The following is a 57,671-nucleotide window of genomic DNA, read 5'->3' as shown; positions in this document are numbered from 1 at the left end:
TGCTTGCGCTCCAGGTCGTCCAGGAGCGAGATGAGGCGGTGGATGAGGATCTGCGTACGGCGGATGAGCTGCGCGAAGACCTTCTCGGTGCCCTCGCGGCCGAGGTTCTGCCGTACGGCGGTGTCGGCGGCGACGCGGCCGAGGTGGTCGATGGCCGCGCCGAGCCGCTCGATCTCGTCGGCGGAGGGGTGGGCCTGGTGGGCGAGCGACTGCGGTTCGATGCGCTCGCCGCGCTCGATGCGGGCCAGCACCTGCGGCAGCCAGACACCGGACAGTTCCTCGGTCTTCTGCTGGAGTTCGGCCAGCCGGTCGATGGCGGAGCGGTGGCCGCGCAGGGCCAGCAGCCCGCCGGCGACGAGCGCGGCCAGTGTGGCCGCGGTGCCCAGGAGTACGCCGATCAGCAGGTCCCCGGCGCGGTCGGAGGCGGAGTCGCCCACGCCGCGCACGGAGTCGGCGCCCAGCGTCTGCAGGTCGCCGACCACGGTCCCGGCGGCGTCCGGCCACGACGGCGCGGGCCGGGGCAGCTCCGTGCCGCGGGCGCCCGTGACGGCGTCCTCGACGGCACCGATCGATGCCCACTGGCGGCTGTCGGTGATCTCCCCGTAGGAGGCGGCCCCGCCGGCGGGCAGGTCACGGGCGGTCAGCGCGGCCCGCAACTCCCGCTGGACCGCCTGGTACTGAAGGAACTGGGCGCGGACCGTCTCGCTCATCTGCCGCGACGGCAGCGCGCCGGAGATCAGCGCGTCCTCGCGCGAGAGCATCTCCGTCAGCCGGATGACGGCCGTCGTGGCGGTGCCCGCCTGGGCGAGGGACGCGTCGTCGCTGTCCAGGGCGGCGGCGATCACGTCGGTGCCGTTGGTGACGGCGCCGGTGAAGTACTGGAAGGCGCCGGCGCTGTTGAGGCGGGCCTCGTCGATCGCCTTCCGGCGCTCGATCAGCTTGTCCAGCGCCTCGTCGAGCTTCCCGCCCGCGCTCGTCAACGCCGAGGTGTCCAGCCCGGAGGAGGACTTCGTCTGGTACGAGGCGACGGCGGCATCCGTCTTCTCGCGGGCCTCGTCCAGCTCCGCGCGGGTGGCGCCGCCGCGGCTCGCCAGCCACATGGCGGTGAGACGGCGCTCCTCCTGGAGCCGGGTGATGAGCTCCTGTGCCGGACCGGCGACGGCGGACGCCCGGTCCGTCTCGGCCAGCAGCTGGATCTGCTCGTCGACGAGTCCGACCGCCGTGTAGCCCCACACACCAGTGGCGAGGACTGCGGGCACGACGAACGGCACGACGAACGAGAACCGGAGATTCTTGCGAGAGGCGGACCGATGACGTGTCCGCCGGTCCCGGGTGCCTGGCATCTGATTCCTCGTACGACAGCGAAACACTGGTTTAACGGTCGGGGCGTTGGTGCGCAGTGCCCGAGATCCCCCGCGCGTGCCGCCTTGACAAGGGCTGGGCATATGTCAGCGGCCGGGTGAACCGTACCAGGCCCTCGGCTCACCGTCAGCATCCGCCTGACCACAACTTCCAGCGCATTCACACCAGTTGACGGAAATCACAAAAGTGCCAGAAGTTTTGGGGTGTATAGTGCGCCGGCCGAACCGATCCCGGCCACCGTGTCGAAGTAGATCGAGGTCAGTTCGGCATCCTGCTGCACCGCCCTCAACAGCGACAACCGCTGTTCGTGCGGATCCAGTTGAGCGACCCCCAGCGTGGCCTCGTAGCCCGCCGTGAGGGTGTTGTCGCGCTCCTTGGCGTACTCCTCCAGCGCGGCGTCGAGCCGTTCCGGACTGCTTCCCAGAACTGGACCTGCATGTTTCACAAAAGATTCTACTTGTATGAACGCGTCGCTGATTCCGCGTGCGGTGATGGAGTCCTTGTGATGACCCGAGTCGCCGACCAGCACCCAGCCGCGACCGGACGCCTGCCGGAAGAAGTTCTGCTGGTCGCCCGTGCCGCGCAGCCGTTCGACCGGCTGCTTGCCGTCCAGACGCTCGTACAGTCCGGGCGCGGTGGTGCGGATCTGCTCCAGGTAGGCGCCGAACGCGTCCGCGCGGACCTCGTCGAAGCGGGACTGCGGGAAGTAGGTGAGGACCAGCGTCGCGTCGTCGTGGGTGGCCACCGCCGCCACCCAGGCCCCGGCTCGTTCGTGCAGCTCCATGGTGGCCGGCACGTCGGTGAAGTACGTGTAGTACGCGCAGGTCAGTCGAGGGTCCTCGACTGTGTACGGCGCCTTCACGAGGTCGGCGACCGTGGAGCGCATGCCGTCGGCGCCTACGACCAGGTGGGCGCGCTCGCTGAAGGGCCGCCCGCCGTGCCTGCCCTCGACGCCGACGACCCGCCCGCTGTCGTCGTGCAGCAGGCCGGTCACCTGGCACTTCTCGCGGTACTCGGCGCCGGCCGCGATGGCTGCCTCGACCAGGACGGCGTCCAGGACGCGGCGCCGGGGGGCGTACGCGGCGCGCTGGCCCTCGACACCCCGGGCACATCCTTCGAGCCGTATGTCCGCCACCTCGTACGACACCCGCTCAAGGGGCGGGCAGCCGGTGGCGCGCAGCGTGTCGAGCAGGTTCCAGCGGGCGAGGGTCGCGATGCCCGGCTGGTGGATGAGATGGGTGGAGAGGGTGTCGGAGCCGAAGGCTCCCTTGTCGAGCAGGAGGACCCGGTGTCCCGCACGGGCCAGCAGCATGGCGGTGGGGGCCCCGGCGCAGCGCGCCCCGACCACGATGGCGTCGAACATGTGGGTGCCTCACTTGCGGTATTGAATTGAGCGGTTGGAGAGGATGTGGGGGGGGTTGGGGGAGGTGTGAGGGGGCGGAGGTTCAGCGGGAGCGGGAGAGTTCCGTGATCAGGGCCCTGCGGTCGATCTTGCCGTTGACGTTGAGGGGCAGCGCGTCGAGGACGGAGATCCGGCGGGGCAGCATGTACGGCGGCAGCCGGTCACGCAGGCCCGTGAACAGTGCGTCGGTGTCGCAGCCGGGACCGCTGACCACGGCCTCCAGCTCCGGCTCGCCGTCGGGGGCGGGAACCGCGAGGACGATCGCGTCCCGCACACCGTCCTGTTCGCGCAGCATCGCCTCGATCTCCCCGAGCTCGATGCGGTGGCCGCGGATCTTCACCTGCTGGTCGGTGCGCCCGAGGTGGATCAGCAGGCCGTCCTTGAGGGCCACGTGGTCCCCCGTGCGGTACCAGTGCCCCTCGGCCGGGCGGCCCGTCGCGTCGAGGTCGACGAAGCGGCCGGGGTTGTTCGCCGGGTCGAGGTAGCCGGGGAACCGCTGCGGGCCGCGCATGCACAGCTCGCCGTCGTCGGAGGGCTTGCCGTCCTCGTCCAGCAGCAGGAAGTCCAGCGTCGGGAAGCAGCTGCCGATCGGTGCCGTGCCGTTGGGGGTCTCGGGCCAGTCGGCGAGGTCCGCGGGGAAGCGGTAGCCCGTGCAGGAGATGGTCAGCTCGGTCGGTCCGTACAGCACTTCGAGGGCGCTGTCCGGTGCGGCCTCCCGCCACTCACGGGCCGCCGCCAGCGTGAGGGGCTCACCGCCGAAGATGCTCCACCGCAGCGTCGGCATGCTGCCCGGCTTCAGGGTGCCCAGCCGGGAGGCGAAGGTGATCAGGGACGGCACCGAGAACCAGTGGGTGAGCCGCAGGGTGTTGACGGTCTTCACCGGGGACAGGAGCTGGCTGCGCGCCGGTACCACCAGCGTGCCCCCACCGGCCCAGGTGACGAACAGGTCGTGCACCGAGCCGTCGAAGGTGAGCTCGAAGGCCTGCGAGAGGCGGCTGCCCGGCCCGATGCCGTAACGGGAGGCCACATGACTGAGATTGGCCGAGATGTTGCGGTGGGTGATCGGCACGCCCTTCGGCGCACCGGTCGAGCCGGACGTGAAGATGATGTACGCGAGATCGTCCGGAGCGACCCGTGGGTGCTCGATGTCGGGCGTGGGCTCGGCGGCCAGGTCCCCCAACTCACTCGGCACCAGGACAAGCTGAGGAATGGCCGGATTGTTTCCGGGCGTGTCCGTGAGCACGAGGTCCAGCTCCGCCGCCCGTACGATGTCGGCGGTCCGCCCCGCCGGATGCTCCGGATTGAGCACGACGACGGTCGCGCCGGCCCGCAGGATCGCCAGGTAGCCCGCGTACGAGACCACCGACCGGCTCGCCATCAGCCCGACCCGTCGCGGCGGGGCACCGGCCCCCGCCGTGACCAGCCGCCCCGCGATCCGCTCCGCGAGATCACGCAGCCGCGCGTAGGTGAACTCCTCGCCGTCGACCTCCAGGGCGACCACCGAGTCTCCGAACTCGTCGGCGGACCGGGCGAACCAGTCGTAGAGGGTCGCCGGGTGGCTCACCGCCCCGGCCGTGCTCTGTGCGGCCTCGGAGGTCCGGATCTGCGGATCAGTCATCGCGCCGCGGCCTCCAGAGCCCGGGTCCACTCGCGTAGTTCGCCGACCGTGCGCAGCCGACCGAACTCCTCGGGGTCGACCTCCTGGTTGGACCGTTTCGTCAGCTCGACGACGATGCGCAGCTTCGCGAGGGAGTCGATGCCGATCTCGGTGAGCGTGGAGCCGTCGTCGAAACCGGTGCGGGCGTGCTCACGCAGCACCCATGAGGTCAGGTCGCCGTCCTCGGTGGAGGTCCCCTCGCCCGGCCAGTACCGTTTTGTCTGCCAGGGATACAGGGGGAGCGGCACGTAGTTGCCGCCCTTCTTGAACTCCCGGTTCCAGTCCACGTACTCGCCCCTGCGGTACTGGGCGGCGAGCACGGAATCGCCGCCCGCGCCCGGCACCCCGGTGAGCGCGGCGACCAGCTCCTCGTGGGTGGCGCCGACGACGGCCATCCGGTGCTCGTGGTGCTGGCGGCGAGTGGCCGCGCTGAAGCAGATGTCCCGCACCGAGTGGGCCCAGCCGGGTCCGGTGGGGGAGAGGTACTCGGCGTACCTGCGGGCCAGCGCGTCGAGGGCGGCGGGCGTGCGGGCGGAGAGCGGGAGCACGTACGGTGTGCCCGGCTTGGCGTCCCTCACACGGGACCTGGGGGCGTCCGCCTGGCGCAGGACCACATGGGCGTTGAGCGCCGAGGAGCCCTGTCCGGAGACGCCCGCGAGGGCCGGCCGCCCGCGGTCGGGCAGCTTGCAGAGCGCGCCGGGTATCGCCAGCGGCAGCCTGTCCCAGGGGACCTTGGGGTTCGGGGTGCTGAGGTGGAGGCTGGCCGGCACCTTTCCGTGCTCCAGGCACAGCACCGTCTTGATCAGCCCGGCCAGACCGCCGGCGGCCTCCGCGTGCCCGATGTTGGTCTTCACCGATCCCACCAGGAGCGGCCGGTTGGTCGGCCGCCCCCGGCCCAGCACCTCACCCAGCGCGGTGAGCTCCAGCGGGTCGAAGGAGGGGGAGCCGGAGCCGTGCGCCTCCACGTAGTCCACCTCGGCCGGGTCCAGTGCGGCGTCCTCGTACGCCCAGCGCAGCACCTCCAGCTGCCCGGCGAGCGAGGAGTTGAGCACCGAGTCGCTGGTGCGGCCGTCGTTGCCGATGGCGCTGCCCTGGATGACGGCGCGGATGCGGTCCCCGTCGGCGAGGGCGGAGTTGAGCGGCTTCAGTACGACGACGCCGACCGCGTCGCTCGGCGCGTGCCCGTCGGCTGCCGCGTCCCCGAACCGGCTGCGGCCGTCGGCCGACATTCCCCCGGCCGCGGTCATCACCAGACCTTCATCGGGGCGTATCTTGATGTTCACTCCGGCCACCAGGGCGATGGGGGACTCCCTGGCCCGCAGACTCTGCACCGCCTGGTGAACGGCGGTCAGCGACGATGAGCACGCCGTGTCGACGACGACGCTGGGCCCGCGAAGGTCGAAGAAGTGGGACAGCCGGGCGGCCAGCAGCGAGCGGAAGTTGTGGAGGTGGGCAGCCGTCACCCCCTCCGGCCCCTGCCGGAGAGCCAGCTCCAGATAGTCCGCCCGTGCGTTGCCCACGAACACCCCGGTTCGGCTGCCGGCCAGCTGGTCGGGCCGCTGGCCCGCGTCCTCCAGCGCCTCCCAGGCGGTCATCAGCAACAGCCGCTGCTGGGGGTCGAGCTCGACCGCCTCCGCCCCGGACATGCCGAAGAACTCGGCGTCGAAGTCGGCGGCGTCCACGTACCCGGCGCGTCGGCTGGCGAGCTTGCCGGGGCCGGGATGGGGATCGAACAGAGCGTCGACATCGTAACGTTCCGGCGGGGTTTCGCTCGTGACGTCGCTACCGTTGCGCAGCAGGGCCCACAGTTCATCGGCCCCGGACGCACCCGGGAGTCGGCAGGCCATACCGACCACTGCCACGGACCGTGAGTCCACGTCCGACCTCTTCAACGGAACTCTCCTTCACTGCTTCGTCGATGAGCGTGTGTGATGGCGCGCTTGACGTCCGCTTCGCCACCGGGGTCCCCGGCTGCGGGCGGGTGGGAACGGGTTATGAGTGTGAGGCGAGTTCCCGGACCTCGTCGACCGGAGTCTCCGCCGTGCAGCTCGGTGCGTGGCCTGTGCATAACCGGAACGGCGGCCGACCGCTCCGGATAGTGCACCGTGACACTGTGCGCTCAGTGGATCTTGGCGTGAAACCGCCCAGGACGCCAGGGTGTTCCCGCCCACACTCCCGTCGTGGTGCCCGCGTGTCGAACCGCTCTTGCCCCACCGACCCAAGCCCTCTCTCCCCAGCGCGCCGTACGGGCGATCGTCGAAAATCGGCCCACCGCACGATTGTCGTACGCAAAACCGTTTCCGCTCGTTTGCCGCTCAAGGATTGGCGGGAACTGATCGCCCGAGGTTGAAACCTGCAAATATTTGGACAGACTCTGAGATTGGTCATGCGCATGAGGCAGCCGGGCCGGGCGGGCCCGCCGGTGCTCAAGCGGGTGCGGGGACCGCGTCGTCTCGACCGCTCAAGTGTTGATGATGAGCCAAGTGAGACGGAAAATAACGGGTGGGGTGATCCGCGGAGTCGTATATTCTGCTTTCATCTGACCTCATGGATCCCCTGACCACATCCGAGCAGGCGCGCCTCGCGGGTGATCAGCGCAAGCTGCGACTGCAGGTTCTCGGCCTCAACAACGTCGACGCGGAAGCCACCTTCGACCGCATCGCCCGGCTCGCGGCCAGCTTCACCCAGGCCCCGCTGGCCATGGTGAACTTCATCAACGACGAGCGGCAGATGTTCCGCGGCATGTACGTGCCCACCGCATCGCCCGACGACAAGGCGGACCCCGGTAACGGCGGCATCGCCTTCGACCTGAGCAACCTCTCCCGTGAGGCCCCCGGCGACTACGGCTTCTGCCCGCACGTGGTGGCCCAGGGCTCCCAGCTCGCCCTGGACGACGTCTTCGACTACCCGCGCTTCAAGGGCAACCCGCTGGTCAACGACCTGGGCGTGCGCTCGTACCTGGGCACCCCGCTGCGCGACAACACGGGCATGGTCCTGGGCACCGTGTGTGTGGCCGACACCAAGCCCCGCATCTGGGATCGCCGAATACGCGAGCACATGCAGGAGCTCACGGAGACCCTGGTCACCGACTTCAAGCTGCGCGACAGCCTGCTCGCCCAGCAGCAGGAACTCTTCGCGGTCTTCGACGGCGCCCCCTTCCCCATCATGCTCACCGAGGGCCCGAACCATCTGCTGCGGTACGCCAACGGCAAGCAGGGCCAGGCCTTCGGCATGGTCCCGCAGTTCAGTCCGGGCAGGATGGCGCTGCCGGGCCTGGAGTCCATCGGGGTCTTCAACGCGATGGACGACGCCTTCCACACCGGCCGGCCCGCCACACTCGGCCGCGCCCAGATCGCCACGTACGACTACCCGCAGCCGCAGGAGTTCAGCTTCCTGTGCACCCCGGTGCGCACCTCGCCGGGCGCTCCCATCAGCGGTGTCCTGACCGTGGCCATGAACATCACCGGGCAGGCCTACCCCGGCAGCGAGCAGCAGGCGTTCGCCGCCAACGTCCAGGAACGCTTCGAGCGCCTCGGCACGAACGGGATCGCGGGGGCGTTCCCCGGCTGAACGGCTCCGGGGAAGGCCAGGTGCAGCGCGACGAACCCGCAGGGGGCGCTGCCGGACCGCACCTGGCTTCACCGGGTCCGCTTGGCCGATTCCGGTGGTGAGGGCACGGAGTTCGCTGTGCGCATCCCCGTGGCGCCGGGTGTCCGAATATCGGTGTACAACGCAACGCCAGTTGTCCGGACCGGACATGCGACGGTTCACCGGGACTCCGGGCCGGGCGCGCGGCGGACCGGCGGATGCGTGGCTCATCCGTGGGACGGGGCCGGTGGTGTCCGGGGCCGGTTGACCAGCGTTCCGGATCGGGGAAAACGGAATCCTCGGAGCGCGGGCCGTGGGTGGCTGCTCCGGTTCCTTGTGGCTGGTCGGCTGGTCGCACCCACGCGGCGGAGCCGCGGAGTCGGCCCGCAGTGGGCCCGGCGTCAGCGGGACCGGTACCGCATCTCACGCGGGCTCACGCCGTACCGCTGGCGGAACGCCGTGCTCAGCGTGCTGGCCGAGGAGAAGCCCGAGGCATGGGCCAGGTCCGTGATCGTCATGTGTTCGCACTCCGCGCACTGAAGGCGGTCACGGACCAGCCGCAGGCGCTCCTCGCGGATCAGGTCGCGGGGCGTGGTCCCCGCACGTTGCAGGGCGAGTTGTATCTGGCGCAGCGACCAGCCCAGGGCGTGCGCCATCGACGTACCCGTGAGCCCCGGGTCACCGGCGTGCTCGCGCACATAGCGGCGGACCATGGCCTCGACCTCGCCCAGGTGGCCGGGCGCGTCGGGGCGGTCGTCGCCGGCGGTGAGCATGCAGACCAGTTCGACGATGCGGTCGGAGACGGCGTTGAACTGCGGGTCGGTGAGACGGTCGCGCTCCTCGTGCAGGTCGCCCAGCATGGAGCGCACGATCCGGCCCAGGCCCCGGGTCAGGTCGAAGCCGGTCGCCACCGGCGACTTCCGGTTCAGCGGGCCGTCCACCTCACGGGCCGGGATGGTGAGGATGAACGCCTGGATGTCCGCGCCCTGCAGGCACACGAAGGGCGCCCCGAACGTGACCAGCGCACCCGTCCCCGGGGTGAGCCGGGCCTCCTGGCCGTTCTGCCGCAGCACGATCTCCCCGCGCACGGGGAGCAGCAGACGGTAGTCCTCGTCCGGATCGTGCCGCACCTGACGCGGGGTCCGGCTGTACTCCACCTCGTCCGAGGCGAACCTGACGAGTTGGTAGGCCCCGGTGAGCTGGCGGATCGTCTCGCCGTGGAAGTCGTCGGGGCGGGCGTACCTGAAGCCCATCCGGGAGTGGTACGCCCCGATGTGCTCGCTCCAGAAGTCGGCGCGTTCGTGCGATTCCACCTGTCCTGTGGTCAGCGACTCGACGGTGTAGCTTCCCGCGGACAACGAACCTCCTTCGCGGTGACGGGTCCCGACGGTGTCGTCCATGCTCTTCTGTACGGCCGGGCGACGCTTTCCGTTCGCGGGGCACCGGCTGTTACTGCGGGGAACCCTAGTGGGCCACCGGTTGCCATGGGCGACCATCAGCCAGGGCATATGCCGGAGTTGAGCACCGCGCGCCGTCCTCGCTCCGCGTGCACCACCTGTGCGCCTCAGGGCAACTCCCCTGCGCGTGAGGGAAAGTGTGCACGCCGGCGTGAAAGTATCATCAGGCGCTCCGCCCACTCACGCGCGCCCGCGGCGACGTGAGGACGTGGCGCATTATGCACGTGACGTAAGGACTTGTGTACCTCATGACCGAGCCCATGCCGGAGGCGGTGACCTGGGGCCTGGCCGCGCTGTTGCTGGCCGCTGCCGTGCTTCTGCTGCGTCAGTACGGGATCACCCGTCGGCAGCGCCGACGCAGCGCGGACCTCGCGAACGGACTGCGCGCACGGGACGAGGAACTGCGACACATGGTCACGGTCCGCCTGCCCGCCCTCGCGGACTCCCCGCACCAGCGCGCCCCCGGCCCCCTCGACGCCCGGCTGGCCGACACGGAGTTCGCGAAGGGTCTCGAAGAGATCCTGGCCCGCTTCACCGGCGCCGTGGAGCACGCGCAGGCACGCGCCGACCAGTCCGCGAAGGCCGCGCTGAAGGCGTCGATGCGCTCCATCCAGGCCCTCGCCAACGAACAGCAGGTGTCCATCTCCGAGATGCAGGAGCGGCACGACCGTCCCGACGTGCTGCGCGACCTGATGGAGATCGACCACACCAACGCCCAGTTCGGCCGCCGCGCCCAGGCCATCGCCGTGCTGTGCGGCTCCTGGCCGGGACGCCAGCGGGCGACCTCACCGCTGGTCGAGGTCGTCCGCGGCGCGACGTCCCGCATCCGCGACTACCGGCGCGTCCGCGTCACCGGCCAGGTCGACCTCGCCGTCGAGAGCCGCGCGGTGGAGCCCGTCGTCCTCGCCGTCGCCGAACTCCTCGACAACGCGGCCCGCCACTCCCAGCCGGGCACCCACGTCGAGGTCAACGTCCAGGCCGTGCACAACGGCGCCTGCGTGGTCATCGACGACGCCGGCGTCGGCATGGACGGGCAGGCGGTCGAGCGGGCGGGCGAGTTGCTGAGCGGGCGGCGCTCGGTGGACGTGACCCGCCTCGACGACCCGCCCCAGTTCGGCTTCTCCGTCATCGGCGTGCTCGCCCGGCGTTACGGCTTCAGCGTCTCCGTCGACACACGGTCGCCGTACGGCGGTGTCCGCGCCGTGGTGTTCGTGCCGTCGGCCCTGCTGACCCATGCGAAGTCCCCGGCCCCGGAGCCGGCGGTCGTCGAGACGCCCGCGCGCCGGACGCCCGCACCCGCTCCCGAGCCCGAGCCGGAGCCCGTGACCGACCCCGCCCCGCACCGGACGGAACCCGAGGGCACGACGGTGGGCGGTCTGCCGAAGCGGCGCCGTCGCACCCCGTCGAAGCCGGCCACCACCGCGTCCGCACCCGCCTCCGCCCCGGCGGAGGACGCCCCCACCCGCTCGCCCGAGGAGAACGCCCGCATCATGGGCGCCTTCGCCCGCGGCACCCGCTTCGGCCGCGAGGCGGGAGCGGGAACGGGAGAGTGGGGAGAACGAGGAGAACGAGGAGAACGGACGGCCGGCGAGGCCCCGCGGGGGGAAGCGCCGGAGGAGCCCGGACGGCCCGCCCCGGAGACGGAGGCCCACGAGTCCGTGCGTGAGGGCACCCGGAGCGTCGTACCCGCTGAGGACACGCCCACAGCCGCGGACGACGAGCGCGACGGGGAGACGGACCGGCGCGACGGGGAGACGGACCGGTTCGAGGCCGCTCTCGGAGCCATACGCCGCGCCTCCGCGGCGGAGTCCGCGCCGGAAACCCCGCGCTACGAGCCCGTGTGGGAAGTCCTCGGCAGCGAACCCGAGCCGGAGCGGGACCGCGACTCCGGCGCCGTACGGGACGACCCCGCCCCGCACCAAGCCACGCAGGCGACGCACCACCACGATGAAGGGACCCCCCACGCATGATCGAGCCCACGACCAACGAGCTGGGCTGGATGCTCGACGAGGTGCTCAAGGTGCCCGAGGCGCGGCACGCGATCCTGCTCTCCGCCGACGGTATGCTGCGCGCCCACTCCGCCCACATCGACCGGGACGACGCCGAACGGTTCGCGGCGGGGCTCGCCGGGTTGCAGTCCATCAGCCGGAGCACGGCCGAGTTCTGCGGAACCCCGGACACCCCGTGGCGGCAGACACTGATCGAGTTCGGGCACGGCTTCGTCTTCCTCATAGCCGCCGGAGAGGGCGCCTACCTCGCGGTCTCCACCAGCGAGCACGTGGACATGGAAGCCGTGACCTACCGCATGCACAAGCTGGTCGACCGGCTCGGCCAGCAGTTGACCATCCCGGCCCGACTGGACACCGGCAGCCCGGCATGACCCCCCGGCGCCGCCCTCCGGAGCGACTGGTGCGGTCGTACGTCGTCACGGACGGCCGCGCCTTCCCGTCCCGCAACACCCTGGACCTGGTCACGATGGTGGTCACCGGGGAAGACCTGCCGCTGACCGGTCTCAGTCCGGAGAAGCGCCGGGTGGTGGAGCTGTGCCGGCCCGGCGCCCTGTCCATCGCCGAGGTGGCCGGGCACCTGGTGCTGCCGGTCAGCGTCACCAAGGTGCTGGTCGCCGACCTCATGGACAGCGGCCATCTCGTCACCCGCGCTCCCTACGTCCCGGCGAACCCGGCGTTCGACATCCGCATCCTGGAGGAGGTCCTCGATGGGCTCCGCGCCCGCCTCTGACGCCACGTCCGACGTCTATCTGCTGCCCACCGTGAAGACCGCGGTCAAGCTGCTGGTCGTCGGTCACTTCGCCGTCGGCAAGACCACGTTCGTCGGGTCGCTCTCCGAGATCCGGCCGCTGCGCACCGAGGAGGTCATGACCCGGGCGGGCGCCCTGGTCGACGACCTGGCCGGTACCCGCGACAAGACGACCACCACGGTCGCCCTCGACTTCGGCCGGCTCACCCTCAGCGACCGCCTCGTGCTGTACCTGTTCGGCACACCCGGCCAGCAGCGCTTCACGCAGCTGTGGCAGGACATGACCCGCGGCGCCCTCGGCGCGCTCGTCCTCGCCGACACCCGTCGGCTCGACCAGTCCTTCGAGGTCATGGGCGTCCTGGAGGAGCTGGGGCTGCCGTACGCGGTCGCCGTCAACCACTTCGACGGCGCGCCCCTGTTCGAGCTGGACGAGGTGCGCGAGGCCCTCGACCTGCTGCCCGAGACCCCGCTCGTCCGCTGCGACGCCCGTGACCAGGAGTCGTCCACGCGGGCGCTCATCGCCCTCGTCGAGTATCTGATCGGCCGCACCGGCACACTGGAGCACGCGTGACCTCCGTACCACCCGTACCGCCCCCGGGCTGCCCGGCCCACGAGCCCATGTACGGCCCCGAGTTCGCCTCCGATCCCGGCGCCGTCTACCGCCGGCTGCGCAAGAAGGGACCGACCGCGCCCGTCGAGCTCGCGCCCGGTGTGCGGGCCAGGCTCGTCACGTCGTACGCCGCCGCCCTGCATGTGCTGCGCACCCCGGAGACCTTCGCCAAGGACCCCCGCCGCTGGAACGACCTCGCCGACGGCACCGTCCCCATGGACAGCCCGGTCGTGCCGATGATGATGTACCGGCCCAACGCCCTGTTCACCGACGGCGAGGAGCACCGGCGGCTGCGCGGCGCCATCACCGACAGCCTGGCCCGCGTCGAGCCGAGCATGTTGCGCGGCTATGTGGAGCGCAGTGCCGACACGCTCATCGACCGGTTCGCGTCGGCGGGGGAGGCGGACCTGCTCGGTGAGTACGCGCAGGTCCTGCCGCTGCTCGTGTTCAACCACCTCTTCGGCTGCCCCGCCGACTACGGGGTCCGGCTGGTCGAGGGCATGTCCGGGATCTTCGACGGAGTGGACGCCGAGAAGGCCAACGAACTGCTGACGACCACGCTGATCGAACTGGTCGAGCTGAAGCGGGCCCGCCCCGGCCACGACGTGACGTCCTGGCTGCTGGCGCATCCGGCGGAGCTCGCGGACGACGAGATGGTCCACAGCCTCGTCGTGCTCATGGGCGCGGGCACCGAGCCGCAGCAGAACCTGATCGCCAACGGTCTGCGGCTGCTGCTGTCCGACGACCGGTTCGCGGGCAGCCTCTCCGGGGGCAGCATGCCGGTGGAGGACGCCCTCGACGAGGTGCTCTGGACCGATCCGCCGATGGCCAACTACGCGGTGCACTACCCGAAGCACGACGTCGTGTACGAGGGCACGCTGCTCAAGGCGGGCGATCCCCTCGTCATCAGCCTCGCCGCCGCCAACACCGACCCCGCCCTGTCCTCCGATCAGCGGGCGGGCAACCGGGCGCACCTGGCGTGGAGCGCCGGCCCGCACAAGTGCCCGGCACAGAGCGAGGCCCGGCTGATCGCGGCGGTGGCGGTGGAGAAGCTCCTCGACCGGCTGCCGGACCTCGAACTGACCGTCCCGGTCGATGAGTTGGAGTGGCGTCCCGGCCCCTTCCACCGGGCGCTCGCCGCACTGCCGGTCACCTTCCCGCCGACCACTGTCACCACACCGGCCGCGGACGCGGCACCGGCACCCCGGAGCGGCCCGGCGGCGGGACCGTACGGGCCGGGCGCGCAGTACGCACTCCCCACGGCCGAGCCCGGCCGCCCGAAGAGCGGCTGGGCCCGGCTGCTGGCGTGGTGGCGCGGGGAGTGACCCTCCCGTACGGCTCGCGCCGTCAGCCGAGGCGTACCGGCAGGCGGCGGTGACCGTTGGAGATGAAGGACTCCACGTGACCCAACTCTGCCTCGTCCGCAGCGAGTTCGAGGTCGGGGAACCGTTCGAACAGGGCGGGCAGGGCGACCCTGGCCTCCATACGGCCCAGCGGTGCGCCCAGGCAGTGGTGGACGCCGTACCCGAAGGCCAGGTGTTCCTTGTCGGCCCGGGTGACGTCGAAGACGTCCGCGTCCGCACCGTGCAGCTCGGGGTGGCGCCCGGCGGCCGCGTACGCGGCCACGATCGGTTCGCCCTTGCTGATCACCGTCCCCTCGGGGCCGCCGAGTTCACCGAGGTCGATGTCCTCCACGGCGTACCGCAGCGGCAGGCTGGCGACGGGGGCGTCACGGCGCAGCGTCTCCTCCACCACGTCGTCCCAGGAGGCCCGGCCCGACCGCACGTGCGCGAGCTGCTCGGGGTGGGTGAGCAGCGCGTGGATCGCGTTGTCCAGGAGGTTGACGGTGGTCTCGTGCCCCGCGCTGATCATCAGCACCAGCGTGTCCAGCAGCTCCTGCTCGCTGAGCCGGGTGTCGCCCTCCTCGTCGCGGGCCGTGATCAGTCCGGTGGTGAGGTCGTCGCCGGGTGACTGCCGCTTGGAGGCGACGAGTTCGCCCAGCACGGCGTACAGCCGCTCGTAGGCGGCGGTCATCTCGCCCGGTTCGGCGGAGGTGTCGAAGATGCGGTCCACCAGCTTCCGCAGCTCCGCGCTGTTCTCCTCGCGCAGGCCGAACAGTTCGCTGATCACGCGGATCGGCAGCGGGTAGCACAACGCCTCGCGCAGATCGACGCGTTCGGCGCCGCGCCCGGCCTCCGCGATGCCGTCGAGGAGCTCCTTCGTGATCTGCTCGATGCGCGGCTTCAGCGCGGCCGTTCGGCGTGCGGTGAAGGCCTTGGACACCAGGGTGCGCAGGCGTTTGTGGTCGCCGCCGTACGCGGTGAACATGTTGTGGACGGCGACCCAGGTGAACAGCGGCCACTCCGGGGTGATCAGGCCGTCGATGAACCGGGGCCAGTGCTGTCGCGCGTCCTTGGACACCCTCGGGTCGGTGAGCAGCCTCTTCAGCAGTTCGGGGCTGCTGACCGACCACGCCTCGACCTCGCCGGGGAGCTCCACGCGGGTCAGCGGGCCCCTCGCGCGTATCCGGGCGGCTTCACCTTGGATGTCACGGCCGGTGGCGTCTATCAGTAAGGGGGTTGGGTGTCCCATCGGGGCCTCCCGGGCAGTCGGAGCGTCGGTACGGCCCGTCACCCTACGCCACAGTAGTTACGTCGAGGAGGGCGCCTGTGAGCGCTGCGTACGCCAGGAAACCTCCGTGCGCGCACCGACAACTCCCGTGCGCGCAGCGACAAGCCGTCGGCCCCAGGTGTTCCCTACGCTCGGAGCACACTCAGTAAGGCCGGTGAGCGTGATGACAGTCCGCAGGGTTCCGCGATGGATGTCCCCCCATGGCTCCGAGGTGCGCACCCTGGCCGCCGGCTGCTGGTGGGACGCGGTGCGTGTGCCGTTCGCGGCGGGTGTCCGGGCGCTCGGCGTCCTCGGCGACGAGACCGGCGCGGTCATCAGGGACGGCTACGGCGACATCCTGTACTGGCTGGTCCCGCCCGGTGAGGCGGCCGACTGGCACCTCCCGGAGGTCCAGGTGCTGGGCCACGGCAGCCATGTGGCCGTCCCGCCCTCGCGCCGTACGAAGGGTCCCGGCCTGTACTGGCATGTCCCCGTGGCGTACGGCCGCGAGTGCACCGACCCGGCCCACCTCCACGCGGCGCTGTCGGCGGCGCTCACGGTCCGCCCCGCGCTCTGAACCCCCGCTCTGAACCCACGCTCCGGGCCGGCCCAGGGGCTGTTCGTTCGGATCAGCCCGGCGTCGCGGGCGGGGTCAGCCGATCGTCCACTTCTGGTTGGCGCCGCCCGAGCAGGTCCAGATCTGCAGCCGGGTGCCGTTGGCCGCGTTGTTGCCGGTCACGTCGAGGCACTTGTCGGCCTGTGGATTGACGATGTCGTTCGCCCCGCTGACGGCCCACTTCTGGTTGGGGCCGCCGGTGCAGTCCCAGAGCTGGACGGTGGAGCCGTCGGCGGTGCCGTTGTCGGTCACGTCCAGGCACTTGCCGAGGGCGCGGATCGTGCCGTCGGAGCCCACGGTCCACTGCTGGGCCGCACTGCCATTGCAGTCGTAGAGCTGTACCGGGGTCCCATTGGCGGAGCTCGCCCCGGCGACGTCGACGCACTTGCCTGCCAGGCCCCTGATCGCCGCTCCGGGGGAGGTGCTGCCGGTCGTCACCGACACGGAGTCCACCACCAACTGCTGGGGGAACGAGGTGGAGCCGTCCGGGTCCCCCGGCCAGTAACCGCCCACGGCCAGGTTCAGGATCAGGAAGAACGGCTTGTTGAACACCCATGTCTTCCCACCGAGGTCGGCCGGTGTGCGCCGCTGGTAGACGTTGCCGTCCACGGACCAGGTGATCGAGTCGGGCGCCCAGTCCACCGCGAAGGTGTGGAAGGCGTCCGCGAAGGCCTGGCCGCCCGGCAGCGAGTAGGCCGCGCCGATGCCCCCGGAGCCCGAGTAGCCGGGGCCGTGGATGGTGCCGTGCACGGTGGAGGGCTCGTAGCCGACGTTCTCCATGACGTCGATCTCCCCCGAGTCGGGCCAGTTGACCGGTGTGCCCAGCATCCAGAACGCGGGCCACATGCCCTGCCCGCGCGGGATCTTCATCCGGGCCTCGACGTGCCCGTACTGCGCGGTGAACTTCCCGGAGGTGTTCAGCCGGGCCGAGGTGTACTGGCAGGTGCCGTACCAGCACTGGTAGTTCGCCGGGTTTTCCTTCCGCGCGGTGATCACCAGGTGGCCCTGGCCGTCCAGGGCCGCGTTCTTGGTGCCCGAGGTGTAGTACTGCCGCTCGTGGTTGTTGACGTTGTCGCCCGTCTCGATCTGCCACTTCGACGAGTCGACCGCGGAACCGGCGGCACCGTCGAAGGTGTCGGAGAAGACCACCGCGGCGGCGGTCGCGGCGGTGGGGGAGGCGTCCCGCGGATCCGCGTGCGCCGCGCCGCTCGTGGCAGACGCGACCAGTACGGCGGACAGGGCGGCGAACAGGCATCTGCGGAGCAGGCGTTGGGAGGCCACGGCTCGTCCTTCCATACGGCGGCCGGGCGCACGGACCAGCCGGCCGGAGTGGGGGGTGAAGGCGTCGCCTCTTGATTTAAGGAGTGAGGTGAGGGTCAGTCAATACTTTGGTACGGACCAATGGTCGGGCGTTCTGCCGTCCGGGCCCACCGCCGCCTGCCACTCCGCTTCTCGCGGGGTTCCTGGTCCGGGAGCCAGCCGAAGGCCAGCACGCTGCCGGTCACGCCGAGCACCAGCCCGATCAGGAACCCTCCGATGTTGGAGGTGAGCCAGCTGCCGACCGAGAGCAGCACACCGATGATCGAGTAGAACAGCCGCTGCGAGGGGTTGAACAGGATCAGCAGCCCGCAGACGATCATCACGCCGGGTATCAGGTACCCGGCGAGCCCCTGCATGCCGATGTGCAGGATGACCGGGAGGGGTGCCTTCATGGTCACCAGGATCTCGGCGCCCCCCAGAGTGAGCAGCAGCCCGCCGGCGAAGGGCCGCTGCCCCCTCCACTCGCGGAAGCGGTTCACCGCGGGCAGCCCTTGTCGCCGAACCACATGCGCAGGTCGGGCAGTTTGAAGACGGCGGCGGTGGCGGCGTAGTTGTGCTGGTACAGGTCGGTGATGACGACCTTGTCCGCCTGCTGGCCGTAGACGCCCTTGGGGCCCTTCTGGTCGACCTTGTCGAAGGTGCTGGAGTCGCGGCCGATCTCGATGTTGGTGAACGCGGCGTCGCCCTTGATCTCGTCGGAGTCGATGGCGAGGTTGCGCACGCTCACCGGAGTGGACCCGCCGCCGGCGGTGAGGACGAGCTTGATGCCGCCGAGGTCGACGCTCTGGCAGAGGTTGTTCAGCTTGCCGTTCTTCACCACCGAGGTGACGACGAGGACCTGGCCGCCGGTGTCGCCCTGGTTGGGGCTGTCCGGGATCATCTCGTCCAGCGATCCGTACTGTGCGAAGCCCTCGCCTTCGAGCTTGTCGGCGGTGACCACGAACGGCATGCCGGAGATGGCGAACTGCACCCCGAGGGCACCCTCGGCGGTGAGGATCATCAGGGCCGCGGTGAGCGCCGTGGCCGGCACCGCCATCACGGCGGCGCGGCGCAGGCGGACCCGCCCGCGCCTTCCGGGTCTCCCGGGGGTGGAGTCGTGGGACGCCGTGGCGTCCGAGGGTGAGGCCATGTCTGCTCCCTGGGCACTGTCAACGCGGTGGGCGGGAAAGCGAACGGCACGTTGTCCTGGCGCGGACAGCGGTGGCGGCGCTTGATTGCTACGCCGCAGTAGCCTTCCAGGAAGTTACCCGTGGTTACATTCAAGGGTCAAGGCACTTGTGGCAAAAGGATGTTGGTTGTGACCTGCCTGTGAAGGCGGGAACGCTCTCACCTCAGGATTCTCGTCCTGCGTTCAACGGATTTTTGAGGCAAGTAGCCTTGACGCTGCGTCAGGGAAGCCAGCTGATGCTCAATCAACTTCCTTTCCATGCCTTGACGTTGACTCTCCAGCGGGTCTAGAACTCTCCCTGGTTTCCGCCGGATCCGTGGCGCCGGATCGCCCTTCCCCTCCCTCGTGGACCGTGACCGGTCGTCCAGTGGTGAGCCACATCGCGGCGCCCTCTTTCCGCGCGCACCCACCCGCAGCCCTCCTTCCGAGAAGAGGCACCCCCATGCGTACGAAGTCCCTCATGGCCCTCGCCGGCACCGCCACCGCCCTCGTGCTGGCGGCCGGTGTCACCCCCGCCTCCGCCGCCGGCACCGTCCTGACCACGGGCAGCGCGGGCGGCGGCGCGGTCGCGGTCGGCGACGAGCTCAGCGCGTCGCTCGCCTCCGGCACGACCGCCAACTTCTACTCCAGCGCCACCGGCACGAGCGGCGTCTCCTGCGCCGCGTCCACGTTCAAGGCCGACGTCAAGGACAACCCGGCGGCGCCCGGCACGGCCACCGAGTCGGTCAAGGAGCACACCTTCGGCAGCTGCACCAGCAACGTCACCGGCGTTCTCGGCGTCACCAGCGTCACGGTCAACAACCTGCCCTACACGGCCGCCGTTTCCTCGGCGGGTGCCGTCACCGTCACCCCGGCCCCGGGCTCGGTCATCCAGACCACCGTCGTCCTGCGGACCCTGCTGGGCAGCATCAACTGCGTCTACCAGGCGCCCAGCATCAGCGGCACGTCGAGCAACGGCGACAACAGCATCAACTTCACCGCTCAGCCGTTCACACGGACCTCGGGCTCGTCCCTGTGCTTCAGCACCGGCTACTTCACGGCCAAGTACACGCCCGTCACCGACACCACCCAGGGCGGTGCGACGGTCTTCGTCAACTGAGTCACCGGACCGGGTCACCGGCCCCTGAGCCGGCGTGACACGAGGGCGGCGCCCGCGGCGAGCACCAGCGCCGCGGCGCCGCCTCCCGCGATGAGCGACATCGACGGACGCGGTTCACGCGTCGCGGACGTCACCGGGCCGCCCGGAGCATCCGTCCCGTCCGTGGAACCCGCTTTCGGGAACACCACGTCCGAGCACGAGTAGTACGTGTCCACCGTGCTGGTGTTCTGCCAGATCGTGAACAGCACATGGTGCCCGGACCGGTCGTACGGCAGCTTGGCCGAGAAGCGGTACGAACCGTCGGTCAGCGGCGGGTCCGTGATCTCGGCGAACGGCTTCGCGGGCAGGTCGGACCAGCTGAGCGGCTTGCCGGGGTCGTACCCGGGCTTCGTCAGGTACAGCTTGAAGGTCCCGGTGTGCGGGATCGTCGAGCGGTAGCGGAGGTCCAGCTTCGCGCCGGGGGAGAGGCGGGTCGAGGGCCAGTCCGCGCGGGCCAGGTCGAGGCCCTGGTAGGCGGGCAGGCCCGCGCTGCACAGCTTCCCGTCCGGGATCAGCTGCCGGTCACGACCGTTCACGCCCGCCACGCGCAGGTTGTCCCAGGCCGTGAACGGCGCCCCGTTCGCGGCCACGGCCGCCGCGCACGCGGCAGAGCGCGCCCGCTCCCCGCCCTCCGGCGAGCACGCCGACACCCGGCTCACCGGGTCCGTCGGCGCGCCGTGCGCCCCGGCCGGAGCGGCGGCCCACGTCGTGAGCAGCAGCGGGGCCGTGACGGTGAGAGCGGCTGTGAGCGCGGCGCGGCTCACGGTGGCGCGGTGCGGAGAGTGCGTGCGCATCCGATGCGTCCGGTCCATTCGGTGGACCCTCCTCGGCCGTCGACAGGGGCGGTGCACCGGCCCTCCGGTCGGCAGGAGCGGTGCACCGACTGGTACGAGCCACCGGACGCGTCCGTTCAACGCCGGTCGCGGGCGGCGCGCACCGCCCGCGGCGAGGGGGTGGAACCCATACCAAAGGGGACCCAACCGGCCAAGTGGCGGGCGGCGAGGGTGAGTTCCCCGTCCGGTAGAGGGTTTTCCCCGTATTCACATGACCTGGGCGATGCCTATATTCCAGCCACAGCTGACCCACAGGTAACCCCGAAGGGGTCGGCTCGCGCCAGGCCGGCCCCCCAGCGCCGCACCTTTCTCGTTCCTCCCCCCGCCGCTTCGACGACGAAGCGACTCCCCCGCCGCTCCGGAACTGCCCGGAGCCGGCCAAGAAAGGCAAGCCCTTGCGTATCTCCTCCTCCCGTCCCATGAGACGGAAGCTGATATCCGTCGCGGCGGTCTCCGCGGCCCTGGTGGCCGGCATGACCACCACCGTCGCCGCCCAGACGCCCGCCGGGAAGACGACTCCCGCCGCCGACACGGCCACCGCCCTCGCCGGGCCCGCCGAGGCCGCGCCCTCCGTCCCCGCCGAGCGGCTCATCGTCGGCTACAAGCCGGGCGCCGCCGAGGCCACGTCCGACAAGGCCGCCGACGCCGACGCCGAGGCCAAGGGCAAGGAGGCCGGCGAGAACCTCGGGTTCCAGCGCCGCCTCGGCTCCGGTGCCGCCCTCGTCGACCTCGGTGACGAGCTCAGCACGAAGGACGTCTCCACCGTCATCGCCGAGTACCAGGCAGACCCGCAGGTCGCCTACGTCGTACCGGACCGCCTCAACAAGCCGCTGGCCACCCCGAACGACACCGAGTACGCCAAGCAGTGGGACCTCTTCGAGTCCACCGCGGGCATGCGGGTGCCGGGCGCCTGGGACATCGCCACGGGCAGCGGGGTGACCGTCGCCGTCATCGACACCGGCTACGTCGCCCACTCCGACCTCGCCGCGAACGTGGTCGGCGGCTACGACTTCATCGCCGACACCGCGGTCGCGGGCGACGGCAACGGACGTGACAGCAACCCGGCCGACCCGGGTGACTGGACCAACGCGGGCGAGTGCGGCAGCGGCTGGGGGGCCACCACCTCCTCCTGGCACGGCACCCACGTCGCGGGCACCATCGCCGCCGTCACGAACAACAACAAGGGCGTCGCGGGCATCGCGTACAACGCGAAGATCTCCCCGCTGCGCGTCCTCGGCAGGTGCGGCGGCTACGACTCCGACATCATCGACGCCATCACCTGGGCGTCCGGCGGCTCGGTCTCCGGAGTTCCCGCCAACACCAACGTCGCCAAGGTCATCAACATGAGCCTCGGCGGCGGCGGTTCCTGCACCTCCGCGACCCAGAGCGCCATCAACGCCGCCGTGAACCGTGGCACCACGGTCGTCGTCGCGGCGGGCAACAGCAACGCCAACGCGGCCAACTACTCGCCGGCGAGCTGCGCCAACGTCATCTCGGTGGCCGCGCTCGGCCGTTCCGGCTCCAAGGCCTACTACTCCAACTACGGCTCGGTCGTCGACATCGCTGCCCCCGGCGGCGAGACCAGGACCACCACGGCCGACGGCATCCTGTCCACGCTGAACACCGGCACGCAGGGCCCGGCCTCCGAGACGTACGCGTACTACCAGGGCACCAGCATGGCCGCCCCGCACATCGCGGGCCTCGCCGCGCTGATGAAGTCGGCGAACACCGCGCTGACCCCCGCCCAGATCGAGTCCACGATCAAGACCAACGCGCGTGCTCTGCCGGGCACCTGCTCGGGCGGCTGCGGCGCCGGCCTCGCCGACGCGGCCAAGACGGTCCAGGCGGTGAGCGGCGGCTCCACCGGGGGCACCACCTTCACCAGCACCTCCGCGGTCGACATCCCGGACAACGGCCCGGCCGTCGAGTCCCCGATCACCGTCAGCGGCCGCAGCGGCAACGCGCCCTCGGCCCTCCAGGTCGGTGTCGACATCACCCACACCTACCGCGGTGACCTGGTGATCGACCTCGTCGCCCCGGACGGCTCGACGTACCGCCTGAAGTCCGCCAGCGGCTCGGACTCCGCGGACAACGTCACCACCACCTACACGGTCAACGCCTCCAGCGAGACCGCGAACGGCACCTGGAAGCTGCGCGTCCAGGACACGGCCACGCTGGACACCGGCACCATCAACAGCTGGAAGCTGACCTTCTGAGGGGGACTTCCCCAGCCGGCTTTCTGAGCCGGACATTCTGAGCCGGACTTTCTGAGCCGACTGGCCAGTCCTTCCGACCGCCACCCCCATACGAAGCGGCCGGCCGATGCGAGCGGGCACCGGCCGGCCGTTAGCGTAGGCGCATGGAGAGTGTGGGGGCCCCAGAGCCCGCCCGAGCGCAGTGTCCCGGCTGCGGTGGAACCGAGGTCCGTACCGTCCAGGAGACCCGCGCCGACCCGGCGTCCCTGCGCGACGGCCTGTCCGACCGGCTGGCGAGCGAGCCCGGGGTGGCGTCCCGCGGCGACTCCTGGCTGCACTTCGTCGAGGGCGCGCTGATGACCGGCGTGGGCGCCGGCCTCGCGTACAGCGGAGTGCAGGGCGACAAGCCGCTCTACACGATCGGCGGTTCGCTCCTTGCGGTGCTGCTGCTCGTCGGCACGGTCGCTGTGATCCGCGGGGAGGCACGGGAGCGCCGCGTCGTGGCGGCGGGTCGGGCGCGTGCCGAGGAGCTGTCGCGCTCGGCGTCCTACTGCCCCGGCTGCGCGTCGGTGTTCTACGCCGACAGCACGCCCTGGCCGGGTGTCCTGACCCCCGAGCAGTATCAGAAGTACGTGTGGACCGAAGCCGGTTACGGCACGCGGCTCGATGCGCGGGCCAAGGACGTGGCCCTGCCTGACGGCATCCCGGTCCGCCAGGGAGGAGCCCCCGACCATGCCTGACGCCCCCGTCATCGACAGCGCCGATCCGGCCTCCTTCCCGCACAGCGTGCTGGCCGAACGCCACCCCGCGCTCATCCGCAAGGTACGGGACGCCTTCCCGTACGGCCCCGAACAGCACCGGGCGCTGGACGCGCTGCTGAAGAGCGCGGTCGACGGCGCGATCGAACCCCTGGACGGTGACGCCTGGTGGGAGGCGTGGGGCGTGGACGAGTACGCCGGCCGGTCCTGGTTCGAGGTGCCGTTCCTGTGGTCGGAGAGCTACTTCTACCGCAGGCTGCTGCGCGCCGTCGGCTACTTCGGCCCCGGCCCCTGGCAGGGCGTCGATCCGTTCCGCCCGTTCAAGCTCGCCGAGCTCGACACCCCTCAGGCCGCAGAGGAGATCGCGGCGCTCGACCGGCTGGACGGCCTGCCCGCCGAGGAGCAGCTCCTGGCCCTGCTGCACGGCTCGCTGTGGGGCAACCGGGCGGACCTCGGCTTCCGCATCCAGGCGGGCGACGAGAACTCCGCCACCCCCGAACTCGTGGCGGATGACAGCGAGTCGCTGTGGCCGCTGCTGACCGGGGGCACGCTGGTCGTCGTCGCCGACAACGCCGGCCGCGAACTCATCCCCGACCTGCTCCTCGCCGAGCACCTCCTCCGGCACGACCGTATCGAGCGGGCCGTACTGCACCTCAAGCCGTACCCGTACTACGTCTCGGACGCCACGACCGCCGACGTCGTCGACGCCGTACGCCACCTGGTGGCCGCCGAGGCCCCCGTCGGCCGGAGCCTGTGGTCCGCCCTGAGCGACGGCCGCCTCACCGTCCGCGCCCACCCCTTCTCCTGCGGCCCCCTGCCGTACGCGGACATGCCGGACGATCTCCGCGCTCAGTTCGCGGCGGCCGACCTCACGATCATGAAGGGCGACCTCAACTACCGTCGTCTCGTGGGTGACCGCCTGTGGCCGCCGACCACCCCGTTCGCGGCGCCGACGGCGTACTTCCCCGGCCCGGTGGCGGCCCTGCGCACCCTCAAGTCGGATGTGATCACCGGGCTCGACGAGCGTACGGAGCCCGCCCTCGTCGCCGCGGAGGGACAGGGCTGGCGGACGAGCGGCACGCATGCGCTGATCCAAGTGAGGCCCTGAGGGCACGGCCCTGACACGCGGGCGCCCTTCTGGCCGTCGTTCACGCGATGGTGTGATCATGTGCCACCCCGTGGATGCTTGTGGGGGGCCACGGGTAGGGCCCGGCCATGACGCAGCCCTTCGTACTCCCGCACTTCTACATGCCGTACCCCGCGCGGCTGAACCCGCACCTGGACGAGGCCCGCGCCCACTCGACCGCGTGGGCGCGGAACATGGGCATGCTGGAGGGCTCCGGCATCTGGGAACAGTCCGACCTGGAGGCGCACGACTACGGGCTGTTGTGCGCGTACACGCACCCCGACTGCGACGGCCCGGCACTCTCGCTCATCACCGACTGGTACGTGTGGGTGTTCTTCTTCGACGACCACTTCCTGGAGACCTTCAAGCGCAGCCAGGACCGCGCCGGCGGCAAGGCCTACCTGGACCGGCTTCCGCTGTTCATGCCCCTGGACCTCGCGACGCCCGTACCCGAACCGGAGAACCCCGTCGAGGCGGGCCTCGCGGACCTGTGGGCGCGCACCGTGCCCTCGATGTCGGCGGACTGGCGCCGGCGCTTCGCGGTCGCCACCGAACACCTGCTGAACGAGTCGCTGTGGGAGCTGTCCAACATCAACGAGGGGCGGATCGCCAACCCCGTCGAGTACATCGAGATGCGCCGCAAGGTCGGCGGCGCCCCCTGGTCGGCGGGCCTCGTGGAGTACGCGACCGCCGAAGTGCCCGCGCCCGTCGCACGGTCGAGGCCGCTCAGGGTGCTGATGGAGACGTTCTCCGACGCCGTCCACCTGCGCAACGACCTGTTCTCCTACCAGCGGGAAGTGGAGGACGAGGGCGAGCTCAGCAACGGCGTCCTCGTCCTGGAGACCTTCTTCGGCTGTACGACCCAGGAAGCGGCCGAGACCGTCAACGACGTCCTCACCTCACGGCTCCACCAGTTCGAGCACACGGCGCTCACCGAAGTCCCCGCGCTGGCCCTGGAGAAGGGGCTCAGCCCGCAGGAGACCGCCGCCGTCGCCGCGTACGCGAAGGGCCTGCAGGACTGGCAGTCGGGCGGCCACGAATGGCACATGCGGTCCAGCCGGTACATGAACGACAGCGTGACGCGCGGGCCACTGGACCTCGGTGGCGCGGTGCTGTCGGGCCCGGCCCTCATCCGCCGGGCAGGGTTCGGCACATCCGCCTCCGACATGGGCGCGGTGCTCGCCGAGGCCGCGGCGCAACGGCTGCGCTCCCACGCACACGTGCCGTTCCAGAAGGTCGGCCCGTCCCTGCTGCCCGACTTCTTCATGCCGTTCCAGGTCCGCCTCAATCCCGGCCTGGACGGGGCCCGGCAGCGACTCGTGCCCTGGATGCACCGCATGGGCATGCTGAGTGAGGGCGTCTGGGACGAGGACAAGCTCGCCGCCAGCGACCTGGCGTTGTGCTCCGCGGGCCTGGACCCGGACGGCAGCCCCGAGGCGCTCGACCTCAGCTCCCAGTGGCTGGCCTGGGGGACGTACGCCGACGACTACTACCCGCTCGTCTTCGGCGCCCGTCGCGACCTCGCTGCGGCCAAGCTGTGCACCGAACGCCTCTCAGCTTGCATGCCCGTCGACGGCGAGCCGCCCCTCGTGCCCGCGAGCGGCATGGAGCGCGGTCTCGTCGACCTCTGGCGGCGCACCACGGCCGAGATGACCCTGGACGCCCGCCGCGAGATGAGGGCCGCGGTGGACGTGATGACCGAGAGCTGGCTGTGGGAGCTGGCCAACCAGCTCCAGAACCGCGTCCCGGACCCGGTCGACTACCTGGAGATGCGCCGCGCGACCTTCGGCTCGGACCTCACGCTCCGCCTGTGCCGCATGGGCCACGGGCCCGCCGTGCCACCGGAGGTGTACCGCAGCGGCCCGGTCCGGTCGCTGGAGACCGCGGCCATGGACTACGCGTGCCTCCTGAACGACTGCTTCTCGTACCAGAAGGAGATCGAGTACGAGGGCGAGGTCCACAACGGCATCCTCGTCGTACAGACCTTCTTCGGCTGCGACTACCCGACCGCCCTCGGTGTCGTGCACGATCTGATGACCCAGCGCATGCAGCAGTTCGAGCACGTGGCGAAGAACGAACTCCCCGTGGTCTACGAGGACTTCGACCTCTCGGACGAGGCCCGCGCGACCATGGAGGGCTATGTGGCCGAACTGCGGAACTGGCTGTCCGGCATCCTCAACTGGCACCGCGCCGTCCGCCGCTACGACGCCGAGTCCCTCGCCCGCCGCGCCCACGGCTTCCTGCCGGACCGGGCTCCGGCCCTGCCGTTCACATGGGGGCCGCAGCCGGTGACTCTCTGACGTGAGGACGGGGGCATGATGCGGTGGCAGTCTCACTCTTTCGTGGATCGTCGCACCGTCGTGCGCCGGGTAGATCGACTTCCGGAGGCGATCGACTGATGGAAGAGACCGTGTTGCGACCGAAGCCCATGCCCGGCCAGGAGCCGGGCGGTGCCGGCCCGTCTGCCCCGCCCGGCCCCGCCCGGCGCCCGCACGCCGCACCCCGCCGCGGGAAACGGCTCACCACCGCGCTTCTCGCCGTGCTCGCCGCCATGGTCCTGCTGCTGGCGGGGGTGGGACTCGGCACCGTCGGCGCCGCCGTCATCGGAATGAGCAAGCTGGCGGAGCTGCGCCAGCAGGCGGGCGCACCCGGTGCGTCCGGCCGGTGGCCGGGCGCACCGCCGCTGCCGGGCCGCTCCACACCGCTGTCCGACGCCCCCAAGTCCGTCGCGCAGCAAGGTGTTTCCGCTCCCACCGCCCTGAGCACCGTGGTGCGGGCCACGCTGGGTGCCGAGGTCGTCGACTCCTCCGGGCGCGCGGGCGCGCTCGTCGTGGGCGTCCACGTCCCCGGCCCCGCCCACACCGCGGGCCTCGTCCGCGGAGACCTCCTGCTGGCCTTCGGCGGTACCCGTGTCACACGAGCCGCCGATCTCGTACGGGCCGTCGCGTCCGCGGACCCCGGCAGACCGGTCAGGCTCACGGTGCGGCACGCGGACGGCACCCGGCAACGGCTGACCACGGTCCCCGGGGTCGTCACCTGACACCCGCGCCGGAGGGCCCCGTCAGGCCCGCCTCCCTCACGGTCGGCGGGCTGGGGCACGATGGGCCCATGCTGAGCACCCTTGTCGCCTTCCTCGGCGCCTGCACGCTGATCGCCGCCTCGCCCGGCCCTGGGCCCTGTCGTCAAACTCCCGCCTGCCCCACGACGCCCGGCACACTCCCCCACTGCCTTAAGGGCGTGGGAGGTACCCCCACTCGCCGCACCGGGCGAAAGCCCTAGTACATCCAGTACGAGGGCTTCCACCCGGCACGCCGAGAGCACGCACCAGACGCCGCAGGGCCCGCCCTCCGGGCGGACGACGGGAGTTTGACGACAGGGCCCAGCACCGTGCTGATCATCAAGCAGTCGCTGCGCGGCAGACGCTCCGGAATCCTCACGGTGCTGGGCAACGAGACGGGGGTCTTCGTCTGGGGTGTCGTCGCCGCGTGTGGTCTGACCGCGCTGCTCGCCGCGTCGGAGTTCGCGTACGACGTCCTGCGTATCGTCGGCGCGGCCGTCCTCGTCGTCTTCGGTATCCAGACGCTGCGCCAGGCGCGCCGCGCCGACGGGCGGCAGGCGGAGGCCGACTGGGCGGGCACCGAGAAGAGCGACTGGGCCGCGTACCGGGGCGGGCTGCTGCTCAACCTCGCCAACCCCAAGGCGGCGATCTTCGCGCTGTCGTTCCTGCCGCAGTTCGTGCCCGAGGGCGCACCGCACCTGCCCACCATGATCGGGCTCGCGGCGCTCTGGGCGGTCTACGAGACGGGTTACTACAGCATGTACGTGTGGTTCGTGGGCCGTATGAAGGCCGTGCTGTCCCGCAGGGGTGTGCGCCGGCGTCTGGAGCAGGTCTCCGGAGGCGTCCTGCTGCTCCTCGGGGCGCGGCTGGCCCTGGAGAGCTGACGCCACACCGCAATCGGCTCGCGCACGCCGCGGGGGAGGGGCAGGATGCTGCCCGTGGACCCTGGGGAGACTCCGGACGCACGGAGGACGCACCGAGGAACCGACGCACGGAGGAATCGATGACCGGCACGCCCGCGCCCTTCACTGCCGACGACTACACGGCCCGTATGCGACGGGCGGCACGGGCCGCCGGGGACGCCGGTCTCGACGGCGTCCTGATCGCGCCCGGACCCGACCTGGTGTGGCTGACGGGCTACCGGCCGCCGGAGACGGAACGGCTGACGCTGCTGGTCCTGCGGCCCGGCGAGGACCCCGCGCTGGTCGTCCCGGCCCTGGAGGCGCCGGACGCGGCGAAGGCCGCGCCGATGCTGGCCCTGCGCGACTGGACCGACGGCACGGACCCCTACGGGACCGCCGCGGACCTCCTCGGCCGTGCCGGCCGCAGCGGCGGCGCCGGCCGCTTCGGCGTCAGCGACAACACCTGGGCCATGCACCTGCTCGGCCTGCAGAACCGGCTGCCGGACACGGCCTATGTGTCCCTCACCGAGGCTCTGCCGATGCTGCGGGCCGTCAAGGACGCGGCGGAACTTGAGCGCCTGGCGGCCGCGGGCGCGGCCGCCGACGCGGCGTACGAGGAGATCCTGAAGGTTCGTTTCGCCGGACGGCGGGAGACCGAGGTCGCCGCCGATCTCGCCGGCCTGCTGCGGCGGTTCGGGCACGCCCAGGTCGACTTCACGATCGTCGCCTCGGGCCCGAACGGCGCCAACCCCCACCACGAGGCGGGCGACCGCGTCATCGAACGCGGCGACATGGTCGTCCTCGACTTCGGCGGCCTGAAGCACGGCTACGGCTCCGACACCTCCCGCACCGTCCACGTCGGCGAGCCGGACGCCGAGGAGCGCCGGGTGCACGACATCGTGCGCGCGGCCCAGGAGGAGGGCTTCCGGGCGGTCCGGCCGGGCGCCGCCTGCCAGGACGTCGACCGGGCGGCCCGCGCCGTGATCACCGAGGCCGGGTACGGCGCGTACTTCATCCACCGCACCGGACACGGCATCGGCGTCACGACGCACGAGCCGCCCTACATGGTCGAGGGCGAGGAGCGGCCCCTGGTGCCCGGCATGTGCTTCTCCGTCGAGCCGGGGATCTACCTGCCCGGCCGTTTCGGGGTACGCGTCGAGGACATCGTCACCGTGACCGAGGACGGCGGACGCCGCCTCAACACGACGGCGCGCGACATGGCGATAGTCGAATGACGTCCACGGCCTTCCCGGTCTCCCGCCGGGTATGCCGTACCGGACGAGCAGCCAGGAGCCCCCGACCCCCCGGATGACGACGGCGCGACCCATGACCCAGGCACCGCCCCCCACCGCGGACACCGTCCGCCGACTGGCCCGTTCCCTGTTGCCGGGCGGTGGCGGACCCGACGTACGGCCCGTCGCCGAGGGCGGCGAGCACTTCACCTGGTGGGTCGGCACCCGCCATGTGCTGCGGCTCGCCCCGGACCGCGACCGCGCCGTACGGCAGCGGCGCGAGCTCCGGCTGCGCGACCTGGTCCGCCCGCACCTCGGGGTCGGCGTCCCGGTCAGCGTCGCCCATGGCGAGTGGGCGGCCGGCCTGACCTACACGCTCGACACACGGCTGCCCGGCGGCACCGCCGAGGACCACGACGTCTCCGCCGTAGGCGAGGACGACCTGGCCGGGCTCCTCACCGGCCTGCGTGAGGTTCCCGTCCGGCAGGCCGAGGCGCTCGGCGTCCCGCGCGTCGCGCCACGCTCCCTGGAGGCGTTCCGCCGGGCCGCCGTACGGGCCGCCGAACACCTCGCCGAGGCCGACGAGTTCGACCCCACGCGGCTCACCCAGCTCACCCCGCGCGCCGCCGCCCAGCTCACCGCGCCCGCCCCCGTCCTCGTCCATCACGCCCTTCACGGCGAGCACCTCGTGGTGAGCGCCGACGGCCGGGTGCGTGGTGTCCTCGACTGGACCGGCGCGGTGGTCGGCGACCCCGCCGAGGACATCGCCGGCCTCGCCCGCGCCGTCGGGGCCCCGGCCGCGGTGCGCGCCGCGACGCTCGCCGGGTACGGCGCGCGCCCCTGTCTGCGCGGCCTGTGGCTGGCCCGCTGCGACACGGTGATCCGCCTGTCCGAGACGGTCCGGGGCCGCGACGCCGGACCCCTCCCGCCGCTGCGGGAGCAGGTGCGGAGGGCATGGGAGGCGATCCTGCTGGAGCGGGTCACGGAGCTGCGGGACGGGCCGGACGAGGCGCTGTAGCTCCCGCGCGCCAGTGGTGCGCCTGCCTCAATCCTGCGTCAGCACCACACACGACTCGCCCGGCACGTTCAACACCCCGTCGGCCCCCGGCGCCTGAACCGGCTCCCACGCGGCCAGCACGCGCGCGTGGCGCACGCCGAGCGGGATCGCCGCCGTCTCCCCGCCGAGGTTCACGGCCACCCGGACGTCACCCCTGCGGAACGCGAACCAGCGGGCGTCCTCGTCGTAGGCGACCTTGGTGTCCGCGAGGTCGGGGTCCGTGAGGTCGGGCTGGGCGTGGCGCAGCGCGATGAGCTCCCGGTACCAGGCGAGCACGCGCGCGTGGGGCTCGCTGTCCGGCTCGGACCAGTCGAGACAGGAACGGTCGCGGGTCGCCGGGTCCTGCGGGTCGGGAATGTTGTCGATGTACCCCGGCCGGGGCGCGGCCCCTTCGGCCCAGCCGTGCGCCGCGAACTCACGGCGTCTGCCCTGGCGTACGGCCTCGGCGAGCTCCGGGTCCGTGTGGTCGGTGAAGAACTGCCAGGGCGTGCCCGCCGCCCACTCCTCGCCCATGAACAGCATCGGTGTGAAGGGCCCGGTGAGCACCAGGGCGGCGGCGCAGGCCAGCAGCCCGGGGGACTCCGGCAACAGCGCGGCCGCCAGACGGTCGCCCTGGGCGCGGTTGCCGACCTGGTCGTGGGTCTGCGTGTAGCCGAGCAGCCGGTGCGCCGAGAGCCGCGTACGGTCCAGCGGCCGGCCGTGCCGGCGGCCGCGGAACGTCGAGTACGTGCCGTCGTGGAAGAAGCCGTCCGTGAGCGTCTTCGCCAGGGCCGCGAAGGGGGCGCGGGCGAAGTCCGCGTAGTACCCCTGGGCCTCACCGGTGAGCGTGGTGTGCAGCGCGTGGTGGAAGTCGTCGTTCCACTGCGCGTGCACCCCGAGCCCGCCCTCCGCGCGGGCGGTGATGACCCGCGGGTCGTTCAGGTCCGACTCGGCGATCAGGAACAGCGGCCTGTGCAGTTCGGCGGCGAGCGTGTCCACCGCCGTCGACAGCTCCTCCAGGAAGTGCCGGGCGCGCGTGTCCTTCAGCGCGTGCACCGCGTCCAGACGCAGCCCGTCGAGCCGGTAGTCCCGCAGCCACGCCAGCGCGCTGCCGGCCAGATACGCGCGCACCTCGTCCGAGCCCGGCGCGTCCAGGTTCACGGCCGCGCCCCAGGGTGTGTGGTGTGTGTCGGTGAAGTAGGGGCCGAACGCGGGCAGGTGGTTGCCGGACGGGCCCAGGTGGTTGTGCACGACGTCCAGGACGACCCCCAGACCCAGCTCGTGCGCCCGGTCGACAAAACGCTTCAGCGCCTCGGGCCCGCCGTACGGCTCGTGCACGGCCCACAGCGAGACGCCCTCGTACCCCCAGCCGTGCACTCCGGGGAACGGGCACAGCGGCATCAACTGCACATGCGTGACGCCCAGTTCGGCCAGATGCCCGAGCCGCTCGGCCGCCGCGTCCAGGGTGCCCTCGCGCGTGTACGTGCCCACGTGCAGCTCGTACAGCACCGCACCCGGCAGGGCGCGCCCCGCCCACGGCACCCGCCACGCGTACCGCTCGTGGTCGACCACCGCGCTCGGGCCGTCCGGCCCGTCCGGCTGGCGGCGCGAGCGCGGATCGGGCAGCACGGGGCCGTCGTCGAGCGCGAACCCGTACCGTGTCCCGTCCGCCGCGTCCGCCTCACCCGTCCACCATCCCGTCCGCTCCGGATCGCGTGTCAACGCGCGCGTGGAGTCCGCGCAATGAAGCGTCACGCGGTCGGCCTGCGGTGCCCACACCTCGAACTGCACGGACGGCTCCCCTTCAGCGGCTGATCGTGAGGTAGCCCGTCCATGGTGCGCCACACACGATCACTTCGCTGTCCAATCGGCCCATTTGCCCCGCGGGACAACCCTGTTGCCGGTGGCGGCCGTTTCGCGTTTTCTGGACACCCCGGCCGTGCTGCCCGACAATCACCAGCGTGACGTCGTCCTTCGAGTTCAACACGTACCCCGCGCGCCTGTCCGACGCGGAGCGCGACCGGGCGCTGAAGGTGCTCCGTGACGGCGTCGCCCTCGGGCGTCTCTCCCACGACACGTTCGTCCGGCGCATGGAACTGGCCCTCGTCGCCCGCCGCACCGACGAGCTCGCCGCGCTCACCGCCGACCTGCCCACCGACAGCCGCTGGTCCCGGCTGGTGTTCGGCACGGTCGAGGCGGTCTCCGGCTTCACCGTACGGCTGCGCCGGGCCTGGCAGGCCGAGCAGCTCCCCAAGCTGCTGCTGCCCCACCCGGGGAACGGCCACCCGCTGCGCATAGGCCGCGACCCCGCCAACGGGCTGCGCCTCACCCACGAGACCGTCTCCCGCGTGCACGCCGAACTCAGGCACCAGGGCGGGTTGTGGGTGCTGCGCGACCTCGGCTCGACGAACGGCACGACGGTGAACGGACGACGTGTCATCGGCGCGGCCGTCGTGCGGGACGGCGACCAGGTGAGCTTCGGGCGGATGGCGTTCCGGCTCGCCTCGCAGTGATCCAGCAGGGCCCGGACGGCTCCCGATCACACCTCTGGGCTGGGGTTTACCGAGCGCGTTGCTGAAGTTCCTCTTACCGTCCGTGGTGTTGACGTACCCCCGAAGGCGTGACTGACTGTGCGTACGCCATGCACACCAGGTGAAACGACGGCGCCGAACAGGGGAGGTGTGCCCTGCCGCCACTCCTGCGCTACCCGACCGTGGACGAACTGTCCGCCCGCGCCGCGGCCCTCGTCGCCCGGCACCCACGGGACGCCAGGCTGCGCCGTGTGGGGACCTCACGGGCGGGCACACCCCTGTGGCTGCTCTCCGTCGGCCATGGCAGCCGGCACAGCCTCGTCGTCGCCGGACCGCACGCCAACGAACCCGTGGGCGGCGGCACGGTCCTGCGCCTCGCCGAGCGGGCCCTCGCCGACCCCCGGCTGTGCGAGGACGCCGACGTCACCTGGAACCTGCTGCTGTGTCTCGACCCGGACGGCGCCCGCCGCAACGAGCGCTGGCTGGCGGGCCCGTACACGCTGGGGAACTACTTCCGGAACTTCTTCCGCCCCGGCTTCCTGGAACAACCCGAATGGCTCCCCGAGGGCGCGGACGGGGCCGTCCTGCCGGAGACCCGCGCCCTGCTCGACGTCCAGGACGAGCTGCGGCCCTTCTTCCAGTGCTCCCTGCACGGCGTGGACGTCGGCGGCGCCTTCGTCGAGCTGACCCGTGACCTGCCCGGCATCTCCCGGCGTGTCGCGCAGATCGCCGCGCGCCTCGGCGTCCCGCGCGAACTCGGCCCCTACGACACCCTGTACTGGCCGAGGCTCGGCCCCGCCGTCTACCGCATCCCGCCACCGAGGCCGGGCGGCCGGATCGCCGCCATCACGGAGGCGGCCGTCGAGTCCACGTGGTTCCACCCGCACCGGTACGGCACGGTGACCGCGGTCGTCGAGGCCCCCATGTGGGGCGTGACGTCCGTGGAGAAGGCCATGCCGCCCCCGGACGGCGACGCGGTGCTCCGCGCCGTCAGCCGCTCCCTGCGCCGCGACACGGCCCTCCTGGCGGCCCTCCTCGCGCGAGTACGCCCCTCGGTGCGCGAAGGTCCCGACGCCGCCCGCCTCCTCGCGCCGGTGGACGACTATCTACTGGTGGTCCCCGACGTCGCCGACTCCTGGGACCCCGACACCTACACTCTGCGCCCGCTGCCGCCGCTCGACACGGCCCGTCTGACGGCCCTCGCCCTCTCGGCCCGCCGGGTGGCCCTGCGGACGGCGGGACTGCTGCACCAGCTCGTGACCCGCGCCGGAGAGGACCCGTCCGGCGCGCTGCCCGACCTCGACCGGCTCATCGACGCATGGTGCGCCGACTACCGGGACGGCTTCGGAGCCCGGTGGATTCCGGTCACGCGCCAGGTGGAGTACCAGTCGCGGGTGGTCGTTGCCGCGTTCGAGCTGGCCGGGCGGCACGCGCGCGTGGACTCGCATTCGGGTGAGCGGGGCTGGGGCTCGCACCCCGCCGTGCCGATGCACAGGGAATGACGCACCACACTCTGCGCGCGGTACGCACCGCCCTGCCGCTGGCCCTCGCCCTCCTCGCGCTGGGCTCGGCCCCGGCCCAGCCGACGCCCCGGGAGACCGCCCCCGGCAACTGGCTCTACGTCACGGTCGCCAAGGGCGACACCCGGTCCAGGGAGACCCGGGGCACGCTGCTGCTCTGCGGGCCGCCCCAGGGCCACCGGCACGCCGCCCGGGCCTGCGAGGAGCTCCGGGAGGCCGGCGGCGACATCGCCCGCATCCCGCCCAAGGACGTCTACTGCCCGATGGTCCACGCCCCGGTCACCGCGTCGGCGCGCGGCCAGTGGAACGGCCGGCCGGTCGCCTACACGAAGACGTTCTCCAACGCCTGTCTGATGGCAGCGAACACGGGCGCCGTGTTCGCGCTCTCGGAGCCCGCCGAGGGAAGCCGCGCGGCGAAGGAGCCCCACGGTCCGCGTGCGCGGGCCGCCCTCGGACGTCCGCCCACGCGCGCGTAGGGCCCCGGCGTGACGCACGCGCGCGTACGGCTCGGCGTGACCCACGCGCGTGGGCCACGGTTCACGCTGTACCGCCGGGCGGGAGCGTCGTCCCTGTCTGCCCGCGATGCTCCTCCCGGACGCGTTCGAGCAGCGCCACGGGCAGCCGGTCGAAGAGTTCCGCCACCCGTACGTGCCCCGTGAACTCGCGCTCCGGAGCGAGGACGTCGGCCCACCGCCCGCGAGGCAGCACCAGCCGGGTCTCCCGCCAGCCGCCCGCCTCGGCCAGCCGCAGCGAAAGCCGGGTGACGGCCGCGACGACCTCACCGGAGCGCACGAACGCGACACAGTGCGCCGCGCCAGGCCCCTCGGCGGTCAGCGGCCCGTACGTCGCCGTTTCCCCGAAGGCGCCGGGCCGCCGGCCCCGCAACCGCAGGGCGGCCGTGGTCAGCCGGGATTTCTCCGATGACCGCTCCGAGGGCTGCTCCTCGGTCTGCTCCGGGGGCGTGAACGGCTCCCGGTTGTCCGGGTCCACCAGCGCCCGGTACTCGCCCTCCGTGCCCTGGTAGAGGTCCGGCACGCCCGGCATCGTCAGGTGGACCAGGGCGGCGCCCAGGACGTTCGCCCGCACATGCGGCTCCAGGCTGCTCCTGAGCGCGGCCATGCGGGCGTCGCCGCCCGGGCCCCGCGCCACGAAGTCGGCCACCGCCCGCTCGTACGCGGGGTCCTGCTCGGTCCACGACGTGTGCAGCCCGGCCTCCCGCACATGCTTGAGCAGCGCCCCCTGGAGGCGCTCCCCGGAGGCGGGACCCAGCCCGAACGCCGTCTGCCAGGCAACCCAGGCCAGCTGCGGATCGGGCATGCCGGAACCCTCGCGCGTCACCTCGGCCAGCGCCTCGGCCCACCGCTCGGGGCACTCGGTGAGCACGGCCAGCGCGGCCCGCACGTCGGCGCTGCGCTTGGTGTCGTGCGTCGACAGGACGGTGCCCGTGGCGGGCCAGTCGCGCTGCACACGCGCGCAGTAGGCGTGGAAGACCTCCGGAGCGACGGCCGGGCCTGCGGGGTTCTGGCCCACCTCGTTCGCCGACAGCAGCGGCACATAGCGGTAGAACGCCGTGTCCTCCACGGACTTGGCGCGCAGCGCGGACGCCGTCTGCGCGAAACGGGTCCGCAGCTCCATGCCCTCGGGCCCCTCACCGGCCCGCCCCAGCAGCAGGTTCCGCACGGTGTCGACCGCCCGGGACTCCTCCGGCACCGTGAACACCGTGCGCGCCTCGGCCGCGGCCTCCTCGGTGACGACCAGGGCGGCGTCCCCCGAGGTGTACGGCCGGTACACCTCCAGGCGCACCAGCAGCTCGACGAGGGCCGTGCGCAGCGCCCAGGGGGCGTGGTCGCGCAGGGCGGGATCGGGCGATCGGTCGCACAACCGGTGCGCCGCGCGCGTGAGACGGTCGACCTCCGCGGCCAGCTCGTGGCCCAGCACCTGGTACGCGGCCCGCCGCACCGTCGACTCCCAGCGGCCGCCCCGGTCGGCCTCCGGCGCCGCGAACCGCCGGTACTGGCCGCGGAGTTCACCGACACCGCCCGGATCGGCGAACAACCCGTCCACGTGCCGCAGCGCGTCGTACCCGGTGGTGCCCGCGACGGGCCAGGCCGGGGGCAGTGGCTCGCCCTCCGCGAGGATCTTCTCGACGACCGTCCAGCGCCCGCCCGTCGCCTCGTGCAGCCGCCGCAGATACCCGTCCGGATCGGCGAGCCCGTCGGGATGGTCGACCCGCAGCCCGTCGACGACCCCCTCGTCCAGCAGCTGCAGGATCTTCGCGTGCGTGGCGTCGAACACCTCCGGGTCCTCCACCCGCACGCCGATCAGCTCCGAAATGCTGAAGAAGCGCCGGTAGTTGAGCTCGGTACGGGCCAGCCGCCACCACACCGGCCGGTACCACTGCGCGTCCAGGAGCTGCGGCAGGGGCAGCTTCTCGGTCCCCTCCCGCAGCGGGAACACCTGCTCGTGGTAGCGCAGCTCCTTCCCGTCGACCACGAGCTGGTCGATCTCCGCGCCGAGCGGACCGCCCAGCACCGGCAGCAGCACCTGCCCGCCCCGCACGTCCCAGTCGATGTCGAACCACCGCGCGTACGGCGACCCCGGGCCCTCCCTCAGCACCTCCCACAGCGGCCGGTTGTGCCGGGGCACCATCGCCATGTGGTTCGGCACGATGTCCACGACCAGCCCGAGGCCGTGCGCCCGCGCGGTGCGTGCCAGCGACCGCAGCGCCGCCTCCCCGCCCAGCTCGCCCCGCACGCGCGCGTGGTCCACCACGTCGTACCCGTGCGCCGACCCGGGCACGGCCTCCAGCACCGGCGACAGGTGCAGATGCGACACACCGAGCGAGGCCAGATAGGGCACGGCCGCCTCCGCCGCGGCGAAGGGGAACCCCGGTTGCAGCTGGAGGCGGTAGGTGGCCAGGGGCACGGTGGATGACGTCATGGAAACCTACGTACCCGCTCGCCACCGGAACCTGCGCACCCGCTCCCCCCAAGGGCGTAGGCATGGACGATGACGATACGGACTACGCCGGCCGCTGCAGCACCGTCAGGCTCCGGTCCACCAGCGTCAGGCTGTCGCCCCCCTGCACCTTGGGTCCCGTCTGTGGTGGTACGCCGTCCGGGCGGGACGTGTCGACGACGACCTGCCACTGGCGGCCGTGGTCGGCCGGGATCACGAAGTCCAGTGCCTTGGGGGAGGCGTTGAACAGCAGCAGGAACGAGTCGTCGGCGATGCGCTCGCCGCGGGTGCCGGGCTCGGAGATCGCGCTCCCGTTGAGGAAGACGGTCAGCGCCGACGCCTGGGCCGAGTCCCAGTCCTGCCGGGTCATCTCCTCGCCCGCCGGGGTGAACCAGGCGATGTCGGAGAGGTCGTCGTGGGTGCCCTCCACCGGGCGCCCGTGGAAGAAGCGGCGGCGCCGGAGCACCGGGTGGTCCTTGCGCAGCCACACCATCGCGCGCGTGAAGTCCAGCAGATCACCGAAGACGCCGCCGTCCTCGCCGGGCCACGGGACCCAGGACAGCTCGCTGTCCTGGCAGTACGCGTTGTTGTTGCCGCGCTGGGTGCGCGCGAACTCGTCGCCGTGGCTGAGCATCGGCACGCCCTGGGACAGCATCAGTGTGGCGATGAAGTTCCGCATCTGGCGGGCGCGCAGCTCCAGGACCGCGGGATCGTCCGTCTCGCCCTCCGCGCCGCAGTTCCAGGAGCGGTTGTGGCTCTCCCCGTCGCGGTTGTCCTCGCCGTTGGCGTCGTTGTGCTTGTCGTTGTAGGCGACCAGGTCGTGCAGCGTGAAGCCGTCGTGGCAGGTCACGAAGTTGATCGAGGCCAGCGGGCGGCGGCCGTCGTCCTGGTAGAGGTCCGAGGAGCCGGTGAGACGGCTCGCGAACTCCGCCAGTGTGCGCGGCTCGCCCCGCCACAGGTCCCGTACCGTGTCCCGGTACTTGCCGTTCCACTCGGTCCACAGCGGCGGGAAGTTGCCCACCTGGTAGCCGCCCTCGCCGACGTCCCACGGCTCGGCGATCAGCTTCACCTGGGAGACCACCGGGTCCTGCTGGACGAGGTCGAAGAACGACGACAGCCGGTCCACCTCGTGGAACTGCCGTGCCAGCGTCGCCGCGAGGTCGAAGCGGAACCCGTCCACGTGCATCTCCGTCACCCAGTACCGCAGCGAGTCCATGATCAGCTGGAGGACGTGGGGCGAGCGCATGAGCAGGGAGTTTCCCGTGCCCGTGGTGTCCATGTAGTAGCGCGGGTCCTCCGTGAGCCGGTAGTACGACGGGTTGTCGAGGCCCTTGAAGGACAGCGTCGGGCCCAGGTGGTTGCCCTCCGCCGTGTGGTTGTAGACCACGTCCAGGATCACCTCGATCCCGGCCTCGTGCAGCGCCCGCACCGCGGACTTGAACTCCAGCACCTGCTGCCCGCGGTCGCCCCAGGACGCGTACGCGTTGTGCGGGGCGAAGAAGCCGATCGTGTTGTAGCCCCAGTAGTTGCCCAGGCCCAGGTCCACCAGCCGGTGGTCGTTCACGAACTGGTGCACCGGCATCAGCTCCAGCGCGGTGACGCCCAGTTCCGTCAGGTGCTCGATGACGGCCGGGTGCGCCAGGGCCGCGTATGTGCCGCGCAGCTCCTCCGGCAGCCCCGGGTGCCGCATGGTCAGACCCTTCACATGCGCCTCGTAGATCACCGTGTGGTGGTACTCGGTGCGGGGCCGCCGGTCGTCGCCCCAGTCGAAGTACGGGTTGACCACGACCGAGGTCATCGTGTGCGGTGCCGAGTCGAGGTCGTTGCGCTCCTCGGGCGCCCCGAAGGGATAGCCGTACACCTCCTCGCCCCACTTCACCGAGCCGCTGATCGCACGCGCGTACGGGTCCAGCAGCAGCTTCGCGGAGTTGCAGCGCAGCCCACGCTCCGGCGCGTACGGTCCGTGCACACGGAAGCCGTACCGCTGTCCGGGCATGACGCCGGGCAGGTACGCGTGCCGTACGAACGCGTCGGTCTCCCGCAGCTCCACCGCCGTCTCCGAGCCGTCGTCGTGCAGCAGGCACAGTTCGACTCGGTCGGCGGCCTCCGAGAAGACCGCGAAGTTGGTGCCGGCGCCGTCGTATGTGGCACCGAGTGGATACGCCTGTCCAGGCCAGACCTGCATGGAGACGACTCTTCCCGTTGCGCCGCGCCCTTGGGGGCGACTCCCGGTCGAGTCTCCCCCAAACTGATGGAACCGCCTATGACTTACGTCCCTCTTACCAGCCGACCAGCGCATACAGCGCATTCGCGGTATGCCGAACGAGCGACACCCATGGACCCATGGGCCCCTGGTGACATCGGGGGAGTAGGGGGAATCGTGCGCAAGACAGTGCACCGCCACCTGGGCAAGGTGGTGGCGGGCGCGGCCATCGCGGTGGCCGGGACAGCTGTGATGGTGGGGATCACGCTGCCGGGGTCGGTCTCCGCCGACGAGTCCGGCAGCACCGGACAGCAGGCGGAACAGGCGGGGCAGGGGCAGGGGCAGGGCGAGGTGCAGCCCGGTGTCGTGGAGGCGGCTCCGGCCGAGGGGGACAAGGGGACGGGCCGTGACCCGCTCACCGACGACGAGACGAAGCGCGTCGAGCGGATCGCCCTGAGCCCGCAGCTGCTCCGCAGCGGCGAGAACGCCGAGGGCGAGCGCGGTCCCGAACGCATCAACGTCGAACTCGCCGAGCCGGACGCGGACGAACTGGACGCCCCGGGCGCTCCCCGGCGCGCGGACGTCACGTTCTACGACTACAAGAACGACACGCTCGTCACCAGGACCGTCAACCTGGACACCGGCAAGGTCGAGCAGACCGGCACCCAGCGCGGAGTGCAGCCGCCGTTCAGCCGTACCGAGACGGTAGAGGCCGCCCGGCTCCTGATCGACGACCCGCTCGGAGCGGACCTGAAGGCCGACTACAAGGACGCCACCGGCAAGGAACTCACCTCGCCCGACCAGCTGGTCCTCAGCGGCATGGTCTTCCGCGCGGACGCGGGCACCAAGCCCGGCACCCTCGCCAAGTGCGGCGAGCAGCGGTGCCTGCGGCTCTTCAGCAAGGTCAAGAACGGGCCCTGGATCGACACCCGCGCCTTCATCATCGACCTGAGCACCCGCAAGGTCGCCAAGCTCGGCTGACCCGGGTCCCGTCACTCTCCGACGTTCCGGACTTCCTGACTTTCCTGCTCTGTGCAGGCTCTCTGCAAGGGGATCAGTTCTTCATGCGTGCAAAGCGCCCGATCAGCGGCCTTCGGCCGCGGGGAATCAACCGTGCCCGCAGCGGGGCGGCGGTGGGCCTGACCGTGACCGCCCTGGCCGCGGGACTCACCACGGCCGCGGGCCCGGCCACCGCCCAGCCCAAGGCAGCACCCGCCGTGACCTGGGACTGCAGCACGGCCTACCGGATCGAGCAGAAGCTCGCCTCCGGCACCACCTGGCGCATGTGCTGGCGCCACGACCGAGAGGCCGGGATCGTCCTGGAGGACATCTCCTACCAGCCTCCGGGTGAGACCGAGCCGATCAAGGTCCTCACCAACGCCAGGCTCGGCCAGATCCACGTCCCGTACGACGACGGACAGGCCGAGTACGACGACCTGACGGGCTACGGCTTCGGCCAGGGCCAGGTGAACCTGAAGGCGTCCGAGTGCCCCGGCGGCACCATCAAGACCGTGAAGGTCCGGGAGCCCATGTACGCGGACTCCGAGAACGTCAAGGGCCTGTGCACCACGACCCGTTCGCGCGGCCACGCCTACCGCCTGCAGGCCGACGGCAACAAGGTCTTCCAGGCGCAGGGCAAGGACCTGCTCGTGTACGGCGTCAACAAGGTCGGCTGGTACGAGTACATGACCGAGTGGCGCTTCCAGGACGACGGCACGATCAACATGAACGTCGGCGCGACCGGCAGCCTCTCGCCCGGCGACTACGACGCGGGGGACGGCCGCGGCTGGCCGATCGGCAACGGCTCCCGGTCGAAGGCGACGAGCCACAGCCACAACGTCTTCTGGCGGCTCAACTTCGCCCTGGACGGCTCCTCCAAGAACCGGATCGAGCAGTACGACTCCGTGGTCAGCCCGCCCGCGGGCGCCAACCAGGGGCCCACCAACAAGACCACCCGCACCAAGGTCACCAAGGAACTCGCCGGCGACGCCAAGAACATGCGCTGGTGGCGTGTGGTCAGCGCGACCGGCAAGAACAAGGACGGCCACGCCCGCAGCTACGAGATCGTCCCCGGCCCCACCCAGAAGTACCCCGGGCGCAGCTTCACCCAGCACGACATCTACTTCACCGAGTACAAGAAGTGCGAGCAGTTCGCCAGCAACAACCTCGGCAACTGCCCCGCCGGGTCCGGCAAGTCCGTCGACAAGTGGGTGGGCGGTGAGACCCTCACGCACCCGATCACCTGGGTCAACGTCGGCTTCCACCACATCGCGCGCGACGAGGACCAGGAGCCCATGCCGGTCCACTGGCAGGGCTTCTCGATCGCCCCGCGCGACGTCACGGCCATGAACCCGCTCACACCGGCCGAGCTCGCGGGCGAGAACGGCCAACCGGACTGAAGCAGTTGAGAAACTGCGTGTCCATCCGGCTGCACCGCCCGCCGCTCCCGGAGTACCCTTCCTTGATCGTTGAGTAGGGGTGGAGCTCGGGGGAGCGGAAGGCGGTGCGCGGGTGGGCTCGGGAGGGCTGGAGTTGCCTCCTGGTGACGAGGGTCACGAGGGGAACTCCACAGATGTCCCACCCGGCGCGGTGTCCCTGGCGCGTCCGATGGAGATGGGCTCCATCGGACCGGAACTGGACTGGAACGCCGACGCCTGGAACGAGGTGCGTACCCGCGCCCAGCGGGCCGGCCGCGCCTACATCTGGCTGAACCTCGTCGAACAGCGGCTGCGCGCCGTCGTGGCCGCTGTGCTGCGCCCCGTCTACGAACCTGTCCACGGCGACGACTGGGTGGTCGCCGCCGCCGGCCCCGCCGGACAGGAGTGGGTGCAGCGCGCGGTCGCCGTACGCGAGGTCAGCCGCCGCAAGGGCTATCTGCTGGACCCCGCCGACGACAACGTGCTGAGCTTCCTCACCCTGCCGCAGCTGCGCGAGCTGATGGTGCAGCACTGGCCGTGCTTCGAGCCGTACGTCGACGAGCGGCGCGACGTGGAACTGGCGCTGGACGAGCTGGAGGTCACCCGGAACGTCGTCTCCCGCAACCGCGCGCTGTCCGAGGCGGTGCTGGCCCAGGCCGAACGCGCCTCGGCCCGGCTCCTTGAGGTCCTCGGCGCGGGCAGCGACGTACCGTCCGCGCGCAGGCTTCCCGTCGACGCCGTGGAGTCCCTGGTCGGCGACCGGTACGCGGACGTCGTCGGCGTGCACCCCGACCGGGTACGGCTGCTGCGGCAGTTCCCGGCGGAGGACCTCTTCGGCGGCGCCCGCCGGCTGGACGCCATCGGGATAGGGCTGAACCTGCTGGTGCAGAACTTCTCCGGGCGACGGCTCGTACGGCTCGCCGAGTCGGGATGCCGGGTGCGGCTGCTGTTCCTGAACCCGGCGTCCAGCGCGGTGAAGCGGCGCGAGCGTGAACTCGGCATCAAGCGGGGCGAGTTGAGCCGGGCGGTCGAGATGAACATCCTGCACATGCGCCGGGTGCGCTCCAAGCTGCGCGACCCGGGCGCCTTCGAGATCCAGGTGTTCGACGAGACACCGCGCTTCACCGCGTACCTCGTGGACGGCGACGGCTCGGACGGCACAGCGGTCGTCCAGACGTATCTGCGCGGCACCCGCGGGATGGAGGCTCCGGTGCTCGTCCTGCGCGGAGGCCAGCGACTGCTCAAGCCGGACGGTCCAGACGAAGGCGGGCTTTTCGGGACGTACCGCGAGGAATTCGAACTGGCCTGGGCGGACTCACGACCGGTGTCGTGACACCGTGTCGTGACACCGCCGTACGCACCCCAAGCGGAATGCGGTCGTCGGATTGTCAGTGGCCCATGGGAGGGTGGAGGCCACTGGGGGAAAGCACCACCAAGAAGGGGGGCCACCATGGGCTGGCACCGGGAGCTGCTGATCGGCTTCGACCTGGAGACGACCGGCACGGACCCGCGCGAGGCGCGCATCGTCACGGCGGCCGTCGTCGAACTGCGCGACGGACAGCAGCTCGGCCGCAGGGAGTGGCTCGCCGACCCGGGCGTGGAGATCCCCGCCGACGCGGTCGCGGTGCACGGCATCAGCAACGAGCGCGCGGCGGCCGAGGGCAGCCCCGCCGACCAGGTCGCCGAAGCGATCGCGGACGTCCTCGTCACGTACTGGAGGACGGGAGTGCCGGTCGTCGCCTACAACGCGGCCTTCGACCTCACCCTGCTCTCCGCCGAGCTCCGCCGCCACGGTCTGCCGTCGCTGCGGGAGCGCCTCGGCGGCCTCGACCCCGCGCCCGTCATCGACCCGTACACGATCGACCGCTCCGTGGACCGCTACCGCCGCGGCAAGCGCAACCTCGAAGCGGTCTGCACGGAGTACGGGATCGCCCTCGACTCCGCGCACGACGCCACGGCCGACGCCCTCGCCGCGGCCCGGCTCGCCCGCGCCATAGCCGAGCGCCACCCCAAGGTCGCGGCCCTCGGCCCGGCGGACCTGCACCGCCGCCAGATCGAGTGGTACGCGGCATGGGCGGCGGACTTCCAGAGCTTCCTGCGCCGCAAGGGCGACACGGACGCGGTGGTGGACGCGTCCTGGCCGATCCGGGAACTGGCGGACGAGCCGCTGGTCTAAGCGGCTCCGGGGTCGCTTGGTGCCCCGCACCAGGACCCACCGGCGGTGTCCGACCCGGGGTTTCGCCCTGGCTCGTTTCCGTGCCGGCGTGCGCTCGGCCTCGTCCTCAGAACGGATACCACCGCACCGACGCGTCCCCGTCCCGCAGCGACGCCACCCGACGCTCGAACTCGGCCCGTGCCTTCGGGTTGCTCGGCGCGTGCTGGGCGACCCACGCGCAGCTCGCGGTCTCCCGGGCGCCCCGCAGCACCGCGCAGCCGTCCCACTCGCGTACGTCCCAGCCGTAAGCCGCGGTGAACGACTCGTACGCCTCCGCCGCAAGGCCGTAGCGGTCCCGGGAGAGGGCCATGACGACCAGATCGTGCTCGCGCAGATCGGTGGAGAAGGTCTCCAGGTCGACCAGGACGGGACCGTCGGGACCGATGTGAACGTTACGGGGAAGGGCGTCGCCGTGGACCGGGCCGGGCGGCAGGTGCGGGACGAGCGCGGCGGCGGACGCGGCGAAGCCGTCGCGGCGCTCACGCAGATACGCGGCGTCCGCCGGATCGATCGCGTCACCCGCGAGACGCAGCCAGCGCTCCACCCCGTCCAGCAGTTCGCGGCGGGGAAGGGCGAAGGGCGGGTCGGGCAGCGTGTGCACCCAGCGCAGGAGTCCGGCCAGATCCCGTGGCTCGGCCGGGCGCACGGCGTCGGGAAGCCGCTGCCACAGCGTCACCGGGTGACCGTCCACCAGCCGGGGTTCGGGCTCGGCGGCGCGCACGGCGGGGACGTCCGCCTCGGCGAGCCAGACCGCGACGTCCAGCTCACGGCGAGCACGGTCGAGGAGCTCGGCACCGCGGCCCACCTTGACCACCAGGTCACCGGCGGCGAACACCGCGTTCTCGCCCAGCGCGAGCAACTCCGCGGCGCGCCCCAGCCCCGCCTCGGCGAGTATCGCCCGCGCCCGTGCCTCGTCCATCCTTCGCCTCCGTTGTGTCCGCGTGTCCGCCGTGTCCGCCGTGTTTCCGCGGGTTTCCGCCGTCCCTCGGGCCAGTGTCGCATTCGCACAGGTCGGACGGCCTTGCGCGATCCCTTGACGAGCTGACCCTCCCTCAGCACCATGAGGAGGCCGCTCGGGCGGCCAGACCTCTATGAGCCGCCCAGAGGAGTCGATTCCATGACATTGGCGACCGAGCCGAGGCGACCACCGCGACCCCGCCCGACGAAGCGCGCGCCCGGTGCGGGCCGGGGCCGCCGCGTCCTCGACCACGGTGCCTGGTTCCTCGTCCTGCCCGCGCTGCTCCCGATCCTGGTGTTGAGCGTCGGACCGCTGCTCTACGGGATCGCGCTCGCGTTCACCGACGCCCAGTCGGGGCGCACAGCCCCCACGCAGTGGATCGGGACGCTCAACTTCCAGGACCTGCTGCACGACACGCTGTTCTGGGAGTCGTTCCGCATCGGTCTGCTGTGGGCGGTCGGGGTGACCGTGCCGCAGTTCCTGCTGGCGCTCGGGCTCGCCCTGCTGCTGAACCAGGACCTCCGGCTGCGCTGGCTGGCGCGGGCTCTGGCGATCATCCCGTGGGCGATGCCCGAGGTGGTCGTCGGCGTCATGTGGCGCCTCGTCTACAACCCGGACGCGGGCATCCTCAACGAGACCCTGCGCGACCTTGGCCTCGGCGACGGCCGCGACTGGCTGAGCGGACTGGCGACCGCCCTGCCCGCGGTCGTCGTGGTCGGCGTGTGGGCGGGCATGCCCCAGACCACGGTCGCCCTGCTCGCCGGACTGCAGAACACCCCACGCGAACTCCACGAGGCGGCGGCGATGGACGGCGCCGGAGCCTGGCGGCGCTTCCGCACGGTCACCTGGCCCGCGCTCAGACCGGTGGCGCTCGCCATCACGGCGCTGAACTTCATCTGGAACTTCAACTCCTTCGCCCTCGTGTACGTGCTCACCAACGGCGGGCCCGGCGGCCGCACCCGGCTGCCCATGCTGTTCGCGTACGAAGAGGCCTTCCGCTACGGGCAGTTCGGGTACGCGGCGGCGATGGGATGCGTGATGGTGGCGGTGATCTCGGTGCTCCTCGCGCTCCGGCTCGTCGGCCGGCTGAGGGAAGGTGATGAGGAGCGATGAGGACACGGAGGACCGCCCGTGCCGGCCAGTACCTCGCCCTGCTCGCCTATCTCGTGTTCCTCGCCTTCCCCTTCCTCTGGCTGCTCTCGACCGCCTTCAAGCCACCGCGCGAACTGGGCAGCCTGCACCCCACCTGGATCCCGAAGGACCCCACGCTCGCCAACTTCCGGCAGGCCTTCGACGAGCAGCCCCTGCTGGACGCGTTGCTGAACTCCCTGGTCGCGGCGGTCGGGGCGGCCGTCGTAGCGGTGCTGATCGCGACGCCGATGGCGTACGTCATCGCCCGGCGGCGCACCCTGCTCGCTCGGGCCGCCACCGGCTGGGTGGTGGTCAGCCAGGCGTTCCCGTTCGTGCTGGTGATCATCCCGCTGTTCCTGGTGCTGAAGAACCTCCGGCTGATCGACTCCGTCCCGGGACTGATCATGGTGTACGTCGTGTGGGCGCTGCCGTTCGCGCTGTGGATGCTCGTCGGGTACGTACGGGCCGTGCCGCCCGAACTGGAGGAGGCGGCGGCGGTGGACGGAGCGGGCCGGGCGCGCACGCTGGTGTCGGTCACGGCGCCGCTGCTCGCGCCCGGCATCGTGGCGACGGCCCTGTTCGCCTTCGTCACCGCGTGGAACGAGTTCTTCTTCGCGCTCGTGCTGCTCAAGAGCCCGGAGAAGCAGACCCTGCCGGTCGTCCTCACGCACTTCATCGGTGCCGAGGGGGTGGCGGACCTGGGACCGCTCGCCGCCGCGGCCTTCCTCGCCACCCTGCCCTCCCTCGTGATCTTCGCGGTCATCCAGAAGCGGATCACGGGCGGCATGCTCGCCGGGGCGGTGAAGAACTGATGCGCGCACGCCTGCTGGCCGTGGTCCTCCTGCTGCTCCTCGCGGGCTGCTCGTCGGGCGGCGGGCGCGACGACGGCCGGATCACCCTGCGCTTCCAGTCCCTCGCCTGGCAGCAGGAGTCCGTCAAGGCCAACGAAGAACTGGTGAAGGAGTGGAACGCGGCCCACCCCGACATCCAGGTCGAGTACGTCCAGGGCAGCTGGGACGGCGTCCACGACCAACTGCTCACCTCCTTCGAGGGCGGTGAGGCGCCCGACATCATCCACGACGCCTCCGACGACCTGGCCGACTTCGCGTACGGCGGCTACCTCGCCGATCTGACCGATCTGCTGTCCGAGCGGCTGAAGGCCGACATCCCCCGGCGGAGCTGGGAGACGACGACGTTCGGTGACGGCGTCTACGGCGTGCCGTTCCTCCAGGAGCCACGCGTCCTCATCGCCAACGCCACCTGGCTGAAGGACGCGGGCGTACGCCTCCCGACCCCCGAGAAGCCGTGGACGTGGGCCGAATTCCGCTCCGTGACCAGGGAGTTGAGCGGCGACGGCAGGTACGGCGTCGCCTGGCCGCTCAAGGAGCCCGTCTCGGCCACCCTCAACCTCTCGCTCTCCTCCGGCGGCCGGATGTTCCACCGGGGCCCGGACGGCAAGGTGGAGATCCGCTTCGAGGACACCGACGCGGTCACCCCGCGGACCGTGCACGACCAGGTGAACACCGACCACAGCGCGGCGGGCAGCACGCTCGGCATGGGCGGCTCCGACACCCTGCCCGGGTTCTTCGGCGGCCGGTACGCGATGGTCCCGCTCGGGTTCTCCTACCGTCAGCAGATCGTGCAGCAGGCGCCCAAGGGCTTCGACTGGCGGGTGCTGCCCGCCCCGGCCGGCGCCGACGGGCTCGCCCAGGGCGTCAGTCCGCAGACGCTCTCGATCGCCGAGGACAGCCCGCACCAGCGTGAGGCGGCCGCGTTCATCGACTTCATGTTCCGGCCCGAGAACATGGTGCGCCTCGCGCTCGGCGACTGGATGCTGCCCACCGGCAGCGAGGCGCTCAGGGACCCGGCCCTGCGCACACAGAAGCACGACTGGGCCACGGGCACGGCCCTGGCCGCCCACCTCCGCTCGGCGCCCGCCCAGTCCGTGCGCGGCTACCCGGAGTGGAAGGACAAGATCGCCACTCCCGCCCTCCAGGAGTACTACAGCGGGGCGATCGGCCTGGACGAACTGCGCGAACGGCTCGTCGAGGACGGCAACCTGGTGCTGGCCCGCTACCAGCGCTGAGGGCAGCGCCGGCTGCGCTCAGGGGAACAGCGGGGAATTGAGTTGTACGAGACGTCTCGTCTCGCATACGGTCGGATCATGACCTCACACATCGCCATGTTCTCCATCGCCGCCCACGGCCATGTGAACCCCAGCCTCGAAGTGATCCGCGAACTCGTCGCACGCGGCCACCGGGTGACGTACGCGATCCCGCCGGTGTTCGCGGACAAGGTCGCCGCGACGGGCGCCGAGCCCAGGCTCTGGCACTCGACGCTGCCGTCCCCCGACGACGACCCCTCGGCCTGGGGCAGCACACTCCTGGACAACGTGGAGCCCTTCCTGGACGACGCCATCCAGGCCCTGCCCCAGCTGATCAAGGCATACGAGGGCGACGAACCCGACCTCGTGCTGCACGACATCGCCTCGTACCCGGCCCGCGTCCTCGCCCACCGCTGGGGCGTCAAGGCGATCTCCCTCTCGCCGAACCTGGTCGCCTGGGACGGCTACGAGGAGGAGGTCGCCGAACCGATGTGGGCCGAACCGAAGAAGACCGAGCGCGGCCGGGCCTACTACGCCCGCTTCCAGGCGTGGCTGGAGGAGAACGGCATCACCGAGCACCCCGACCGCTTCGGCGGACACCCTTCCCGCTCGATCGTCCTGATCCCGAAGGCGCTCCAGCCGAACGCCGACCGGGTGGACGAGACCGTGTACACCTTCGTCGGCGCCTGTCAGGGGGATCGTGCGGCGGAGGGCGACTGGCAGCGGCCGGCCGGCGCGGAGAAGGTCCTCCTCGTCTCTCTCGGCTCGGCCTTCACCAAGCAGCCCGCCTTCTACCGCGAGTGCGTGGCCGCCTTCGGTGACCTGCCCGGCTGGCACATGGTGCTCCAGGTCGGCAGGCACGTGGACCCGGCCGAACTCGGGCCGGTCCCGGCGAACGTCGAAGTACGGGACTGGGTGCCGCAGTTGGCGGTCCTGCGGCAGGCCGACGCGTTCATCACGCACGCGGGCGCGGGCGGCAGCCAGGAAGGCCTCGCCACGGGGACGCCGATGGTCGCCGTACCGCAGGCCGTCGACCAGTTCGGCAACGCGGACATGCTCCAGTCGCTCGGGGTCGCCCGGCATCTGCCGATGGAGGAGGCCACGGCGGACGCCCTGCGTGAGGCGGTACTCGCACTCGTGGCGGACCCGGAGGTGGCGCGGCGGCTCGCGGAGATCCAGAAGCAGATGGCGGGGGAGGGGGGCACGCGGCGGGCGGCGGACCTGATCGAGAGCGAGCTTGCTCCGCGGTGAGCCGGAAGATCACCGCAGGAATGGAGCGGGCGGCCGGAGGCCGTGATCGAGGGCCGGTCCGGCCGGGGTCGTAGGGTGGGCGGATGACGACGTACGCGGCGCTGCTGCGCGGCATCAACGTGGGCGGCAGCAAGAAGGTGCCGATGGCCGAACTGCGCACCCTTCTGACGGGCCTCGGCCACACCGGTGTGGCCACCTACCTGCAGAGCGGCAACGCGGTCTTCAGCGCCGACAGCGGCGACGAGGACACCCTCGCGGCGGACATCACGCAGGCCGTCGAGAAGCACTTCGGTTTCACTGTCGACGTCCTCGTGCGCGACCACACCTATCTGAAGGCGATACGGGACGACTGCCCCTTCCCGGCCGCCGACCTGGAGCCCAGGCAACTCCACGTCACGTACTTCTCGACCCCGGTCGACGGGGACCGCTTCGCCTCGATCGACCAGCAGGTCTTCCTGCCCGAGGAGTTCCGCCTCGGTGACCGTGCCCTGTACCTGTACGCCCCCGACGGGCTGGGCCGTTCCAAGCTGGCGGAGGCTCTGTCACGGCCCCGGCCCCTCAAGGGCCTGGTCGCCACCTCCCGCAACTGGAACACGGTCGTCAAGCTGGAGGAACTCACGCGTGCCTGAGGCGGCTGTCAATGAGCGCCGGGGCCGTGCCTGGTGCTGCCCGTCCACACGGAGGTGGCCAGGTCCATGGGGACGGGGGCTTCCCTCTCGCCGCTGGTGGGGAGAAGGATCTGTTGTGTATCGGTCACGTCTTTGCCTCTGTGTTCGGGATGACGGGGGAGAGTGCGGGGCAGACCCGGCGGAGGGCCCGAGTGCGGTCAGGGCCGCCTTGAGGGAAGGCGTGGCGCGCCCCGGGCCCCGCCGCGTCACCGGTCCGGGACCGGTGACGCGGCGGGGCCGGCGTGAGAGGCGGACGGTCAGCCGAATTCGCCCGCGCTTACTCCGTCCCGGAAGGCACTCCATTCCTCGGCGGTGAACCGCAGGTCGCCAATTGCGGGATTCTTCGAATCCCGCAGTGCCATAGCACCACCCGCGATCTCAGCCACCTCCGCGCAGATCAGAAGGCTTCGGCTGCTCTTGCGCCACTTCGCCCCGGTGATGTCCAGCGCGTACAGTTCTTCCTTTTCCACGGGGCTCCTGTGGAAGCTTCACCTGCATGAGGGATCTCTGCGAGCTGGTGGTGTCGCGTTTGTTCAAGAGGTGTGAGGCGGCCGTCTCTAGCGTGGGCACATGAGCGATGAGCACCAGAACAACCGGAACAGTCCGCACAGACTCGTGCACCCGTACATGGTCGAATGTGCCGCCGAGGCCGCCCGCGTGGCCCGCGGCGTCTCGGCGGGACAGCTGTCCGCGCCCACGCACTGCCCCGGCTGGGACGTCCGCGCCCTGGTCAACCACTGGGTCCTCTACACCTCGCACGGCCTGGAGCACCGCGCCCTGCGCAAGCCGCTCCCCGAGGAGCTGACCGCACGCGACTTCACCGCCGACCCGGACTGGGCGCGGGCGTACGCCGACCAGCTGGACCGCGCCGTCGCCGCATGGGGCGACCCGGCCGTGTGGGAGGGCGAGGTCGACCTGGGCGGTGGTGTGCTTCCCGCCTCCGACCTGGCCGGGATGATAGTGAAGGAGATGGCGGTCCACGGCTGGGACGTCGCCGCCGCCACCGGACAGGAGATCCACCTCTCCGAGGGCGCGGCCCGGCTGGTGCTGGACGTGGTCGAGACCCACGCCGAGCTCTACCGCCAGTACGACGGCTTCGCCGACCCGGTTCCCGTGCCGGACGATGTGTCCGTCTTCGAGCGGGCGCTGGCGTTGAGCGGGCGCGACCCACGAATCACCGGGGGACGCCTGCCCCGCTGACCCCCGAATGTTTCTCGCCCCCGCCGCCCCTACCCGTCCCATCTCCAGGGGCTCCGCCCCTTCGACCCCGCCGAGGGGGCTCCGCCCCCTGGACCCCCGCTCCTCAAACGCCGGAGGGGCTGAATTTGTCCGGCCGGGGCTGGATTTCCAGCCCGTCCGGCGTTTGAGGACGAGGCCGTTCAGGCCGAACGGGGGTCTGGGGGCGGAGCCCCCAGCAGGGATGGGGCGGGTCACGCGCCCAGTGCCGCAGGCGTGGGCAGCCTCGCCGCGTCGTACCGTTCCAGCAGCACCCGCGCCACCTCCGGCGCGGACCCCAGCACGTCCGACAGGAGGTCCGCCCCGGCCGCGCCCCGCGCGATGCGGTCCGGCAGGAAGCCAGGGGCCAGGACGTACGGTGCCACCGCCACCCGCGCACAGCCCAGCGCGCGCAGCTCCCGTACGGCGTCCTCCGTGCGGGAGAACCCCGTGGGAGACGCGGCGGAGGCGAACGCAGGCCGCACGGCGCACCAACCGGTGTGCCGCCACTCCCGCGCGATGTCTGCGATCACTGCGATCGCCTCCGGGTCAGTGGACCCCGCCGAGGCCAGGACCACCCCGGTCGAGGACTTGTCGGCGGGCGTCAGCCCGGCCTCGTACAGTCGGCGTTCGAGCGCCGCCAGCAGCAGGGGTGACGGGCCGAGCACGTCCGCCTGGCGGATGCGGAGCCGCGTCGGCGCGTCCCGCAGCACCGCCGGGATGTCCGCCTTCGCGTGGAACGCACGCGTCAGCAGCAGCGGGAGGGCCACGACGTCCCGTACGCCGCCCTCCGCCGCCAGGGACTCCAGCACCCCGTTTACGGACGGGACGTTGAAGTCCAGGAAACCGGTCTCCACGCGCAGCCCGGGACGCATCGCCCGCACACGCCGGACGAGGCCGTGCACGGTCGCGGCGTGCCGCGGATCGCGGCTGCCGTGGGCGATGACCACCAGGACGGGGCGGGCGGGGCGGACCGGGGTGTGCATGGGCTCAGCTCTTCACGAGGAGGCCGCGGCTGCGCAGGACCCACCGCTCCAGCGGGCTGAAGATCAGCAGGTCGATGGCGATGCCGACGATCAGGATGAGGAGGATCGCGAGGAAGACCATGGACATCGAGCTGGTGTTGCGGCCGTTCTCCAACAACTGGCCGAGACCGACGCCGAGATCGGGCGAGGACGCGATGATCTCGGCGGCCATCAGCGAGCGCCACGAGAACGCCCAGCCCTGCTTGAGCCCGGCCACATAGCCGGGCAGAGCGGCCGGCATCACGATGTGCCAGGTGCCCTTCAGTCCTGTCGCGCCCAGCGTGCGGCCCGCCCGCAGGAAGAGCGGGGGCACCTGGTCGACGCCCGAGACGAGTCCGTTGGCGATCGACGGGACGGCGCCCAGCAGGATCACCGCGTACATCATCTGGTCGTTCAGGCCGAGCCAGATGACGGCGGGCGGCACCCAGGCCACCGACGGCAGCGACTGCAGGCCGGAGAGGATCGGGTGGATCGCCGCCCGGACGAACTTCGCCCGCGCCACCAGCAGACCGAGCGGAGTGCCGATCGCCAGAGCGAGCAGGAAGCCGAGCAGACCGCGCGAGACGCTCGTCCAGATGTAGCCGAGCAGGGTGCCCTGAAGCCAGGCGTCCTCGATCTCGCCCCACACGTCGCCGGGCGAGGGCAGCTTGGTCGGGTCGTCGACGACGTTGAAGGAGATCAGTGCCTGCCACAGCACCAGTACGACCGCGATGGCGATCAGCGGCGGCATGATCTTCTGCACGAAGGTCTGCCGGAACGGCGTCCGCCCGGACTGGACCGTCTCCAGGGCGTCCAGTCCCGCTTCGAGGCCCGCCAGGTCGTTGCCGCCCGTATTCCTGACGGCGCCCTTGCCGTCGTCCTTGACGGTCCCGTCGGCCTTGGTCTCAGTGCTGGCCATGGCGGCGGATCTCCCCACGCAGTTCTTCGGTGATCTCGACGGACAACTCGGCCACGGCGGCGTCCTCGATACGGCGCGGCTGCGGAATGTCGACCGTCCACTCCCGTGCGATACGGCCCGGCCGCGACGACAGCAGGACGACACGCTCGGCCAGCCGGACCGCCTCGCGCACGTTGTGCGTGACGAAAAGGACGGACACCTCGGTCTCGCTCCAGATGCGCGTCAGTTCGTCGTGCAGCACATCCCGCGTGATGGCGTCGAGCGCCGCGAACGGCTCGTCCATCAGCAGGAGCTTGCTCTCCTGGGCGAGCGCACGGGCGAGCGCCACGCGCTGGCGCATACCGCCGGACAGCTCGTGCACGCGCTTGCCGTACGCGCCCTTCAACCGGACCAGTTCGAGCAGTTCCTCGGCCCGGCCGCGCCGCTCGTTCTTCGGAACACCCCTGAGCTTCAGGGCGAGTTCGATGTTCTTGCCCGCGGTCAGCCACGGGAACAGGGCGTGCTCCTGGAACATCAGGGCGGGGCGCCCGTCGGTCGTGATGCTGCCCGCGGTCGGCTTGTCCAGCCCCGCGACCAGGTTGAGCAGCGTCGACTTGCCGCAGCCCGAGGCCCCCAGGAGGGTGACGAACTCGCCCGGAGCGACATCGAGCGTGATGTCGTCGAGGACGAGCTGCTGTCCGGCGGGCCCGGCGAAGGACTTCGAGACGTGCTCGATACGGGCGGCGTGCTCGACCGCCTGGACGCCGTCGGCGGCCTTGACGAGTGCGGTGGCCATGGTCGTCACCTCCTGGGAACTGATCGGACTGCGCGGTTACCTGGCGCCGAGACCGGCGTCGTCGGCCTCGGACTCGCCCTCGGCCTTGAGGACCTGGTTGAGCAGCTTCAGGTCGTAGATGCCGCCCAGGTCGGGCTTCTCCAGCAGACCGGCCTTGACCGCGTGCTCCGCCTCGGTGTCGAGGGTGGACGCCAGCGGGTCGTTGGTGAACTGGATCGACTTCCACGCCGGGTCGAGCACCTCGGCCGGCAGTTCCTTGCCGGAGTCCACCTTGAGCTGGGCGTTCGCCGCGGCCTTGGCCTCGTCCGGGTGGGAGGCGATGTAGGCGTTGGTCTTGACCGAGCCCCTCAGCACCGCCTCGACGACCTTCGGGTGCTCCTTCAGGAACTTCTGCGACACGATGATGTTCGTGATCACGAACTTCTTGTCGGGCCACAGGTCGGCCTCGTCGAGCAGCACCTTCGCACCCTCGGCGACCAGTTTGGACGCGGTCGGCTCCGGCACCCAGGCGCCGTCGATGGAACCCGACTTGTAGGCGTCCGGGGTGATCTTGTTGTCCGTGCGGACCACCGACACATCACCCTTGCCGCTCTGCGCGTCGACCTTCCAGCCCTGGTCGGCGATCCAGTTGAGGAACGCCACGTCCTGCGTGTTGCCGAGCTGCGGGGTCGCGATCTTCTTGCCCTTGACGTCCTTCAGGGACGTGACCTTGTCCGGGTTGACCACGAGCTTCACGCCGCCGGACGCGGAGCCGCCGACGATGCGCAGGCTCTTGCCGTTCGACTTGGTGTAGCCGTTGATCGCCGGGGAGGGGCCGATCCAGCCGATGTCGATGGAGCCCGAGTTGAGGGCCTCGATCTCGGAGGGGCCGGCGTTGAAGGTCGCGTAGTCGGCCTTCGTGCCGCCGAGTTCCTTCTGGAAGATGCCCTCGTGGCGGCCGACCAGGGCGGTGCCATGGGTGAGGTTGCCGAAGTAGCCGATCTTCACGGTGTCGAGACCGTCGATCTTCTTGGCACCGGCGGCGACCTGCGCGGCGTCGTCCTTCTTGGCCTGGGAGCCGTAGCCGCAGGCGGCGAGGGTGAGGAGGGGGAGCGCCGCGATGACCGCGAGCGTGCGGCGTACGACGGTACTGGGTGGCACGGGAGGGGTTCCTCTCGATGGCCCGGCGGTCACGGCCTGTCAGGTCGTGGCCGGGAGGTCGGCAGGTTTTCGTCTACGGCGGTGGGGGGTGAGGGGGGTGAGGGCGCGCAGGCCGTGCGCGTACGTCAGCGCGCACATCGCGCGACTCCGCCCTGCCCGCTCCCGAGAGCACCGCTGCCGACACGGCCGCCCTCCTTCGCGAACGTGGAGAAGAAATCGGTGGAGTTCATGTCAGAAGTCCCACCCGTCGTCCTCGGCCTCGTCCTTGACCGGCTCCGGCGAGGCGAACGACTCGCCGACCATGCCGGCGGTCAGGGTCGTGCCGTCGGCCGGGTCGATCAGGATGAACGAGCCGGTGCGCCGCGAGTCGGCGTACGAGTCGACGGGCAGCGCCTCCGCGGTGCGGATCTTCACACGGCCGATGTCGTTCGCGACGAGCTGCCCCGGGTGCGGGTGCAGGGACAGGTCGTCGAGCGTCAGCCGGGACGGGATGTCCTTGACGATGGCCTTGACCGTGCGGGTGCCGTGCTTGAGCAGCACACGGTGGCCCACGGTCAGCGGGGCGTCGGCGACATGGCAGACGGTCGCCTCGATGTCCTGGGTGGTCGCGGGCGCGTCCTTGCTCGGCACGATCAGGTCGCCGCGCGAGATGTCGATGTCGTCCTCCAGCAGGAGGGTCACCGACTGCGGCGTCCACGCCACGTCGACCGGCTTGCCCAGCAGGTCGATGCCCGCGAGCGTGGTCGTACGGCCGGAAGGGAGCACGGTCACCGGGTCGCCCACACGGAACGTACCGGCCGCGATCTGGCCCGCGTACCCACGGTAGTCGGGGAGCTCGGCGGTCTGCGGGCGGATCACGTACTGCACGGGCAGCCGGGCGTGGCAGTGCGCCAGGTCGTGGCTGACCGGGACGGTCTCCAGGTGCTCCAGGACCGTCGGGCCGCCGTACCAGTCCATGTTCGCCGACGGCTCCACCACGTTGTCACCGGCCAGCGCCGAGATCGGGATGGCGGTGACCTCGGGGACGCCCAGCTCGGTCGCGTACGCGGTGAACTCCTCGGCGATGGCCGCGAACTCCCGCTCCTCGTACCCGACGAGGTCCATCTTGTTGACGGCCAGGACCACGTGGGGGACGCGCAGGAGTGCGGCGATGGCGGCGTGGCGGCGGGTCTGCTCGACGACGCCGTTGCGGGCGTCGACGAGGATGACTGTGAGTTCGGCGGTGGAGGCGCCGGTGACCATGTTGCGGGTGTACTGCACATGGCCGGGGGTGTCGGCGAGGATGAACCGGCGGCGGGGCGTGGCGAAGTAGCGGTACGCCACGTCGATGGTGATGCCCTGCTCCCGCTCGGCCCGCAGACCGTCCGTCAGCAGCGCGAGGTCGGGGGCCTCCTGGCCACGGCTGGCCGAGGCGCGCTCCACGGCCTCCAACTGGTCGACGAGCACCGACTTGGAGTCGTGCAGCAGCCGCCCGACGAGCGTGGACTTGCCGTCGTCGACCGACCCGGCGGTGGCGAACCGCAGAAGCGTGGTCTCGGACAGTTCCGTGGTGGTGCTCATGACTAGAAGTACCCCTCGCGCTTGCGGTCTTCCATCGCGGCCTCGGACAGCTTGTCGTCGGCGCGGGTCGCGCCCCGCTCGGTGAGCCGGGAGGCGGCGATCTCGGCGATCACGGCGTCCAGCGTGGTCGCGTCGGAGTCGACGGCGCCCGTGCAGGACATGTCGCCCACGGTCCGGTAGCGGATGAGGCGCTTCTCGACGGTCTCGCCGTCCTTGGGCCCGCCCCACTCGCCGGCGGTGAGCCACATGCCGGCCCGCTGGAAGACCTCGCGCTGGT

The 57,671-nt window shown here is 71.4% G+C and carries 48 protein-coding genes and 2 pseudogenes (1 of these 50 running past the window's edge); 29 read left to right on the top strand and 21 right to left on the bottom strand.

All coding sequences use genetic code 11. The features are described from left to right. From IE262_RS33990 to IE262_RS33975, 4 genes are all read right to left on the bottom strand, one after another. Positions 1-1,343: the start of a sensor histidine kinase gene (locus IE262_RS33990; RefSeq protein ID WP_189879155.1), read on the bottom strand. Its footprint begins 1,504 nt before the window's first position; 1,343 of the gene's 2,847 nt are visible here — the first part of the coding sequence; the start codon lies at positions 1,341-1,343; its stop codon lies beyond the left edge, outside the window. Between the two features lie 197 nt (positions 1,344-1,540). After that, entirely contained in the window at positions 1,541-2,725 is a 1,185-nt protein-coding gene (locus tag IE262_RS33985) for an NAD(P)/FAD-dependent oxidoreductase (protein WP_189879153.1), read from the bottom strand. 82 nt (positions 2,726-2,807) lie between these two features. Then, positions 2,808-4,382 (bottom strand): amino acid adenylation domain-containing protein, encoded by a 1,575-nt coding sequence (locus IE262_RS33980; protein ID WP_189879151.1) that lies wholly within the window; start codon positions 4,380-4,382, stop codon positions 2,808-2,810. Then, on the bottom strand, positions 4,379-6,313 hold the full coding sequence (locus tag IE262_RS33975; RefSeq protein WP_189879149.1) for a type I polyketide synthase: 1,935 nt from the start codon (positions 6,311-6,313) through the stop codon (positions 4,379-4,381). Before IE262_RS33975 ends, IE262_RS33980 begins: the two co-directional genes overlap by 4 nt. 655 nt (positions 6,314-6,968) lie before the next feature. Here IE262_RS33975 and IE262_RS33970 point away from each other — a divergent pair. Beyond that, positions 6,969-7,991 (top strand): GAF domain-containing protein, encoded by a 1,023-nt coding sequence (locus IE262_RS33970; RefSeq protein WP_134028663.1) that lies wholly within the window; start codon positions 6,969-6,971, stop codon positions 7,989-7,991. 419 nt (positions 7,992-8,410) lie between these two features. Here the strand turns inward: IE262_RS33970 and IE262_RS33965 are convergent, their stop codons facing one another. Next, positions 8,411-9,367 (bottom strand): AraC family transcriptional regulator, encoded by a 957-nt coding sequence (locus IE262_RS33965; protein ID WP_134028661.1) that lies wholly within the window; start codon positions 9,365-9,367, stop codon positions 8,411-8,413. A 347-nt stretch (positions 9,368-9,714) separates the two neighbouring features. Here IE262_RS33965 and IE262_RS33960 point away from each other — a divergent pair. The 5 genes and pseudogenes from IE262_RS33960 to IE262_RS33940 form a co-directional block, all read left to right on the top strand. Continuing rightward, positions 9,715-11,001: pseudogene (locus tag IE262_RS33960) on the top strand (ATP-binding protein); the annotation flags it as partial. A 431-nt stretch (positions 11,002-11,432) separates the two neighbouring features. Next, on the top strand, positions 11,433-11,846 hold the full coding sequence (locus IE262_RS33955) for a roadblock/LC7 domain-containing protein (RefSeq protein ID WP_134028657.1): 414 nt from the start codon (positions 11,433-11,435) through the stop codon (positions 11,844-11,846). Then, the gene (locus IE262_RS33950; protein WP_134028655.1) at positions 11,843-12,205 is read left to right on the top strand and encodes a DUF742 domain-containing protein; all 363 of its coding nucleotides are present in this window, start codon (positions 11,843-11,845) and stop codon (positions 12,203-12,205) included. Before IE262_RS33955 ends, IE262_RS33950 begins: the two co-directional genes overlap by 4 nt. Further along, on the top strand, positions 12,183-12,794 hold the full coding sequence (locus IE262_RS33945) for a GTP-binding protein (RefSeq protein ID WP_189879144.1): 612 nt from the start codon (positions 12,183-12,185) through the stop codon (positions 12,792-12,794). The genes IE262_RS33950 and IE262_RS33945 overlap by 23 nt, the downstream gene beginning before the upstream one ends. Before the next feature lie 47 nt (positions 12,795-12,841). Next, positions 12,842-14,158: a cytochrome P450 gene (locus IE262_RS33940; RefSeq protein ID WP_189879245.1), complete on the top strand. Its 1,317-nt coding sequence runs from the start codon at positions 12,842-12,844 to the stop codon at positions 14,156-14,158. A gap of 22 nt (positions 14,159-14,180) precedes the next feature. On the opposite strand, the gene IE262_RS33935 is transcribed toward IE262_RS33940, so the two are convergent. After that, positions 14,181-15,425 (bottom strand): cytochrome P450 family protein, encoded by a 1,245-nt coding sequence (locus IE262_RS33935; RefSeq protein ID WP_189879142.1) that lies wholly within the window; start codon positions 15,423-15,425, stop codon positions 14,181-14,183. Positions 15,426-15,654: 229 nt separating this feature from the next. On the opposite strand from IE262_RS33935, the gene IE262_RS33930 reads away from it, so the two are divergent. After that, positions 15,655-16,020, top strand: a complete 366-nt coding sequence (locus IE262_RS33930; RefSeq protein ID WP_229877761.1) for a hypothetical protein — start codon at positions 15,655-15,657, stop codon at positions 16,018-16,020. 75 nt (positions 16,021-16,095) lie between these two features. Here the strand turns inward: IE262_RS33930 and IE262_RS33925 are convergent, their stop codons facing one another. The 3 genes from IE262_RS33925 to IE262_RS33915 all read right to left on the bottom strand — a co-directional run bounded on the left by IE262_RS33925 (position 16,096) and on the right by IE262_RS33915 (position 18,508). Continuing rightward, a complete protein-coding gene (locus tag IE262_RS33925) occupies positions 16,096-17,340 on the bottom strand; it encodes a lectin (protein WP_134028649.1) in 1,245 nt (414 codons plus the stop codon). A 95-nt stretch (positions 17,341-17,435) separates the two neighbouring features. Beyond that, positions 17,436-17,858, bottom strand: coding sequence for a DUF6114 domain-containing protein (locus IE262_RS33920; protein ID WP_134028647.1), 423 nt, complete (start codon positions 17,856-17,858; stop codon positions 17,436-17,438). After that, the gene (locus IE262_RS33915) at positions 17,855-18,508 is read right to left on the bottom strand and encodes a DUF6230 family protein (protein ID WP_134028645.1); all 654 of its coding nucleotides are present in this window, start codon (positions 18,506-18,508) and stop codon (positions 17,855-17,857) included. The genes IE262_RS33920 and IE262_RS33915 overlap by 4 nt, the downstream gene beginning before the upstream one ends. A 481-nt stretch (positions 18,509-18,989) precedes the next feature. Between IE262_RS33915 and IE262_RS33910 the strand changes: the two genes are divergently transcribed. After that, entirely contained in the window at positions 18,990-19,646 is a 657-nt protein-coding gene (locus IE262_RS33910; RefSeq protein ID WP_134028643.1) for a Tat pathway signal sequence domain protein, read from the top strand. A 14-nt stretch (positions 19,647-19,660) separates the two neighbouring features. Here the strand turns inward: IE262_RS33910 and IE262_RS33905 are convergent, their stop codons facing one another. Continuing rightward, positions 19,661-20,497 (bottom strand): lytic polysaccharide monooxygenase, encoded by an 837-nt coding sequence (locus IE262_RS33905; RefSeq protein WP_134028641.1) that lies wholly within the window; start codon positions 20,495-20,497, stop codon positions 19,661-19,663. A gap of 440 nt (positions 20,498-20,937) precedes the next feature. Here IE262_RS33905 and IE262_RS33900 point away from each other — a divergent pair, with 440 nt between their 5' ends. The 8 genes from IE262_RS33900 to IE262_RS33865 all read left to right on the top strand — a co-directional run bounded on the left by IE262_RS33900 (position 20,938) and on the right by IE262_RS33865 (position 30,807). Next, complete coding sequence (locus IE262_RS33900; RefSeq protein WP_229877758.1) at positions 20,938-22,734, top strand: S8 family peptidase; 1,797 nt, start codon at positions 20,938-20,940, stop codon at positions 22,732-22,734. A 143-nt stretch (positions 22,735-22,877) separates the two neighbouring features. Then, complete coding sequence (locus IE262_RS33895; RefSeq protein ID WP_134028637.1) at positions 22,878-23,453, top strand: hypothetical protein; 576 nt, start codon at positions 22,878-22,880, stop codon at positions 23,451-23,453. Next, positions 23,446-24,579: a damage-control phosphatase ARMT1 family protein gene (locus tag IE262_RS33890; RefSeq protein WP_134028635.1), complete on the top strand. Its 1,134-nt coding sequence runs from the start codon at positions 23,446-23,448 to the stop codon at positions 24,577-24,579. The genes IE262_RS33895 and IE262_RS33890 overlap by 8 nt, the downstream gene beginning before the upstream one ends. A gap of 107 nt (positions 24,580-24,686) precedes the next feature. Then, positions 24,687-26,897 carry a germacradienol/geosmin synthase Cyc2 gene (gene cyc2 / locus IE262_RS33885; RefSeq protein WP_189879138.1) on the top strand — a complete coding sequence of 737 codons (2,211 nt, stop codon included), beginning with the start codon at positions 24,687-24,689 and terminating at the stop codon, positions 26,895-26,897. Positions 26,898-26,995: 98 nt separating this feature from the next. Beyond that, entirely contained in the window at positions 26,996-27,637 is a 642-nt protein-coding gene (locus IE262_RS33880; protein WP_189879136.1) for a PDZ domain-containing protein, read from the top strand. A gap of 326 nt (positions 27,638-27,963) precedes the next feature. Further along, the gene (locus IE262_RS33875) at positions 27,964-28,539 is read left to right on the top strand and encodes a LysE family translocator (RefSeq protein ID WP_134028629.1); all 576 of its coding nucleotides are present in this window, start codon (positions 27,964-27,966) and stop codon (positions 28,537-28,539) included. 119 nt (positions 28,540-28,658) lie between these two features. Continuing rightward, on the top strand, positions 28,659-29,792 hold the full coding sequence (locus IE262_RS33870; protein ID WP_189879134.1) for an aminopeptidase P family protein: 1,134 nt from the start codon (positions 28,659-28,661) through the stop codon (positions 29,790-29,792). A gap of 91 nt (positions 29,793-29,883) precedes the next feature. Then, positions 29,884-30,807, top strand: a complete 924-nt coding sequence (locus IE262_RS33865) for an aminoglycoside phosphotransferase family protein (RefSeq protein WP_134028625.1) — start codon at positions 29,884-29,886, stop codon at positions 30,805-30,807. Positions 30,808-30,834: 27 nt separating this feature from the next. Here IE262_RS33865 and treZ read toward each other — a convergent pair whose 3' ends face one another. Continuing rightward, positions 30,835-32,616, bottom strand: coding sequence for a malto-oligosyltrehalose trehalohydrolase (gene treZ, locus IE262_RS33860; RefSeq protein ID WP_189879132.1), 1,782 nt, complete (start codon positions 32,614-32,616; stop codon positions 30,835-30,837). 170 nt (positions 32,617-32,786) lie between these two features. On the opposite strand from treZ, the gene IE262_RS33855 reads away from it, so the two are divergent. From IE262_RS33855 to IE262_RS33845, 3 genes are all read left to right on the top strand, one after another. Next, positions 32,787-33,338 carry an FHA domain-containing protein gene (locus IE262_RS33855; RefSeq protein ID WP_134028621.1) on the top strand — a complete coding sequence of 184 codons (552 nt, stop codon included), beginning with the start codon at positions 32,787-32,789 and terminating at the stop codon, positions 33,336-33,338. A 200-nt stretch (positions 33,339-33,538) separates the two neighbouring features. Further along, positions 33,539-34,858 (top strand): M14 family zinc carboxypeptidase, encoded by a 1,320-nt coding sequence (locus tag IE262_RS33850; RefSeq protein ID WP_189879130.1) that lies wholly within the window; start codon positions 33,539-33,541, stop codon positions 34,856-34,858. After that, positions 34,855-35,352, top strand: coding sequence for an SSI family serine proteinase inhibitor (locus tag IE262_RS33845; RefSeq protein ID WP_189879129.1), 498 nt, complete (start codon positions 34,855-34,857; stop codon positions 35,350-35,352). Before IE262_RS33850 ends, IE262_RS33845 begins: the two co-directional genes overlap by 4 nt. A 61-nt stretch (positions 35,353-35,413) precedes the next feature. Here the strand turns inward: IE262_RS33845 and treY are convergent, their stop codons facing one another. Both treY and glgX read right to left on the bottom strand, forming a co-directional pair. After that, positions 35,414-37,816, bottom strand: a complete 2,403-nt coding sequence (treY, locus tag IE262_RS33840; RefSeq protein ID WP_189879127.1) for a malto-oligosyltrehalose synthase — start codon at positions 37,814-37,816, stop codon at positions 35,414-35,416. 82 nt (positions 37,817-37,898) lie between these two features. Then, a complete protein-coding gene (gene glgX / locus IE262_RS33835) occupies positions 37,899-40,019 on the bottom strand; it encodes a glycogen debranching protein GlgX (protein WP_189879125.1) in 2,121 nt (706 codons plus the stop codon). A gap of 195 nt (positions 40,020-40,214) precedes the next feature. Here glgX and IE262_RS33830 point away from each other — a divergent pair, with 195 nt between their 5' ends. The 4 genes from IE262_RS33830 to IE262_RS33815 all read left to right on the top strand — a co-directional run bounded on the left by IE262_RS33830 (position 40,215) and on the right by IE262_RS33815 (position 44,630). Further along, positions 40,215-41,018 carry a Tat pathway signal sequence domain protein gene (locus IE262_RS33830; RefSeq protein WP_189879123.1) on the top strand — a complete coding sequence of 268 codons (804 nt, stop codon included), beginning with the start codon at positions 40,215-40,217 and terminating at the stop codon, positions 41,016-41,018. A gap of 83 nt (positions 41,019-41,101) precedes the next feature. Continuing rightward, positions 41,102-42,436, top strand: a complete 1,335-nt coding sequence (locus tag IE262_RS33825; RefSeq protein WP_134028609.1) for a copper amine oxidase — start codon at positions 41,102-41,104, stop codon at positions 42,434-42,436. Between the two features lie 112 nt (positions 42,437-42,548). Then, positions 42,549-43,787, top strand: a complete 1,239-nt coding sequence (locus IE262_RS33820; protein ID WP_134028607.1) for a DUF5919 domain-containing protein — start codon at positions 42,549-42,551, stop codon at positions 43,785-43,787. Between the two features lie 117 nt (positions 43,788-43,904). Beyond that, on the top strand, positions 43,905-44,630 hold the full coding sequence (locus IE262_RS33815) for a 3'-5' exonuclease (RefSeq protein ID WP_134028605.1): 726 nt from the start codon (positions 43,905-43,907) through the stop codon (positions 44,628-44,630). A gap of 106 nt (positions 44,631-44,736) precedes the next feature. Here IE262_RS33815 and IE262_RS33810 read toward each other — a convergent pair whose 3' ends face one another. Then, positions 44,737-45,588, bottom strand: a complete 852-nt coding sequence (locus IE262_RS33810) for a phosphotransferase enzyme family protein (RefSeq protein WP_189879121.1) — start codon at positions 45,586-45,588, stop codon at positions 44,737-44,739. Positions 45,589-45,786: 198 nt separating this feature from the next. Between IE262_RS33810 and IE262_RS33805 the strand changes: the two genes are divergently transcribed. The 5 genes from IE262_RS33805 (at position 45,787) to IE262_RS33785 (ending at position 50,742) form a co-directional block, all read left to right on the top strand. After that, positions 45,787-46,740, top strand: coding sequence for a carbohydrate ABC transporter permease (locus IE262_RS33805; RefSeq protein ID WP_189879119.1), 954 nt, complete (start codon positions 45,787-45,789; stop codon positions 46,738-46,740). Next, positions 46,737-47,570, top strand: a complete 834-nt coding sequence (locus tag IE262_RS33800) for a carbohydrate ABC transporter permease (RefSeq protein ID WP_189879117.1) — start codon at positions 46,737-46,739, stop codon at positions 47,568-47,570. The genes IE262_RS33805 and IE262_RS33800 overlap by 4 nt, the downstream gene beginning before the upstream one ends. Next, a complete protein-coding gene (locus IE262_RS33795) occupies positions 47,570-48,844 on the top strand; it encodes an ABC transporter substrate-binding protein (protein ID WP_189879115.1) in 1,275 nt (424 codons plus the stop codon). Before IE262_RS33800 ends, IE262_RS33795 begins: the two co-directional genes overlap by 1 nt. A gap of 78 nt (positions 48,845-48,922) precedes the next feature. Further along, positions 48,923-50,113 (top strand): macrolide-inactivating glycosyltransferase, encoded by a 1,191-nt coding sequence (gene mgt / locus IE262_RS33790; protein WP_189879113.1) that lies wholly within the window; start codon positions 48,923-48,925, stop codon positions 50,111-50,113. Between the two features lie 83 nt (positions 50,114-50,196). Continuing rightward, on the top strand, positions 50,197-50,742 hold the full coding sequence (locus IE262_RS33785) for a DUF1697 domain-containing protein (protein WP_189879111.1): 546 nt from the start codon (positions 50,197-50,199) through the stop codon (positions 50,740-50,742). A 296-nt stretch (positions 50,743-51,038) separates the two neighbouring features. On the opposite strand, the gene IE262_RS33780 is transcribed toward IE262_RS33785, so the two are convergent. Next, positions 51,039-51,251, bottom strand: coding sequence for a DUF397 domain-containing protein (locus tag IE262_RS33780; protein ID WP_189879109.1), 213 nt, complete (start codon positions 51,249-51,251; stop codon positions 51,039-51,041). Positions 51,252-51,351: 100 nt separating this feature from the next. On the opposite strand from IE262_RS33780, the gene IE262_RS33775 reads away from it, so the two are divergent. Continuing rightward, the gene (locus IE262_RS33775; RefSeq protein ID WP_189879107.1) at positions 51,352-51,981 is read left to right on the top strand and encodes a TIGR03086 family metal-binding protein; all 630 of its coding nucleotides are present in this window, start codon (positions 51,352-51,354) and stop codon (positions 51,979-51,981) included. 230 nt (positions 51,982-52,211) lie between these two features. On the opposite strand, the gene IE262_RS33770 is transcribed toward IE262_RS33775, so the two are convergent. The 6 genes and pseudogenes from IE262_RS33770 to IE262_RS33745 all read right to left on the bottom strand — a co-directional run. Then, positions 52,212-52,982, bottom strand: coding sequence for a sirohydrochlorin chelatase (locus tag IE262_RS33770; protein ID WP_134028586.1), 771 nt, complete (start codon positions 52,980-52,982; stop codon positions 52,212-52,214). Between the two features lie 4 nt (positions 52,983-52,986). Continuing rightward, positions 52,987-53,919, bottom strand: a complete 933-nt coding sequence (locus tag IE262_RS33765; RefSeq protein ID WP_189879104.1) for an ABC transporter permease — start codon at positions 53,917-53,919, stop codon at positions 52,987-52,989. Beyond that, positions 53,906-54,694, bottom strand: coding sequence for an ABC transporter ATP-binding protein (locus IE262_RS33760; protein ID WP_189879102.1), 789 nt, complete (start codon positions 54,692-54,694; stop codon positions 53,906-53,908). Before IE262_RS33760 ends, IE262_RS33765 begins: the two co-directional genes overlap by 14 nt. 36 nt (positions 54,695-54,730) lie before the next feature. Further along, a complete protein-coding gene (locus IE262_RS33755; RefSeq protein WP_134028580.1) occupies positions 54,731-55,834 on the bottom strand; it encodes an aliphatic sulfonate ABC transporter substrate-binding protein in 1,104 nt (367 codons plus the stop codon). A gap of 231 nt (positions 55,835-56,065) precedes the next feature. Further along, on the bottom strand, positions 56,066-57,394 hold the full coding sequence (locus IE262_RS33750) for a sulfate adenylyltransferase subunit 1 (RefSeq protein WP_189879101.1): 1,329 nt from the start codon (positions 57,392-57,394) through the stop codon (positions 56,066-56,068). A 2-nt stretch (positions 57,395-57,396) separates the two neighbouring features. After that, a pseudogene (locus IE262_RS33745) lies at positions 57,397-57,671 on the bottom strand (sulfate adenylyltransferase subunit CysD); the annotation flags it as partial.

The organism is Streptomyces bluensis, assembly GCF_014650715.1.
GTDB classification, from domain to species: Bacteria; Actinomycetota; Actinomycetes; order Streptomycetales; family Streptomycetaceae; genus Streptomyces; species Streptomyces bluensis.
Note: the sequence above shows the minus strand (reverse complement) of the source record. Positions and strands in the feature narration are given on the sequence as shown.

Coding starts and splice junctions, on each gene's coding strand:
- IE262_RS33985 (WP_189879153.1), bottom strand. CDS start 2,725: ATGTTCGACGCCATCGTGGTCGGGGCGCGCTGCGCCGGGGCCCCCACC.
- IE262_RS33980 (WP_189879151.1), bottom strand. CDS start 4,382: ATGACTGATCCGCAGATCCGGACCTCCGAGGCCGCACAGAGCACGGCC.
- IE262_RS33970 (WP_134028663.1), top strand. CDS start 6,969: ATGGATCCCCTGACCACATCCGAGCAGGCGCGCCTCGCGGGTGATCAG.
- IE262_RS33955 (WP_134028657.1), top strand. CDS start 11,433: ATGATCGAGCCCACGACCAACGAGCTGGGCTGGATGCTCGACGAGGTG.
- IE262_RS33950 (WP_134028655.1), top strand. CDS start 11,843: ATGACCCCCCGGCGCCGCCCTCCGGAGCGACTGGTGCGGTCGTACGTC.
- IE262_RS33945 (WP_189879144.1), top strand. CDS start 12,183: ATGGGCTCCGCGCCCGCCTCTGACGCCACGTCCGACGTCTATCTGCTG.
- IE262_RS33940 (WP_189879245.1), top strand. CDS start 12,842: ATGTACGGCCCCGAGTTCGCCTCCGATCCCGGCGCCGTCTACCGCCGG.
- IE262_RS33935 (WP_189879142.1), bottom strand. CDS start 15,425: ATGGGACACCCAACCCCCTTACTGATAGACGCCACCGGCCGTGACATC.
- IE262_RS33930 (WP_229877761.1), top strand. CDS start 15,655: ATGTCCCCCCATGGCTCCGAGGTGCGCACCCTGGCCGCCGGCTGCTGG.
- IE262_RS33915 (WP_134028645.1), bottom strand. CDS start 18,508: ATGGCCTCACCCTCGGACGCCACGGCGTCCCACGACTCCACCCCCGGG.
- IE262_RS33910 (WP_134028643.1), top strand. CDS start 18,990: ATGCGTACGAAGTCCCTCATGGCCCTCGCCGGCACCGCCACCGCCCTC.
- IE262_RS33905 (WP_134028641.1), bottom strand. CDS start 20,497: ATGGACCGGACGCATCGGATGCGCACGCACTCTCCGCACCGCGCCACC.
- IE262_RS33900 (WP_229877758.1), top strand. CDS start 20,938: ATGAGACGGAAGCTGATATCCGTCGCGGCGGTCTCCGCGGCCCTGGTG.
- IE262_RS33895 (WP_134028637.1), top strand. CDS start 22,878: ATGGAGAGTGTGGGGGCCCCAGAGCCCGCCCGAGCGCAGTGTCCCGGC.
- IE262_RS33890 (WP_134028635.1), top strand. CDS start 23,446: ATGCCTGACGCCCCCGTCATCGACAGCGCCGATCCGGCCTCCTTCCCG.
- cyc2 (WP_189879138.1), top strand. CDS start 24,687: ATGACGCAGCCCTTCGTACTCCCGCACTTCTACATGCCGTACCCCGCG.
- IE262_RS33880 (WP_189879136.1), top strand. CDS start 26,996: ATGGAAGAGACCGTGTTGCGACCGAAGCCCATGCCCGGCCAGGAGCCG.
- IE262_RS33870 (WP_189879134.1), top strand. CDS start 28,659: ATGACCGGCACGCCCGCGCCCTTCACTGCCGACGACTACACGGCCCGT.
- IE262_RS33865 (WP_134028625.1), top strand. CDS start 29,884: ATGACCCAGGCACCGCCCCCCACCGCGGACACCGTCCGCCGACTGGCC.
- IE262_RS33845 (WP_189879129.1), top strand. CDS start 34,855: ATGACGCACCACACTCTGCGCGCGGTACGCACCGCCCTGCCGCTGGCC.
- treY (WP_189879127.1), bottom strand. CDS start 37,816: ATGACGTCATCCACCGTGCCCCTGGCCACCTACCGCCTCCAGCTGCAA.
- glgX (WP_189879125.1), bottom strand. CDS start 40,019: ATGCAGGTCTGGCCTGGACAGGCGTATCCACTCGGTGCCACATACGAC.
- IE262_RS33825 (WP_134028609.1), top strand. CDS start 41,102: ATGCGTGCAAAGCGCCCGATCAGCGGCCTTCGGCCGCGGGGAATCAAC.
- IE262_RS33815 (WP_134028605.1), top strand. CDS start 43,905: ATGGGCTGGCACCGGGAGCTGCTGATCGGCTTCGACCTGGAGACGACC.
- IE262_RS33810 (WP_189879121.1), bottom strand. CDS start 45,588: ATGGACGAGGCACGGGCGCGGGCGATACTCGCCGAGGCGGGGCTGGGG.
- IE262_RS33805 (WP_189879119.1), top strand. CDS start 45,787: ATGACATTGGCGACCGAGCCGAGGCGACCACCGCGACCCCGCCCGACG.
- IE262_RS33800 (WP_189879117.1), top strand. CDS start 46,737: ATGAGGACACGGAGGACCGCCCGTGCCGGCCAGTACCTCGCCCTGCTC.
- IE262_RS33795 (WP_189879115.1), top strand. CDS start 47,570: ATGCGCGCACGCCTGCTGGCCGTGGTCCTCCTGCTGCTCCTCGCGGGC.
- mgt (WP_189879113.1), top strand. CDS start 48,923: ATGACCTCACACATCGCCATGTTCTCCATCGCCGCCCACGGCCATGTG.
- IE262_RS33785 (WP_189879111.1), top strand. CDS start 50,197: ATGACGACGTACGCGGCGCTGCTGCGCGGCATCAACGTGGGCGGCAGC.
- IE262_RS33775 (WP_189879107.1), top strand. CDS start 51,352: ATGAGCGATGAGCACCAGAACAACCGGAACAGTCCGCACAGACTCGTG.
- IE262_RS33770 (WP_134028586.1), bottom strand. CDS start 52,982: ATGCACACCCCGGTCCGCCCCGCCCGCCCCGTCCTGGTGGTCATCGCC.
- IE262_RS33765 (WP_189879104.1), bottom strand. CDS start 53,919: ATGGCCAGCACTGAGACCAAGGCCGACGGGACCGTCAAGGACGACGGC.
- IE262_RS33760 (WP_189879102.1), bottom strand. CDS start 54,694: ATGGCCACCGCACTCGTCAAGGCCGCCGACGGCGTCCAGGCGGTCGAG.
- IE262_RS33750 (WP_189879101.1), bottom strand. CDS start 57,394: ATGAGCACCACCACGGAACTGTCCGAGACCACGCTTCTGCGGTTCGCC.